The organism is Deltaproteobacteria bacterium, assembly GCA_016709225.1.
In the GTDB taxonomy this organism is placed as follows: domain Bacteria; phylum Myxococcota_A; class Polyangia; order Nannocystales; family Nannocystaceae; genus Xiheibacterium; species Xiheibacterium phototrophicum.
This window is the reverse complement of record JADJEE010000002.1, coordinates 173014-230028: the sequence shown is the minus strand read 5'-3', so window position 1 is coordinate 230028 and position 57015 is coordinate 173014. Positions and strand designations below refer to the sequence as shown.

General features: G+C 71.4%; 50 protein-coding genes and 1 pseudogene (2 of these 51 cut by a window edge). 23 read left to right on the top strand and 28 right to left on the bottom strand.

Annotation, left to right across the window (positions count from 1 at the left end):
- From IPH07_15160 to IPH07_15140, 5 genes are all read left to right on the top strand, one after another.
- Positions 1-656, top strand: the end of a protein-coding gene (locus tag IPH07_15160; GenBank protein ID MBK6918730.1) for a hypothetical protein. 1207 nt of this gene lie to the left of the window's left edge; 656 of the gene's 1863 nt are visible here — the last part of the coding sequence; the start codon falls outside the window, past its left edge; its stop codon occupies positions 654-656.
- Positions 657-778: 122 nt separating this feature from the next.
- Positions 779-1006, top strand: a complete 228-nt coding sequence (locus tag IPH07_15155) for a hypothetical protein (GenBank protein MBK6918729.1) — start codon at positions 779-781, stop codon at positions 1004-1006.
- 34 nt (positions 1007-1040) lie between these two features.
- Complete coding sequence (locus IPH07_15150; GenBank protein ID MBK6918728.1) at positions 1041-2090, top strand: ketoacyl-ACP synthase III; 1050 nt, start codon at positions 1041-1043, stop codon at positions 2088-2090.
- Between the two features lie 113 nt (positions 2091-2203).
- Positions 2204-2752, top strand: coding sequence for an acyltransferase (locus tag IPH07_15145; protein ID MBK6918727.1), 549 nt, complete (start codon positions 2204-2206; stop codon positions 2750-2752).
- Between the two features lie 51 nt (positions 2753-2803).
- A complete protein-coding gene (locus IPH07_15140) occupies positions 2804-3319 on the top strand; it encodes a hypothetical protein (GenBank protein ID MBK6918726.1) in 516 nt (171 codons plus the stop codon).
- A gap of 17 nt (positions 3320-3336) precedes the next feature.
- On the opposite strand, the gene IPH07_15135 is transcribed toward IPH07_15140, so the two are convergent.
- The 3 genes from IPH07_15135 to IPH07_15125 are packed head-to-tail and all read right to left on the bottom strand — an operon-like array spanning position 3337 to position 7476.
- On the bottom strand, positions 3337-5025 hold the full coding sequence (locus IPH07_15135) for a PAS domain-containing protein (GenBank protein MBK6918725.1): 1689 nt from the start codon (positions 5023-5025) through the stop codon (positions 3337-3339).
- Between the two features lie 22 nt (positions 5026-5047).
- On the bottom strand, positions 5048-6253 hold the full coding sequence (locus IPH07_15130) for a type II secretion system F family protein (GenBank protein ID MBK6918724.1): 1206 nt from the start codon (positions 6251-6253) through the stop codon (positions 5048-5050).
- A gap of 23 nt (positions 6254-6276) precedes the next feature.
- A complete protein-coding gene (locus tag IPH07_15125; GenBank protein ID MBK6918723.1) occupies positions 6277-7476 on the bottom strand; it encodes a type IV pilus twitching motility protein PilT in 1200 nt (399 codons plus the stop codon).
- A gap of 11 nt (positions 7477-7487) precedes the next feature.
- Between IPH07_15125 and IPH07_15120 the strand changes: the two genes are divergently transcribed.
- The gene (locus IPH07_15120; GenBank protein ID MBK6918722.1) at positions 7488-8066 is read left to right on the top strand and encodes an NAD(P)H-dependent oxidoreductase; all 579 of its coding nucleotides are present in this window, start codon (positions 7488-7490) and stop codon (positions 8064-8066) included.
- A 38-nt stretch (positions 8067-8104) separates the two neighbouring features.
- On the opposite strand, the gene IPH07_15115 is transcribed toward IPH07_15120, so the two are convergent.
- The 4 genes from IPH07_15115 to pilB all read right to left on the bottom strand — a co-directional run bounded on the left by IPH07_15115 (position 8105) and on the right by pilB (position 11807).
- Entirely contained in the window at positions 8105-8494 is a 390-nt protein-coding gene (locus tag IPH07_15115) for a hypothetical protein (GenBank protein ID MBK6918721.1), read from the bottom strand.
- A gap of 129 nt (positions 8495-8623) precedes the next feature.
- Complete coding sequence (locus IPH07_15110; GenBank protein ID MBK6918720.1) at positions 8624-9040, bottom strand: type II secretion system protein GspG; 417 nt, start codon at positions 9038-9040, stop codon at positions 8624-8626.
- A gap of 47 nt (positions 9041-9087) precedes the next feature.
- Positions 9088-9993 carry a hypothetical protein gene (locus IPH07_15105; GenBank protein ID MBK6918719.1) on the bottom strand — a complete coding sequence of 302 codons (906 nt, stop codon included), beginning with the start codon at positions 9991-9993 and terminating at the stop codon, positions 9088-9090.
- Positions 9994-10094: 101 nt separating this feature from the next.
- The gene (pilB, locus tag IPH07_15100; protein ID MBK6918718.1) at positions 10095-11807 is read right to left on the bottom strand and encodes a type IV-A pilus assembly ATPase PilB; all 1713 of its coding nucleotides are present in this window, start codon (positions 11805-11807) and stop codon (positions 10095-10097) included.
- 387 nt (positions 11808-12194) lie between these two features.
- Here pilB and IPH07_15095 point away from each other — a divergent pair, with 387 nt between their 5' ends.
- From IPH07_15095 to IPH07_15080, 4 genes are all read left to right on the top strand, one after another.
- Positions 12195-13400, top strand: coding sequence for a class I SAM-dependent rRNA methyltransferase (locus IPH07_15095; GenBank protein ID MBK6918717.1), 1206 nt, complete (start codon positions 12195-12197; stop codon positions 13398-13400).
- Positions 13401-13489: 89 nt separating this feature from the next.
- Positions 13490-15418, top strand: coding sequence for a serine/threonine protein kinase (locus IPH07_15090; GenBank protein ID MBK6918716.1), 1929 nt, complete (start codon positions 13490-13492; stop codon positions 15416-15418).
- An 83-nt stretch (positions 15419-15501) separates the two neighbouring features.
- The gene (locus tag IPH07_15085) at positions 15502-16116 is read left to right on the top strand and encodes a hypothetical protein (GenBank protein ID MBK6918715.1); all 615 of its coding nucleotides are present in this window, start codon (positions 15502-15504) and stop codon (positions 16114-16116) included.
- A gap of 44 nt (positions 16117-16160) precedes the next feature.
- Positions 16161-16436, top strand: coding sequence for a hypothetical protein (locus tag IPH07_15080; protein MBK6918714.1), 276 nt, complete (start codon positions 16161-16163; stop codon positions 16434-16436).
- 53 nt (positions 16437-16489) lie between these two features.
- On the opposite strand, the gene IPH07_15075 is transcribed toward IPH07_15080, so the two are convergent.
- From IPH07_15075 to IPH07_15060, 4 genes are all read right to left on the bottom strand, one after another.
- Positions 16490-16948, bottom strand: a complete 459-nt coding sequence (locus IPH07_15075) for a hypothetical protein (GenBank protein MBK6918713.1) — start codon at positions 16946-16948, stop codon at positions 16490-16492.
- An 11-nt stretch (positions 16949-16959) separates the two neighbouring features.
- On the bottom strand, positions 16960-17874 hold the full coding sequence (locus IPH07_15070) for a hypothetical protein (protein MBK6918712.1): 915 nt from the start codon (positions 17872-17874) through the stop codon (positions 16960-16962).
- A gap of 126 nt (positions 17875-18000) precedes the next feature.
- A complete protein-coding gene (locus IPH07_15065) occupies positions 18001-19170 on the bottom strand; it encodes a hypothetical protein (GenBank protein ID MBK6918711.1) in 1170 nt (389 codons plus the stop codon).
- Positions 19167-19583, bottom strand: a complete 417-nt coding sequence (locus tag IPH07_15060; GenBank protein MBK6918710.1) for a hypothetical protein — start codon at positions 19581-19583, stop codon at positions 19167-19169. Before IPH07_15060 ends, IPH07_15065 begins: the two co-directional genes overlap by 4 nt.
- Positions 19584-19665: 82 nt before the next feature.
- Between IPH07_15060 and IPH07_15055 the strand changes: the two genes are divergently transcribed.
- The 3 genes from IPH07_15055 to IPH07_15045 all read left to right on the top strand — a co-directional run bounded on the left by IPH07_15055 (position 19666) and on the right by IPH07_15045 (position 24287).
- Positions 19666-20784 (top strand): type IV pilus twitching motility protein PilT, encoded by a 1119-nt coding sequence (locus IPH07_15055; GenBank protein MBK6918709.1) that lies wholly within the window; start codon positions 19666-19668, stop codon positions 20782-20784.
- A gap of 58 nt (positions 20785-20842) precedes the next feature.
- On the top strand, positions 20843-23533 hold the full coding sequence (gene alaS, locus IPH07_15050) for an alanine--tRNA ligase (GenBank protein ID MBK6918708.1): 2691 nt from the start codon (positions 20843-20845) through the stop codon (positions 23531-23533).
- Between the two features lie 385 nt (positions 23534-23918).
- Positions 23919-24287 carry a hypothetical protein gene (locus IPH07_15045; GenBank protein MBK6918707.1) on the top strand — a complete coding sequence of 123 codons (369 nt, stop codon included), beginning with the start codon at positions 23919-23921 and terminating at the stop codon, positions 24285-24287.
- Positions 24288-24312: 25 nt separating this feature from the next.
- Here IPH07_15045 and IPH07_15040 read toward each other — a convergent pair whose 3' ends face one another.
- Positions 24313-24915: a hypothetical protein gene (locus IPH07_15040; GenBank protein ID MBK6918706.1), complete on the bottom strand. Its 603-nt coding sequence runs from the start codon at positions 24913-24915 to the stop codon at positions 24313-24315.
- A gap of 223 nt (positions 24916-25138) precedes the next feature.
- Here IPH07_15040 and IPH07_15035 point away from each other — a divergent pair, with 223 nt between their 5' ends.
- Both IPH07_15035 and IPH07_15030 read left to right on the top strand, forming a co-directional pair.
- The gene (locus tag IPH07_15035; GenBank protein MBK6918705.1) at positions 25139-25690 is read left to right on the top strand and encodes a hypothetical protein; all 552 of its coding nucleotides are present in this window, start codon (positions 25139-25141) and stop codon (positions 25688-25690) included.
- A 132-nt stretch (positions 25691-25822) separates the two neighbouring features.
- On the top strand, positions 25823-26863 hold the full coding sequence (locus tag IPH07_15030) for a hypothetical protein (protein ID MBK6918704.1): 1041 nt from the start codon (positions 25823-25825) through the stop codon (positions 26861-26863).
- Positions 26864-26891: 28 nt separating this feature from the next.
- Here IPH07_15030 and IPH07_15025 read toward each other — a convergent pair whose 3' ends face one another.
- Positions 26892-28217, bottom strand: coding sequence for a hypothetical protein (locus IPH07_15025; GenBank protein ID MBK6918703.1), 1326 nt, complete (start codon positions 28215-28217; stop codon positions 26892-26894).
- Positions 28218-28539: 322 nt separating this feature from the next.
- On the opposite strand from IPH07_15025, the gene IPH07_15020 reads away from it, so the two are divergent.
- A complete protein-coding gene (locus tag IPH07_15020; GenBank protein ID MBK6918702.1) occupies positions 28540-30846 on the top strand; it encodes a hypothetical protein in 2307 nt (768 codons plus the stop codon).
- A gap of 76 nt (positions 30847-30922) precedes the next feature.
- Here IPH07_15020 and IPH07_15015 read toward each other — a convergent pair whose 3' ends face one another.
- From IPH07_15015 to IPH07_15000, 4 genes are all read right to left on the bottom strand, one after another.
- Complete coding sequence (locus IPH07_15015; protein MBK6918701.1) at positions 30923-33019, bottom strand: UvrD-helicase domain-containing protein; 2097 nt, start codon at positions 33017-33019, stop codon at positions 30923-30925.
- A 46-nt stretch (positions 33020-33065) separates the two neighbouring features.
- Positions 33066-33746 carry a DUF4336 domain-containing protein gene (locus tag IPH07_15010; protein MBK6918700.1) on the bottom strand — a complete coding sequence of 227 codons (681 nt, stop codon included), beginning with the start codon at positions 33744-33746 and terminating at the stop codon, positions 33066-33068.
- Between the two features lie 51 nt (positions 33747-33797).
- Positions 33798-34922, bottom strand: coding sequence for a hypothetical protein (locus IPH07_15005; protein MBK6918699.1), 1125 nt, complete (start codon positions 34920-34922; stop codon positions 33798-33800).
- A 130-nt stretch (positions 34923-35052) separates the two neighbouring features.
- Positions 35053-35910, bottom strand: a complete 858-nt coding sequence (locus IPH07_15000; GenBank protein MBK6918698.1) for a hypothetical protein — start codon at positions 35908-35910, stop codon at positions 35053-35055.
- Between the two features lie 173 nt (positions 35911-36083).
- On the opposite strand from IPH07_15000, the gene IPH07_14995 reads away from it, so the two are divergent.
- Positions 36084-36749, top strand: coding sequence for a bifunctional 4-hydroxy-2-oxoglutarate aldolase/2-dehydro-3-deoxy-phosphogluconate aldolase (locus tag IPH07_14995; protein ID MBK6918697.1), 666 nt, complete (start codon positions 36084-36086; stop codon positions 36747-36749).
- A 138-nt stretch (positions 36750-36887) separates the two neighbouring features.
- Here IPH07_14995 and IPH07_14990 read toward each other — a convergent pair whose 3' ends face one another.
- From IPH07_14990 to IPH07_14980, 3 genes are all read right to left on the bottom strand, one after another.
- A complete protein-coding gene (locus IPH07_14990; GenBank protein ID MBK6918696.1) occupies positions 36888-37085 on the bottom strand; it encodes a cold shock domain-containing protein in 198 nt (65 codons plus the stop codon).
- A 171-nt stretch (positions 37086-37256) separates the two neighbouring features.
- Positions 37257-38276, bottom strand: coding sequence for a D-glycerate dehydrogenase (locus IPH07_14985; protein ID MBK6918695.1), 1020 nt, complete (start codon positions 38274-38276; stop codon positions 37257-37259).
- Positions 38273-39532, bottom strand: coding sequence for a DUF4147 domain-containing protein (locus IPH07_14980; GenBank protein ID MBK6918694.1), 1260 nt, complete (start codon positions 39530-39532; stop codon positions 38273-38275). Before IPH07_14980 ends, IPH07_14985 begins: the two co-directional genes overlap by 4 nt.
- A gap of 80 nt (positions 39533-39612) precedes the next feature.
- On the opposite strand from IPH07_14980, the gene IPH07_14975 reads away from it, so the two are divergent.
- Positions 39613-41028, top strand: a complete 1416-nt coding sequence (locus IPH07_14975) for a VCBS repeat-containing protein (GenBank protein MBK6918693.1) — start codon at positions 39613-39615, stop codon at positions 41026-41028.
- Positions 41029-41039: 11 nt separating this feature from the next.
- Here the strand turns inward: IPH07_14975 and IPH07_14970 are convergent, their stop codons facing one another.
- The 4 genes and pseudogenes from IPH07_14970 to IPH07_14955 all read right to left on the bottom strand — a co-directional run bounded on the left by IPH07_14970 (position 41040) and on the right by IPH07_14955 (position 46021).
- Positions 41040-42824 (bottom strand): AMP-binding protein, encoded by a 1785-nt coding sequence (locus IPH07_14970; protein ID MBK6918692.1) that lies wholly within the window; start codon positions 42822-42824, stop codon positions 41040-41042.
- A gap of 244 nt (positions 42825-43068) precedes the next feature.
- Positions 43069-43860, bottom strand: coding sequence for a hypothetical protein (locus IPH07_14965; GenBank protein ID MBK6918691.1), 792 nt, complete (start codon positions 43858-43860; stop codon positions 43069-43071).
- Between the two features lie 244 nt (positions 43861-44104).
- Positions 44105-45292, bottom strand: a pseudogene (locus IPH07_14960) (DUF4132 domain-containing protein).
- 150 nt (positions 45293-45442) lie between these two features.
- Complete coding sequence (locus IPH07_14955; GenBank protein MBK6918690.1) at positions 45443-46021, bottom strand: hypothetical protein; 579 nt, start codon at positions 46019-46021, stop codon at positions 45443-45445.
- A gap of 299 nt (positions 46022-46320) precedes the next feature.
- Between IPH07_14955 and IPH07_14950 the strand changes: the two genes are divergently transcribed.
- Positions 46321-47370, top strand: a complete 1050-nt coding sequence (locus IPH07_14950; protein ID MBK6918689.1) for an aldo/keto reductase — start codon at positions 46321-46323, stop codon at positions 47368-47370.
- Here IPH07_14950 and IPH07_14945 read toward each other — a convergent pair.
- Entirely contained in the window at positions 47352-47921 is a 570-nt protein-coding gene (locus IPH07_14945; protein MBK6918688.1) for a hypothetical protein, read from the bottom strand. The genes IPH07_14950 and IPH07_14945 overlap by 19 nt on opposite strands.
- Before the next feature lie 48 nt (positions 47922-47969).
- Positions 47970-49232, bottom strand: a complete 1263-nt coding sequence (locus IPH07_14940; GenBank protein MBK6918687.1) for a serine/threonine protein kinase — start codon at positions 49230-49232, stop codon at positions 47970-47972.
- A 196-nt stretch (positions 49233-49428) separates the two neighbouring features.
- On the opposite strand from IPH07_14940, the gene IPH07_14935 reads away from it, so the two are divergent.
- On the top strand, positions 49429-50949 hold the full coding sequence (locus tag IPH07_14935) for a YifB family Mg chelatase-like AAA ATPase (GenBank protein MBK6918686.1): 1521 nt from the start codon (positions 49429-49431) through the stop codon (positions 50947-50949).
- Positions 50950-51030: 81 nt separating this feature from the next.
- Positions 51031-51999, top strand: a complete 969-nt coding sequence (locus tag IPH07_14930) for a diacylglycerol kinase family lipid kinase (protein MBK6918685.1) — start codon at positions 51031-51033, stop codon at positions 51997-51999.
- Between the two features lie 2 nt (positions 52000-52001).
- Here the strand turns inward: IPH07_14930 and IPH07_14925 are convergent, their stop codons facing one another.
- Complete coding sequence (locus IPH07_14925) at positions 52002-52934, bottom strand: M20/M25/M40 family metallo-hydrolase (GenBank protein MBK6918684.1); 933 nt, start codon at positions 52932-52934, stop codon at positions 52002-52004.
- A gap of 175 nt (positions 52935-53109) precedes the next feature.
- On the opposite strand from IPH07_14925, the gene recA reads away from it, so the two are divergent.
- Both recA and IPH07_14915 read left to right on the top strand, forming a co-directional pair.
- On the top strand, positions 53110-54168 hold the full coding sequence (gene recA, locus IPH07_14920) for a recombinase RecA (protein ID MBK6918683.1): 1059 nt from the start codon (positions 53110-53112) through the stop codon (positions 54166-54168).
- 233 nt (positions 54169-54401) lie between these two features.
- Positions 54402-56441 carry a DUF898 family protein gene (locus IPH07_14915; GenBank protein MBK6918682.1) on the top strand — a complete coding sequence of 680 codons (2040 nt, stop codon included), beginning with the start codon at positions 54402-54404 and terminating at the stop codon, positions 56439-56441.
- Positions 56442-57005: 564 nt separating this feature from the next.
- Here the strand turns inward: IPH07_14915 and IPH07_14910 are convergent.
- Positions 57006-57015 carry the 3' end of a FecR domain-containing protein gene (locus tag IPH07_14910; GenBank protein ID MBK6918681.1) on the bottom strand. It continues 1658 nt past the right edge of the window, so only the last 10 of its 1668 coding nucleotides appear in the window; its start codon lies off the right edge, out of view; the stop codon is at positions 57006-57008.

Sequence of the window (57015 nt, the reverse complement as noted above, 5' to 3'; positions counted from 1 at the left end):
TCGGGGTGCGGGTTTCCAAGCGCATCGTGCTGTCGCTGTTCACGCGGCTGCAGGTGGTCTCCGGTAGCAAGGTCTTCACCGAGGATCCGGGCAAGCAGGCCACCGACTCGTTCGTCAACGAGGTGCGCTCGGCCAACCCGCCCGGGTTCCGACGCAAGCCGCCGTTCACATGGGCGATCGGCCTCAAGTTCAAGTACTTCTTCGGGCAAGAGGACAAGAAGTTCCGGGTGTTCGCCGGCGCGTTCGCGGGCTACGGCACCTCGCGCCTGCGGGTGAACATGGGCTTCTCGAACGACCGCAACGGCAACAGCGTGCCGGATGCGATCGACATCGCGTACTCGGGGCCGGCTGATCCGGCGACCGGGCAGGTCGACGTCGCCAACTGCACGGCCGTGTGGCCGTACGCGGATGGTTGCAATGCGACCAACGAGAGCGACCGCATGCTCGCGGGCAGCGTCGCCGCGAACACGCCGTCGACCGACACCCGCATCGACACCGTGAAGATCGGGCCCGGCTTCGTCGGCGGCCTGGTCGGCTTCAACTATCAGATCGTGAAGAACTTCGCGTTGTTCGCCGAGCTCGACGTGGGCGGATGGTTCCCGTCGACCGCGAGCCTGTTGTTCGACCTGACGCTCGGTCCGGTCATCACCTTCTGATCGGTCCTGGCAGCGCGCGGCCGCGCGAGCAGGCGGTGGGTCGCGGCGCGACCCCGCGCGGCGCGGTCGCTGCCTGTACATCGTGTTGTCTGCACTGCGGGTTCGATGTACCGTGGCGACCGATGACGAAGGCGGATTTCATCACGGCGTTGGCGGGTGTGATCGAGGCGAAGCCCGACGAGCTGCAGGCGGGCACGGAGCTGGCGGGGTTCCAGTGTTGGGACTCGACCGCCGTGATCAACCTGCTCGTGGTCTACGACGAGAACGGCATCAAGGTCGAAGAGGACAAGATCCGCGACTGCAAGACCGTGCAGGACCTCATCGACCTCGCCGGTGGAAAGATCGCCTGACGCCCGCCGGGCGCCAGACGGGGAGTCACGAGCCATGAAGTTGGTGGGCGCAGCGGCCGCGGTGCCGAAGACGATCGTGAAGCCGAGCTTCGCGTACGAGAAGTTCCCCCAGTTCGATGTCGATCGCATCGTCGGCAACACCGGCGTACTGCAGAAGCGCGAGGCGGCCCCGGGCACCACCGCGACCGACCTGTGCATTGCCGCCGCCGGCCCGCTGCTCGAGCGGCTGGGGTGGGCGCGCGACAGCGTCGACGCCGTCATCTTGGTGACGATGCTGCCGGATCACTATCTGCCGGCCAGCTCGCACCGCGCCCATGAGCAGCTGGGTCTGTCGCCGCGCTGCCTGGTGTTCGACATCAACCTCGGCTGCTCGGGCTTCACCCACGGCCTGCTCGTGCTCGACGGCCTCATCGCTTCGGGGGTGGTGAAGCGCGCGCTGCTGCTGTGCGGCGAGGTCGTCACCGGCGCGTTCAAGCCCCGTGCGGCCGACCTCGAGCACCGCTCCGACCTCGCCAACGCGCTGCTCATCGGCGACGCCGGCACCGCGGTGGCCCTGTCCAACGAGGGCAAGCAGCTCAAGGCCGCGAGGTTCGGCGCCGACGGCAGTGGCTTCCAGCAGATCATCGTGCAGGGTGGTGGTGCGCGCTGCTTCATCCAGCCGTCGCTGTTCGAGCGCCGGCAAGAAGAAGACGAGATCCGGCGGCCCATCGACCTCACGCTGAAGGGCCCGCAGATCCTGACCTTCGCGATGAAGCAGGTCCCGCCGCTGCTCGACGAGGTGTTGGCGGCGGCCGAGTGGACGCGCGACGAGGTCGACCAGTTCGTGTTCCACCAGGCCAACAAGTTCATGCTCAACTTCCTGCGCACGCGCATGAAGGTGCCGGCCGAGAAGGTGCCGCTGTCGATCGAGGAGTTCGGCAACACCTCGAGCGCCTCGATCCCGCTGACCATGGTCGTGCGCGGCGGCGAGCACCTCGACAGACCCACCAAGTGGGTGCTGCTGGGCTTCGGCGTGGGCCTGTCGTGGTCGGGCGTCGCGCTCGAGACCGACAGCATCATCACCGTGCCGCTGGTCGAGGTATGAGCGCCATGGGACCGGTCAAGACCGCCGTCCGCCGCCTCATCAAGTACGCCGGCGCGCGCCTGTGGGAGCAGGTGCAGTGGCCCGACGTCGAGGCCATCTACGAGCGCAGCGGCATGTTCGGCATCGTGGGTTTCCTGCAGCAGAGCTGCGACCCCGACCTCACCAAGCAGGTGTTGCGGCGCTTCGGCGCCAACATCCACCCGGATGCATGGCCGATCGGGCCCAACATCACGATGCACGACTGCCCCAACGACTTCTCGAACCTGACGATCGGCGCCCACGCCCACATCGGGCGGCAGGTGTTCTTCGACATGGCCGACAAGATCATCATCGAGGACAGCGTCGCGATCGGCATGCGCACGATCATCTTGACGCACCTCAACATGGGCCACGGCTATCCCAACAAGCCCGTGCAGCACTTCTTTCCGCTGCGCCAGAAGCCGACCATCTTCCGCCGCGGCTGCTCGGTCGGCGCCGGGGCCATCATCGCGTGCGGCGTCGAGATCGGTGAGGACTCGGTGGTCAACGCCGGCGTGCTGGTCGATCGCGACGTGCCGCCGCGCACGTGGGTGTCGAGCTCGCGGCAGAAGCCGGATCTGCGGCTGCCGGATCGACTGTTCGAGAGCATCGCGAAGCGCAAGTCCGAGGAGTCGGCCGGCTAGCGCCACCCTCGTGGCCCGGTGCACGCCGGGCCGCGCACCCCGTGGGACACCGTGGCGGCCGACGACGAACACGACGCAGCCGCGGGCGATGGGGCGACCGCCGCCGGTGTGTTCGTCGACGAGCTGGTGTTCTCCTCGCGCATCGGCCTCGAGCACAAGGACGAGCTCGAGCGGCTGCTGTTCTTCAACGGCAACCAGGCGCGGGTCGTCGACGGCGTGGCGTTCGTGGTGCAGCAGTTCGGCATCCCCCGCATCCGCAGCGAGGCGGGTTCGCTGCGCATCGCCTTGGCGTCGGGGCGCGAGTCGCAGACGCTGTTCGTGCTCGATCGCGGCGAGCTCGGTGACGATCTCGTCGGCGTGGTGGTCTACCTGCGCGACGCCGACGCGCTGGTGGCCCTGTTCGTCGCGGTGCACGAGGAGTACGCCATCGCGGGGCCGCGGGGTGAGCGGAACCTGACGCTGCGCATCCTCGACGAGCTGAAGGCGATCGGCCGCCGCGTGAAGGGCGTTCGCGAGCTGCGGGTGTTTCTCGGACGTCGCACGCCGGCTCGGCTGACGCTGGGCTGAAGCCGCGGGGCTGCGCGTCAGTCGAGCGACAGCTCGCCGCTCGACGAGACCTCGACGCGGTCCTGCGCCCGCGGGAACACCACCGTGAAGGTGCTGCCTGCGCCGACCGCCGAGGCCACGCGGATCGAGCCGCCGTTGTCCTCGACGATGCGGTGCACGATCGCCAGCCCGAAGCCGGTGCCGTGCTCCTTGGTGGTGAAGAAGGGGTCGAAGATCGACTCGAGCCGCTCGCCGCTGATGCCCACGCCGTCGTCCGAGACCGCGATCTTCACCTCTGGACCGTCGGCAAAGACCTCGACGCGCAGCTCGCCGCGTCCGTGCATGGCCTCGGCGGCGTTGCGCATCAGGTTCCACAGCACCTGGCCCAGCTGGACCGGGTCGACGTCGACCTCGGCGCCGGGGCTGCCGTCGAACACCACCGTGACGCCGACGTTGTTGGGATCGGCGGCGAACGCCTCGGTGGTCTCGCGTACGGCTCGCGCGAGATCGAGGCGCACCGGCTCGGGCGCGCGCGGGCGCGTGAACGCCAGTAGGTCGCGGATCATGTCGGAGAGGCGGCTCGACTCGCGGCGGATGATGGCGAGCAGGCGCGCGTCCTCTTCATCGAGCTGCGCGGTCGACAGCAGCTCTGCAGAGCCCGAGATCGACGCCAGGGGGTTGCGGATCTCGTGGGCCACCGAGGCCGCCATGCCACCCAACGCTGCGAGCCGGTCGTTGCGACGCACGCGCTCGCCGAGCTCGTGCAGTCGGGTGACGTCCTGGAAGTTGATGACGCGCCCGATCTCGATGCCCTGCGCGTCGAGCAGTGGCACCCGCGTCAAGCCGATGCGGATCGTCCGGCCGTCGATCAGACGGTGTGCGAGGTCGATGCGGGCCGTGTCGCCGCGGCTCGCACTGGCGAGCTCGGGCAGCACCGACGACAGCGGCGCGCCGATGTCCTCGTCCTGCAACATCAGCATCTCGCGCGCGGCGGGGTTGAAGAACAGCAGCCGGTCGTAGGTATCGACCGTCAACAGGCCGGAGTTCACCGAGCGCACGATGTTGTCGTTGAGCGCGCGCAGGTTGCCGACCTGTGACACCGAGGCCTGCAGCTGCACGGCGAGGTACGACGACAACAGGCCCACGCCCAGCAGCGCGCCCAGGGTGCGAAGCACCAGCAGCGTCGCTTCGCGTCGCGGCAGCGGTAGCCACACGCCGCCCATGGTCTGGGGCGTGAGCACACCGCTCTGCTCGAGGATGCTCATCAGCCCGAACACGACCGTGCAGGCGATCACGGCGCCCCAGGTATGGCGCCGGCCGCCCATGATCGCAGCGCCCAGCACCGCCAGCGGGTAGAGCGTGACGAGTCCAGAGTCGATGCCCCCGGTCAGGGTCACCGCGACCGCCGCCAGCACGATGTCGATGACAGTCTGGGTCCATGCGAAGCGCGGCAGGTCGCGCGCGCGCGGCAGCCACCGCGCGTAGGCGATCGTCACCGCGTAGCCGAGCACCAGCGTCGCCCACACCCCGATGCTGGTGTTGGTCGTCACCGCCTGGTCGCTGGCGAGCGTGAAGGCGCCGGCCAGCACGGTGAACATCGCCAGCAAGCCCAGCCGGAACAGCATGAAGTACGAGATGCGCCGCGATGCGGCGGCAGTCGCCGGCGCACTGCGGCCAGCGCCGGAGCGGGAAGACGACGCCAGCGCGCGCACGGACTCGGGTGCCATGGGGGTCGGCCGTCGACGCGGCCTACTTGATGTTGCCGGCGACCTCGAAGATCGGCATGTACATCGCGATCAGCATGCCGCCGACCAGACCGCCGAGGAACACCAGCATGATGGGCTCGAGCAGCGCCGTCATCGCAGCGACCGCGGTGTCGACCTCGTCCTCGTAGAAATCGGCGATCTTCTGCAGCATGTCGTCCATCGCGCCGGTCTGCTCGCCGACGCCGATCATCTGCACGACCATCGGGGGGAACACGCCCGTCTCGAGCAGCGGCGAGGCGATGTCGCGGCCCTCCGAGATGCGCTCGCGCGCGTACATGATGGCGCGCGAGACCAGGCGGTTGCCCGAGGTCTTGGCGACGATGTCGAGGCCCTCGAGGATCGCGACGCCCGAGGACAGCAGCGTGCCGAGCGTCCGCGTGAAGCGGGCGACCGCGACCTTGCGCATCACCGGGCCCAGCACCGGCATGCGGATCAGCACCACGTCGAGCGCATAGCGCCCCCGCTCGGTCCGTAGCCCCAGGCCCATCAGCACCACGAACACCACCGCGATGCCGGTCACCACCACCGCGTGATCGGTGATGCCGTGGCTGATGGCGAGCACGAACCGCGTGGGCGCCGGCAGGCTACCGGCGCCGAGGTCCTTGAACATCTTCTCGAACACCGGCAGCACGCGGGTGATCATCACCAGCACCACGACCACGCCGACGAAGAGGATGACCGACGGGTAGACCATCGCGCCGCGGACCTGGCGGCGCAGCTTGGCGGCCTTCTCGAGGTAGGTCGCGAGCCGGCGGAAGATGGTGTCGAGGATGCCGCCGGCCTCGCCGGCCGCGACCAGGTTGCGGAACAGATCGTCGAAGACCTTGGGGTAGGAGCCGAGCGCCTCGGACAGCGACTTGCCCGACTCGACCTCGGTCTTCACGCCCGCGAGCACCCGTCGGAAGCGCAGGTTGTCGGACTGGTTGGCGAGCATGTCGAGGCACTGCACCATCGGCAGGCCGGCGTCGATCATGGTCGAGAACGTCCGCGTGAAGACGACCATGTCCTTCAGCGAGACGCCGCTGCCGATGGTCGGCATCACGAACTCGGTGGGCTTCTTCTTGACCTTCGTGACGGTCAGGCCCTGGGCGACGAGCCGCTCGACCAGCGCGCCCTGGCTGTCCGCCGACAGGCTGCCGCTACGGAGCTCACCGGCCTTGTTGCGCGCTTCCCAGATGAACGTCGGCATGCTCGGGTCGTCCTTGCGGTCGGCTAGCGGGTGCGGCGGACGCCGCCGAGGCCGCGGCCCTGCTCGATGAGGGTCTTGAGCTCGATGGGATCGCTCGAGCGGCGCAGCGCGACCTCGTTGGAGACCTGGCCGCGCAGCACGAGGTCGGCCAGGGACTGGTTGAAGGTCTGCATCTCGTGCACACCCTGGCCCAGCTGCATCTGCGAGTAGATCTGGTGCACCTTGGCGTCGCGGATGAGCGCGCGGATGCCATCGGTGGGCACCAGCACCTCGACCGCCAGCGCACGGCCACCGTCGGGCTTGGGCAGCAGCGACTGGCACAGCACGCCCTCGAGCACGAAGCTGAGCTGCGTGCGCACCTGCGTGTGACGGTGCGCGGGGAACATGTCGATCACGCGGTTGATGGTCTGCACCGCGGAGTTGGTGTGCAGCGTGCCGAACGTGAGGTGACCGGTCTCGGCCAGCGTGAGCGCGGCCTCCATGGTCTCCTGGTCGCGCATCTCGCCCAGCAGGATGACGTCGGGATCCTGCCGCAGCGCGTACTTGAGCGCGGTGCCGAAGCCCTTGGTGTCGGAGCCGACCTCGCGCTGGTTGACGATGCAGGAGCCGTGCTGGTGCAGGTACTCGATCGGATCTTCGATCGTCAGGATGTGCCCGCGCAGCTCGTGGTTGATGACGTCGATCATCGCCGCCAGCGAGGTGCTCTTGCCCGAGCCGGTCGGGCCGGTCACGAGCACCAGGCCGCGGGGCCGACGGGTAAGGCCACGCACGACGCCGGGCAGACCGAGCTTCTCGAGCGTGGGGATCTCGTAGGGGATGAGCCGGAACGCGGCACAGGTGGCGCCGCGCTGCTGGAACACGTTGGCGCGGAAGCGGGCCAGGCCCTTGACCCCGAACGAGAGGTCGAGCTCGAGGTCCTCTTCGAAGCGGTGCTTCTGCTTGTCGTTCAGGATCGAGTAGCAGAGCTGCTTGGTCTCGACGGGCCCGAGCTTGGGCACCTTGAGCGGCACCAGGTCGCCGTCGATGCGCAGCTGGGGCGGCGCGCCGGTGGTGATGTGGAGGTCGGTCGCTCCGGACTCGACCATCGCGGACAGCAGCTGGTGGAGGTTGACGCTCACTTCTTGGGCCCCGCGAGAGACGCGAACGGACTCCAGGGTACCCCAACTGCGCGACCCGAAGCGAATTCGCCGGGTCGCGCGGGGCTGCGGCGCGGGGTGTGGCATGAAGGGGGCCGATGACGACACCGACGCTGCACATCGCCGGGATCGCCGGCAGCCTCAGGACCGGCTCCTACAACGGACAGCTCTTGGCCGAGCTGGCCCGTCTCGCGCCCGCGGGCGTCGAGATCGAGGTGCTCTCGCTGCGCGGCGTGCCGCTGTACGACGGCGACGAGGAGGCCGCCCACGGCGTACCCGAGGCGGTGACGCGCTTGAAGGATCGCGTGGCCGCGGCCGACGGCCTGCTGCTGGTCACGCCCGAGTACAACTCGGGGATGCCCGGCGTGTTCAAGAACGCGATCGACTGGATGTCGCGGCCGGCCGCCGATCTCGCGCGCGTGTTCGGCAACAAGCCCACCGCGCTCACCGGCATCACGCCGGGCCAGGGCGGCACCATCGCGTCGCAGACCGCGTGGGCGCCGGTGCAGCGCGCGCTCGGCATGCTGGTGTGGCCGGGCCCGCGGCTGTACCTCTCGGGCGCGGGCAAGGCCTTCGACGGCGACGGCAAGCTCGTCGACGAGGCCACGCGCAAGCGGGTGGGGGATTTCATCGCCGGCTTCGCGAGCTTCGTCGCGCGCGTGCGCGGCGACGGCTAGCCGGCGCTGGCCGACCGCGAGCGCGACGCGTGGAGGCGCTATCGCGACTTCGAGAGCACGAACGCGAGCGCGCCCATCAACGTGAGGACGGCGAGCGCAGCCCCGATGCCCACGGCGAACGAGCGGGCCTGCCGCGTCGGGGCGTGCGTCGTGAACAGCAGTGCGCCGCAGCCCGGGCAGTGCCCCGAGGTTCGCTCGGACCACGGCGAGCGTCGCCGCATCGACAGGAACGAACCGTCGCAGCCGGGGCATCGCAGGTTGCGTCGCGCCGACCACAGGCCGACCACCACGGGCGCGGTGAGGCTGGGCAGGAGCACGCCGAGCACGATGATCTGGCGCAGCGGGCTGTGGTCGAGCAGCTTCCCGAGTGCACCGGCCACGCCGGCCCCGACGAAGAGCGCGAGCACGCCCGCCAAGGAGGTGAGCATGTGGCGACGGACGCGAAGTCGCGCCTCGGTCGAGTGATCGGCGGTGGTCATGGGCAACCCGGGCCTCGTGTGCTCCTAGACCGTGGTCGCGGCGCGGTTGATCACTGTGGCCGCACGATCGATCGGGGCCTAGCCGCCCTCGGCGTCGACCGTGATGTCGTCGTCGGTCCCCGCCTGCGCATCGGCGCCGAGCGAGCTCACCGCGAGCGTGCGGCCCTGGTCGGCGCACGACAGCACATACGCGCGACCCCACGGATCCGGCCGCGCCCGATCGAGCTCGCGCGCCTCGACCAGCGCCTCGACGCTCGCCGGACATGCGCCGGTTCGCAGCACGTGCAGCTCCGCCGCGGCACGCAGCTGCTGCGCCTCGACGCGCGCGGTCTCCCGCTGCGCCTGCTCGAGTTCGTGCACGACCTGCTGCGGTAGGCCCGGCGAGCTCGCGGGGGAGGGTGCGGGTGGATCCTGTGGCGGCGCGCCGCCACAGGCGGCGACGAGCATCACGAGCAGCAGGGGGATCGCAGGCGGCGTGCGCAGCATCGCGAGCATGGTGGCACGACGCCGAGCAACGCCGCACGGCCGAGCGCTCGGGCGCGTCAGTACGCGACGATGTCGTCGAACCACACCGCGCAGCCGGCCACGTCGCCATCGAGCGCGCCCACGCGCAGCGTCGGCGGCTCCTCCAGGTCTGGCATCGGCGTCGGCAGCCCGACGACCTGGGCGGCGCGGGTGTCGTCGACGAACACGTCGACGTAGCCCGAGATCGGGTCGGTGGCGATGCGCCAGCGCGACCATGGTCCGCTGTTCGCGAGGACATCGCCATCGAGCGGGTACAGCGTCGCGTCGCTCAGCGGCGTGGCGATGCCGAGCTGCACGCCCGATGGCGTCGCCTGCAGGAAGACCTCGTAGGTCTGCGCGCCCGGGAACGACAGCTCGACCAGGCGCACGTCGGCGACGCAGGTCTCGACGAGGAACGCGAACTCGAGGCGCAGCGGCAGGCTGAGGACGCTGAGCGACCGCGTGATCCCGGCCGCGTTCTCGGGCACGTCGTCGGGCGGCACGGAGGCTCCCATCGCGGGCGGATGCGGCGGCGGCGGCTCGCCCGCGGGCACATCGAACCGCACCATCCCGCCGGCACTCAGGAGGGTGGTCCAGTTGTCCCGCGCGGAGCCGTCGTCGAAGTCGACGCAGGTCACCACTGGGTCCGACCCGATCATGTCGCCCAGCTCGTCGCAGAAGCTCACGGTCGCGCCGGTGCTGTCCGGGTCGCCGACCTCGCTCGAGCTGGGGTCGCCGGTCACCGTGGTGCCGGTGGCGGTACCGCTCGTGTCGCCCGTGGTGCTGGTGCCGTCGCTGCCGTTCGTGCTCGCGGCGGAGGACGAGGAGGTCGCAGCGGTGGTCGATGCCGACTCCCCGCCCTCGTCCTCGTCGACTTGCTCGGAGAAGCACGCGGCCAGCGTGGCTGCAGCGAGGGGCGCGAGGTGGCGAGCACGCAGCAACATGATCGTCCAGTAGCGTAGCATGCAGCCGGGGCGCGGCTGCGCGCACCCTCGCGCCGCCGCCCGAGTCGGCCCTGCGCGGTCGCGAGAGCCCGAGCACGACGTCAGTCGGAGGCGGTCACGCGCAGGATCTCCTCGAGCGTGCTCACGCCCTCGGCGACCTTGTTCAGCCCGCTGCGTCGCAGCGTGACCATGCCCAGTCGAATCGCCTCGGTCTTGAGCTCCGCGGTCGAGGCGCCCTGGAGCACCAGGTCCTTGAGCGGATCGGACAGTGCCATCACTTCGTACAGCGCGACGCGGCCCTTGTAGCCGGTGCCGCCGCAGGTGCGGCAGCCCTTGCCGCGGCGCGGCGTGAAGTTCTTGACCTCGGTCGCGTTCATGCCGGCGTCGATGAGCGCCTGGGAGGCGGCGTGGGGGTCCTCGCCGGTGCAGTCCTTGCAGATCTTCCGCGCGAGCCGCTGCGCGACGATCATGTTCACCGACGCGGTCACCAGGAACGGCTCGACGCCCATGTTGAGCAGGCGGTTGATGGTCGAGGGCGCGTCATTGGTGTGTAGCGTCGAGAGCACCAAGTGGCCGGTCAACGCCGCCTTGACCGCGATCTCGGCGGTCTCGAAGTCGCGGACCTCGCCGACCATGATGATGTCGGGGTCCTGGCGCAGGAACGAGCGCAGCGCCTGGGCGAAGTTGAGCCCGATCTCTTCGTGCATCTGCACCTGGTTCACGCCGACGAGGTTGTACTCGACGGGATCCTCGGCGGTGCTGATGTTGACCTCGCTCGAGTTGAGCTCGGAGAGCGCGGAGTACAGCGTGGTGGTCTTGCCCGAGCCGGTCGGGCCCGTCACCAGGCACATGCCGTAGGGCCGGTTGATGTTGTCCTTGAAGATCTTGAGCGGCGCGGTCTCGAAGCCGAGCTTGGTCATGTCGAGCTCGAGCTTGTCGCGGTCGAGCAGACGCATGACGATCTTCTCGCCGAACAGCGTCGGCAGCGTCGACACGCGGAAGTCCATCTCGCGGTTCTTGCCGATCTTCAGCTTGATGCGACCGTCCTGCGGCAGGCGGCGCTCGGCGATGTCCAGCTGCGCCATGATCTTCATGCGGCTCGTGATCGCGTTGCGCAGCCGCAGCGGCGGCGCCATCTCGGCGTGCAGCACCCCGTCGATGCGGTATCGCACCCGGTAGCTCTTCTCGTAGGGCTCGATGTGGATGTCCGACGCGCCCTTCTGGATCGCGTTCAGCAAGATGAGGTTGCACAGCTTGACGACCGGTGCCTGCTCGGCCTCGGCCTGGCTCTCGAGCGCGTTGAAGTCGTCCTCGAGGTCGTCGGCGTAGTCGACCTCGTTCATGTCGAGGTCGCCCATCACGTCGTCGTACGAGCTCAGCTTCTCGGGCTGCTCGTAGTAGCGGACGATGGCCTCCTCGATGGCGGCGTCGGTGGTGACGACCGGCTCGATGTTGAGACCGGTGAGGAACTTCAGGTCGTCGATCGCGTAGATGTTCGACGGATCGGCCATCGCGACGATGAGCATCGAGCCGGCGCGCTGCACCGGCAGCACGGTGTGCTTCTGCGCGACCTCCTTGGGGATCAGCTGGATGACCTCGGGATCGATCTCGAACTCCGAGAGGCTGATCGCCGGCACGCCGTACTGGCGCGCCATGAACTCGGTGAGCTCCTTCTCGCCGAGGATGCCCAGGCGCGCGAGGCTGTAGGCCAGGCGCTTGCCGGTGGTCCGCTGCTCGGCCTGGGCCTGACGCAGCTGGTCGGCGGAGATGATGCTCTCGCGGACGAGGATTTCACCGATGCGATCGTTGGCCATCTCGAGTCGTTCCGGGAGCGTGCGGGCGTCGGGTGCCGGGGCTGGGGCGGGAGGCCTGGTGGCGGGGTCGTCGGCGTCGCGAGCGAGCCCGGCCCAAGCGTACCCGCTTCGGCCCGCGCATGGGCGCGGGTGGCCGTCCGCTCGCGTGCGCGTGCCCGAACCCGCCGCGACTCCGGCATGCGCGCACGCGAAGCGCCCGCGTCGGCTTCTCGAAACTGGGGCACTTGGGCTATGGTGCGCCCCTCGAAGACGCCCATGGCATCGCAACCACGTAGCGACCCCAACAAACGCGGACCCGGACGTGCGCCCGCGCGCGACGGCGGTCGTGAGCGCGGTCGCGACGGTGGTCGCCAGGGCGGTCGCGGCGGACCGCGGGCCCCGAGCTTCATGCGACGCCGCGTCGACGAGAGCGCAGTGCGGCTCTCGCATCCCGCCGCCCGCGGGCTCTCGTCCGGTCACCCGTGGGTGTTCCGTGACTCGCTCGTGCGCGTGCCAGGCGAGCTCGCGGCGGGGGCGTGCGTCAAGGTCGCCGACGAGGACGGCACGCTGCTCGGCTGGGCGCTCTACGAGCCCGAGGGCGCGATCGCGTTGCGCGTGGTCAGCCGCGCCGAGCAGTTCGCGTGGGACGAGGCCGCGATCACGGCGCGCGTGCGCCAGGCCGTCGCGTTGCGCGAGCGTCACCTCGACGACGCCGTGCGCGGCGCGTGCCGGCTGATCCACGGTGAGGGCGACGGCATGCCCGGCATCGCCGTCGATCGCCTGGGCGACTACCTGCTCATCTTCAAGTACTCGCGCGCCGCCGAGGCCTGGCTCGACACGCTGGTGGCGGTGCTGCAGCGGGAGCTCGAGCCGGCCGGCATCTACATGCAAGACCGTCTGCGCCCGGTCAGCGCCGAGGATCGCCGCCCACCGGCGTTCCACCTCGCGGGCAAGACCGCGCCGCCGGAGTTCGAGGTCAGCGAGGACGGCCTGCGCTTCCTCATCGACGTCAGCGCACCGGTGTCGCCGGGGTTGTTCCTCGACCTGCGTGAAGGACGTCGCATGGTCGAAGGCCTCGCGGCCGGGCGTCGCGTGCTCAACCTCTTCTCGTTCACCGGTGCCTTCGGCATTCGGGCCGTGCGCGGCGGCGCGACCGAGGTGTTCAACGTCGACGCGGCGGCCCGCTCGCACGCGCGCTGTCGGCAGAACCTGCAGGCCTCGGGGCTCGACCCCCAGGCCTGCACGCCGCTCGACGGCGACGCCTTCAAGCACCTCGAGCGCCTGCGGGTCCGTGGCGAGCGCTTCGATCTCGTGGTGGTCGATCCCCCGCCGTTCTCGCGGGTCGGCAACAAGGTGTTCTCCGCGCTGCGGAACTGGCAGGACCTCATCGCCGCGATCGTGCAGGTGGTGGCGCCCGGTGGCTTGGTGCTGGCGGTGAGCAACGCCAGCAAGCTGCCCGAGGACGAGCTGCTGCAGGCGATCGGCCTCGGTGCGGTCGCGGGCCACCGCGATGCGGTCGTGATCGGCGAGTGCGGACTGCCGCCAGACTTCCCGGTGCCGCCGGCATTTGGTGAGGGCCGCTACCTGAAGGCCAAGTTGCTGCGGATCGCCTGAGCAGCCGAGTTGGGCGAACCCGCGCGTCGCGTTCCCGAGGGCGTCCGCGTGATACCCTCGCCGCCTCCGCACGCGGACGTGGTGCACAGGTGGTCGGCGTCATCGACAGCCACGAGCGGGACTATCGCACGCTGGTCGAAGACATCGGTGTCGACCTCGCGCAGCTGTCGCTCGACGAGAAGGGCACCATCGTCGCCAACCCGCAGGGGCCGGTCGCACGGGAGATCGGCGTGCCGCGCCTCGCCGTCGGTCACACCCGCGGCGGTGGCCTGGCGGCCGACCTCGTGCTCGAGCGCAAGCTCGCCGAGGGCGGGCGCGGCGAGGTGTGGTCGGCCGAGCAGGTCGCGCTCGGGCGCACGGTCGCGGTCAAGCGCGTGCGCGCCGGTCGACGCAACCAGGCCGATGACGACGCGTTGATCCGCGAGGGCAGGGTGCTCGGCGCGCTCGAGCACCCCAGCATCGTGCCCGTGCATGCGCTCGGTCGCGGTGCCGACGGCGAGTCGTTCGTGGTGATGCGGCTGGTCGGCGGCAAGCCGTGGGACGCGGAGCTGGTGCCGTTGTTCGGGCCCGATGGTCCCACGGACGAGGCCACCATCGAGCGCGAGCTGCGGGTGTTCGTGCAGGTGTGCCACGCGATCGAGTACGCCCACAGTCGCGGCGTGCTGCACCGTGATCTCAAGCCCGCCAACGTCATGGTCGGCGGCTTCGGCGAGGTCTATGTGCTCGACTGGGGCCTCGCGGTCGGGCTCGACGGCGAGGGGCGGCTACCCTCGGCGGCGTCGGTGCGGACGCTGGCGGGCACGCCGGGGTACATGGCACCGGAGATGGCCGACTGCGACGGGCGTCGCATCGATCGGCGCACCGACGTGTATCTGCTGGGCGCGCTGTTGCACGAGCTCGTGACGGGGCGGCCGCGGCACGACGCACCCGATCACGTCGCGCAGCTGGTGCTCGCGCACCGCTCGAACCCCTTCACGTACCCCGCCGCGGTGCCCAGGGAGTTGGCGGCGATCTGCAACCGCGCGACCGACCGCGATCGCGAGCATCGCTTCGCGGACGTGGCGGAGCTGCGCCAGGCGGTGCTGGCGTTCCTGCGCCACGAGAGCTCGCGGCAGCTCGGCGCGACCGCGACCGAGGCGCTGCGGCGCCTCGACGCTGCGGTGCGGGGTGACCTGCGCGGCACCATGATCGCGCCCGGCAGCCTGACCGCGCTGGCCAGCGAGGCTCGCATCGGCTTCCAGGTCGCGCTGCGGGCGTGGCCCGAGAACCCGGAGGCCGCCGCAGGGCTGCAGCGCGCGCTGGAGATCGCCGTCGACCTCGAGCTGCAGGCGCGCAACGCCAGCGGCGCCGCGGCGGTGTTGGCCGAGTTGCGCGCCCCTCGGCCCGAGCTGGTGGCGCGCCTGCGCGCCCTCGAGGCCGAGCTCATGCGTCGCGAAGGCGAGCTGCGGACGCTGCAGCAGCTGCGCCTCGACGCCGACTTCGGTCACAACGCCGAGCGCCGACGCCGTGCCTCGTTGGTGTTGAGCCTGGTGTTGGGCGGCGCGATCCTCACCTTGTTCGGCCTGCGGGTCAGCGGCCTGCACCGGCCCGGATACCTCGACGCGATCGGCCTCATGCTGCCGTTCACGCTGGCCTTGCTCTTCTTGCGGCGCCGCTCGGGTGCGCAGTCCAACTTCGCCGGACGCGCGGTGATCGACATGCTCACGCTCGGCTCGACCGCCGTGACGCTATCGCTTGGGTTGTCGTGGCGCGCGGGGGTCTCGTACCCCTCGGGCGTGGCCTTCGCGTTGTTCGTCGCCGCCGGAGCGTCGTCGATCGCGACGCCGATCGTCGGCCGTCGGATGCTCGGGTGCGCGTCCTGCTTCGCGCTCGGGGCCTTCGCGGCGATCGAGTGGCCGCAGGCACTGGGGCTCGTCGCCGCGGTCACCGCGGTGACCGCCTTCGCGATTGCGATGTGGGCGGCGCGCCGCAGCCGTGCCCAACCACTGCGCGTGCCAAAGTCACCCGAACCCCACTGACGGGCCCTCGTCGTGCGCCGCAGATCGGCGATACTGCCGGCCGCGCAGCCACCCAAACCCCCAAGCACCCGAGGCGACCGACCATGATCAAGGGCATCCACGGCATGTTCTACTCCTCGCAGCCCGACGAGCTGCGTGCGTTCCTCCGCGACAAGCTGCAGCTGTCGGCCAGCGACGTCGGTGGCGGGTGGTTGATCTTCGACCTGTTCGAGGGCGACCTCGGCGTGCACCCGAGCAACGATACCCAGTCGGGCAGCCACGACATCTCGTTCTTCACCGACGATCTCGCCGCGACGGTCGCGACCCTGCGGCTGCGCGGCGTCGCGTTCGACGACGAGATCGCCGACCACGGCTACGGCCTCGTCACGCACCTGACGATGCCCGGTGGCGTGCGCGTGCAGCTGTACCAGCCGCGCTACGAGAAGCGACCGCTGGCCGCGACGGCGAAGAAGACCGCGAAGACGCCAGCCGCGAAGACGACCGCGAAGACGCCGGCCGCGAAGAAGACCGCGAAGACGCCGGCCGCGAAGAAGACCGCGAAGGCGCCGGCGGCGAAGACGGCCGCGAAGACGCCGTCGGCGAAGAAGACCGCGAAGGCGCCGTCGGCGAAGAAGGCCGCGAAGGCGGCGGCGAAGCAGGCCGCGAAGGCCCCGGCCGCGCGCAAGGCTGCGAAGAAGGCTGCGAAGGCGGCGCGCTAGCCCGATTGCCGAGGGGTGCTCGCGCGTCGACGGGGTTTCGGGGGATGCTCCGGCGCGAACCCTTGCCCCTCGATCAGATCGTCTCGCTCGTCGGCGCCGTGCTCATCCTCGTCGCGTTCACCCTCGTGACGATGCAGCGCGTCGATCCCCGTTCACCAAGGTATCTGTGGCTGAACTTCATCGGCGCGGCCGGGCTCACGTACACCGCGGTGGTGGGGCGTCAGTACGGGTTCGTGCTGCTCGAGGGCACCTGGTCGCTGGTGGCGGCGATCGGGTTGCTGCGCGGTCGTGGTCGTGCGCCCGCGCAGCTGCACCGTTGATCGGGCGCACGTCCGAGGCCGGGCGTGCGCACCGTTTTCGGGGGGCGGCGTCGTCAGCCGGTGCCCTTGGGCGCCGTGAGGGCCGCGAGATAGAGGTCGGTCTGCCACTCGTCCTTCGCGATCGCGACCATCGCGGCCTCGAACTGCGCGCGGTCCATGCCGGCCTTCTCGAGCAGGTCGTCGGCCGCGGCGGGATCCGCCGAGATGGCGCGGGCGAGCTCGGCGAGCTTGGCGACGTCGGGACCCGCCGCATCGGCGTCCGGCGGACCTGCGCCGTCGTCGGCCTTCGCATCGGGCTCGGCCTTCGCATCGGGCTCGGCCTTCGCATCGGGCGTGGCCTTGGCGTCGGGCTTCGCGGTCACCTTCGCATCGGCCTTGCCGGCCTTGGTGTCGGCCTTGCCGGCCTTGGCGTCGGCCTTCGCGACGGTCTTGCCGTCGCCCTCGGAGGCGTCGCAGGCGAACAGCGAGAGTGCGAGCAAGCCACAGAGGTGGAGGGTGGGGTGCTTCGTCATGGTCGTGGTCTTCACTTTCCGCCCTTGCCTTCGCCCTCGTGCTTGCCGTGGTCGCGCTTGGCCTCGTCGCGCTTGGCGTCGATCTCCTCGCGCTTCTCCTCGCGCTTCTCCTTGCGTTCCTCCTTGCGCTCCTCGTGCTTGTCCTCGATCTTCTCGAGCTTGTCGTCGAGCTTCTCCGTGCGCTCCTCGAGCTTGTCTTCGCGCTTCTCCAGCTTCGCCTCGCGCTTCTCCTGGTGGGTGAGCACCCGCTCGAGCTCTTCCTTGCGCGCGGGATCCTCGGCGATGAGCTTCTCGATGCGAGCCTGACGCTTGTCGTTCTTGGCCAGCCGCTTCTCGAGCGACGCCAGCTCGGCTTCGCCGATGCGCTTGGCCTTCTTGCCGGCGACGATGAGCTCGTGACGTCGCTCGTGCACGCGCTTGCGGTGCTCGACCGCCTTGTCGTGCAGCGCGGCGAGCTTGGCGTCGATCTCGGCGCGTTGCTCGTCGGTCATCTCGGCGTACTCGGCCTTCTTCTTGGCGATGAGTGTGGCCAGCTCGGTCCCACGCTTGCCGTCGGCGACCTGCAGCCGCACCCAGACGCCGAAACCTTTCTTGGCGCCGCGCTTGCGCGTGGCATCGGCCTCTGCAGTGAGCACGGCGGTGGCGTCGCTGGGCGAAGCGCCGGCCGCGTCGACCGCATCGATCGCGGTGACCACCTCTTCGGCCTCGACGCCGGCGTCGCGGGCATCGGCGGCCGCGAGGGGGAGCGCGATGACGCCGAGGATGTCGTCTTCGAGGGCGATCGCGTCGGTGACGGTGGCGTCGGCTTTGGCGTCGGCTTTGGCTTCGGCCTTGGCTTCGGCGGGTTCCGGATCTCCGAGTCGTGCGCCGGCCACGATGGGCACGCCGAGCACGAGCCCTGCGGCGAGGATGCGGGTGCGAATCATGGGCGGACGATAGCCACCTGCTCGTGTCGCGAGCAAGGCGCGACACCGGGGTGCGCGCGTGCATCTGCGGTGCGCTGGGCTACCGCTCGCGCGCCTGTGGAGGCGGATTGCCTCGGTGGGCGTGGCTCAGCAGCCCCCGCCGTTGCACTCGCCCTCGCGCGGCGTAGCATTGCCGACGCCCATGGCACACCACCCCGGCGTACCCTCCGGCAGCGCGACGTTCCACGGTGACTCACCGTCGGTCAGCCAGTACGGGTGATCGAGCCAGAAGCGCCACATCCCGGCATACGTGGTGAGCTCGGGCGAGGGCGGCTCGAACGGCGGCTCGGAGTGCCCGCAGTTGTGCACGCACTCGAGCACCGGATGGCCGTCTTCGACCAGCGCGGCCTCGAGGTTGTGCGAGCCCGCCTCGAAGTCGATCGCGACGCAGAAGTCGCTCGGGCCGCCCCACAGCACCATCGCCGGCATGATGTGCGGCGAGCCGTTCCACGGCTTGACCAGGCCGCCGACGCCGCCCGACAGCGAGATGATCGACGAGAGGTACTCGCCGCGACCCTGGCCGAGCTGATCGGTGAACAGCGCACCCGCGCTCACGCCGGTGCTCGAGATGCACGCGGTGTCGATCGTGTAGTTGGCGACCATGCACGCCAGCATGTCGTCGAAGAAGCCGAACTCCTCCTGCATGCGCGCATCGGAGTCGATCGCGGTGAACAGCCAGCGGAACAGCAGGTCGCCCTTCTCGGCCGGGATCACGGCCGCGAAGCGCAGCTGGTCGGCGGCGTTCTGCACGTCGGCCTTCTCGAGGAAGCCCTCGGCGTCGCCGCCCAGCCAGTGCCACAGGAACACCAACGGCAGCTGTTCGTCCTCGCCGAGATCGCTCGGCACCACCACGATGAACTCGCGGGCGTGACCGAGGCTGGTGAGCATGTTCCAGCCGGGCTGCAGTGCGGGGCAGGTGCCGCCGGAGTACTCGGGCGGGGCCGGTGGCAGCTCGGCGCCCTCGGGGGCCGGGGTACCGCAGAGATGGTCGAGCCGGAGGCCACCACCGGTGGTGCTGTCGTCGCCGGTCGAGGTCGCGGTGCCGGTGGGCGTCGCGGTGGTGTCGGCGGGCGCATCGTCGCCGGTGCTGGCGGCGGTGGTGGTGCGTGGGTCCTCACCGTCGGTGGTGGTCGCGACGATGCCGGTGGTGCCGGTGCCGGTCGAGCTGCCACCGCCGTTGCCCGCGACGGTGGCATCACCCGCGCAGCCGACTGCGACGAGCAGCGCGAGTGCTCGGCCTCGGGGCCGATCGATCACGCGGTCCCCGTGCCCGAGCTGCCGCCGGTGGTGGGATCGACGGCGCCGCTCGAGGACGCATCGGTGGTCGCGGCGGCGCCCGAGCTGCCGCCGGTCGAGTCGCCGATCGAGGCGTCGGTGGTCGTGCCGGTGAGGGTGGTGTCGCTGCCCATGCTGCTGCCGCCGCTCTGACTCGCGTCGGTGCCGGCCGGATCGGTGCTCACCGTCGTGCTCGCGGTCGCATCGGTGGTCGCCGCGGTGCCCGAGGTGCCGGTGCCTTCGGCCCCGGTCGCGCTCATGGCCTCCGTGTTCGGCGACATGTCGTCGCCGTCGTAGGGCCCGCCGACGCGGGCGCAGGCGGCCAGCGCGATCATGGCCAGCGCGAGCGCGCCGAGGGCTGCACGCGAGCCGTACGCAGGGCTTGGGGAAGGCATGTTGGCAGCTTGTCGCCCGGCGATGCGGGTGGTCAAGCCCGATCGCGCCGGCGCGGGCAAGCTGGTACCTTCGTAGCCGTCCATGAACGAGATCTTCGATCGGGTGCTCCAGGCCGCGCGCAAGCTCGGTGCCTCGGATGTCCACCTCAAGGTCGGGTTGCCGCCGGTGTTCCGCATCCGCGGCGTGCTCCGCACGCTGAAGGACGTGCCGCCGATGACCAGCGAGGTCGTCATGACGTTCGCCATGAACATCATGAACGAGACCATCCACGACAAGTTCCAGCGCGACCACGAGGTCGACCTCGCGTACGCGACCCCCGACGGGCTGCGCTACCGCGTGAACGTCTTCAAGCAGCGCGGCGAGACCGGCATGGTCATGCGCGTGATCGCGGCCGACGTGCCGCCGTTCGAGCGGCTCAACCTGCCGCCGCGGGTGCGCGACCTCGCGCTCGAGCAGCGCGGCATGGTGCTGGTCACCGGCATCACCGGTTCGGGCAAGTCGACCACGATGGCGTCGCTGCTCAACCTCATCAACTTCGAGCGCGCCGCCCACGTCATCACGATCGAAGATCCGATCGAGTACGTCTTCCGCGACCACCGCTCGGTCATCAACCAGCGCGAGCTCGGCTTCGACACCAACAGCTTCTCGGCGGCGCTGCGCTCGGCGCTGCGCCAGGACCCCGACGTGGTGTTCGTCGGCGAGATGCGCGATCTCGAGACCATCCAGACCGCGCTGCTGGCCGCCGAGACCGGCCACCTGGTGTTCTCGACGCTGCACACCCTCGATGCTCAGGAGACCATCAACCGCATCGTGCAGATGTTCCCGCCGCACTCGCAGAACGCGGTGCGGCTGCAGCTGGCGTCGATCCTCACCGCGATCGTGTCGCAGCGCCTGCTGCCGCGTGCCGACGGCCGCGGCATGATCCCGGCGGTCGAGATCCTCGTGAACACGCCGCGCATCCGCGACCTCATCATCGACGGCGCGCGCACCCACGAGATCGTCGACGCCATCAAGGACGGCGTCCATCCCTACGGCATGGTCTCGTTCGACCAGTCGCTCACCGAGCTGGTGCAGCGCCAGCTGGTCACCTACGAGATGGCGCTCTCGGCCGCGTCCAACGCCGACGACTTCGCGCTCTACTTCCGCGGCGTCGCGTCGGGGCAGCAGGGTTCGGGGCTGCAGGTCGACTCGCCCTACTGAAGTTCGCCGGGCCGCTTGGCGTCCGCCCGCGCCCTGCTAGAGTGCGGCCGGTTCCGTCATGGCCTCGCCGCTCTCCGCCCATCAGATCCGTCAGCGCTTCGTCGAGTTCTTCACCGCTCGCGGTCACACGCACGTGCCCAGCAGCCCGCTGGTGCCGCGCAACGACCCGACGCTGTTGTTCGTGAACGCAGGCATGAACCAGTTCAAGGACGTCTTCACCGGCCGCGAGAGCCGGCCGTACACCCGCGCGGTGTCGGTGCAGCGCTGCGTGCGGGCCGGCGGCAAGCACAACGACCTCGACAACGTCGGCTTCACGCCGCGCCATCACACGCTGTTCGAGATGCTGGGCAACTTCTCGTTCGGCGACTACTTCAAGGCCGACGCGATCGCGTGGGCGTGGGAGTTCCTCACCGGCGAGATGGGCATCCCCGCCGAGCGCCTGGCGGTGACGGTGTTCGACGGCACCGGCGAGGACGCGCCCGCCGACGAGGAGGCCGCCGCGCTGTGGGCCGAGCGGGTGCCGGCGTCACGGATCTATCGCTGCAGCGCGACCGACAACTTCTGGTCGATGGGCGACACCGGCCCCTGCGGTCCGTGCTCGGAGATCCACATCTGGCACGGCGATGTGGCGCCGCCCAGCTCCGGCGAGCCCGGCCGCGGCCCCGCGTTCGAGTCGGACAAGTACGTCGAGCTGTGGAACCTCGTGTTCATGCAGTACGAGAAGCACGCCGACGGCTCCATGACCGCGCTGCCCAAGCCCGCGATCGACACCGGCGCCGGGCTCGAGCGGGTCGCCGCCGCGGTGCAGCGGGTGGGCTCGAACTACGAGACCGATCTGCTGGCGCCGCTGGTCGAGTGCGCGCGCCGGCTCGCGCAGACCCGGGGGTCGACCGCGGCGCTGGCGGCCAAGGGCGAGGCGCCGCTGCGGGTCATCGCCGACCACGCGCGCGCGGCCGCGTTCCTCATCGCCGACGGGGTGTTCCCCGACAAGGCCGGCCGCAGCTACGTGCTGCGTCGCATCATGCGGCGGGCGATCCGACACGGCACCGAGATCGGTCTCGATCGTCCGTTCTTCCACGAGGTCTGCGCCGAGGTCGTGGCCCGCTTCGGCGATTTCTACGGCGAGCTGCGCGAGCGCGCGGCGACCATCGCCGAGGTCACCGCGGCCGAGGAGGTGTCGTTCCGCCGCACGCTCGATCGCGGGCTCAAGCGCCTGCGCACGGCGATGGACGGACACGATCGCGCCCGCGATGCGGCTGCGTTCTCGCCCGAGGTCGCCGCCGACCTCTACGACACCTACGGCTTCCCGCTCGATCTCACCGCGGTGATCGTCGCCGAGCACGGCCTGTCGCTCGACGAGGCCGCCGCCGAGGCGGCGCTGCGACGTCGCCAGAGCAGCGGCGAGGCGACCGCCGAGCTCGGTCAGGAGCAGGCGATCGCGGGGGTCTACTTCGCGCTGCACGGCGAGCACGGCGACAGCGAGTTCCTCGGCTACGACCTGACGTCGGCGTCCGCGACCGTGCGCGCGCTCGTGGTCGACGGCGTGTCGGTGCCGAGCGCCGCGGCCGGCTCCGAGGTCGAGGTGGTGCTCGACCGCACGCCGTTCTACGGCGAGAGCGGCGGACAGATCGGCGATGCCGGCTGGCTGCGCGCCGGCGCTGCCACGGTCGCGGTCGCCGACACCATCAAGCCCCGGGGCGGCATGCACGTGCACCGCGGCCGGCTCGAGGGCGGGCCCCTGCAGCTCGGCGACACCGTGCAAGCCGAGGTCGACGTGCAGCGCCGCGATGCCATCCGCCGCAACCACAGCGCGACCCACCTGCTGCACCACGCGCTGCGCAAGCACCTGGGCGAGCACGTCTCGCAGAAGGGCTCGCTGGTCACGCCCGATCGCCTGCGCTTCGACTTCAGCCACAACCGCGCGCTGACGGCCGAGGAACGCCGCCGCATCGAGCTGACGGTCAACGCGATGGTGCTGGCCAATGCGGCGGCCGACGTGCAGCAACAGTCGATGGACGAGGCGCGCGCGCGTCGGGCCATCGGCCTGTTCGAGGCCAAGTACGGCGAGCGCGTGCGGGTGGTGCAGTTCGACGACAGCATCGAGCTGTGCGGCGGCACCCATGTCACCCGCACCGGTGACATCGGCTCGTTTGCAATCGTGAGCGAGGGCAGCGTGGCGCAGGGCGTGCGGCGCGTCGAGGCCGTCACTGGCATGGGCGCGGTGGCCTACTTGCAGGGCCTGGTCGAGCTGGTCGAGACCGCCCGCGACAAGCTCCACGTGCACGCGCTCGACGAGCTGCCGGCCAAGATCGATCGCCTGCAGCAGGACCTCAAGCACAGCGGCCGCGAGATCGAGAACCTGCGCCGCGAGCTCGCCATGGGCGGCGGCGGTGGAGGTGGGGCCGAGGCGACCAGCGAGGTCGGCGGTGTCACGCTGCTCGCGCGCCAGATCAGCGCGCCCGATGCCAAGACCCTGCGCGGTGCGGCCGACGCGATGCGCGACAAGCTCGGCTCCGGCGTGCTCGTGCTCGGCGCCGAGATCGAGGGCAAGGCCACGCTGCTGGTCGCGGTCACCAAGGATCTCGAGGGCAAGGTGCACGCGGGCAAGCTGATCGGCGTGCTCGCGCCGCACATCGACGGCAAGGGCGGCGGCCGCCCCGACCTGGCCCAGGCCGGCGGCCCGAAGGTCGCGGGGCTCGGCGACGCGTTGCAGGCGGCCGCGGCCGCACTTGCGGCGCAGCTGGGCTGACGCGCGCCACCCTGCAGGTCCGGCCACGCGTTCGCATCGATGTCCCGATTCCGGGACGACGCGTGCGCGCGTGGGATCGCCATCGCGGTGCCGCGCAGCGCAGCGGTGCACGATCGAGAATGTGATCGTCGACGTGCGGTGGTGCGAAACAAGCCGTCGCCGTCGCTAGTCTTGATGCACGCCAGGACGCGCGGGGGAACTCGCGACGACCCTGCGGTCGGCTCGGGCATTGGTGCTCCGGGTCCAACGACCGCCCGTCGCGTGCGCGCGACCTGGACTTTCATGCGACCGACCCCGTGGTCGCCGCGCTGGGGTGCCCTCCGGCGTGTCGACCACGGGCGTCGGAGCAGGGGAGCCACGCCAGCTTCGCGAGGAGTGACGACGAATGACGATCCATCAACGCATGCGACTGTGGGGACTCGGCTTGGTGATGGCCACGGTGGTGCCGGCCTGCGATGGCGAAGACGGTGGTGACGATGCCGGGGAGACCACCGGTGATGGCACCGATGGTGGCAGCGGCAGCACGGGCGGCGACGACAGCATGACGACCAGCGTCGGCGCGACGACACTGGTGATCGATCCCACGCTCGATCCCACCGAGGATCCGAGCGGTGCGGCCTCGACCTTGCTCACCACGTTCGGCAGCGTCGGCGACGACACGGCGTCGAGCGGCGACGGTGGTGACATCGGCATCGCGACCACCGACGGCAGCTCGGGCGAGTCGAGCGGCTCGGGCAGCTCGAGCTCGGGTTGAGTAGGCGCGCGGCGTCGGTCGTGCGTCAGTGCTTGCGCAGCCGGACGTAGCCGCGCAGACGCAGACCGAAGAGCAGCGCGTGGGTCTGCCGCCCGTCGGTGCGCACGCGCTGTTCGTACTGCGCATCGAAGGCGACCGCGAGGTGCTCGAGCGGACGGAACTCGTAGCCGAGCCCCGCGAAGCCGCCGAAGCCGGGTCGACGCGCGCGGCCGATCATCGCGGCGTGGCTGGTCGCACCGAGGCCGACCTGAAGGAACGCGCCGCGCCACACGAAGCCCTGGCCGACGATGTCGACGACTCCCGCGACGCCCTTCTTGATGCCCTGGTGCCCGGTCAGCCCGCCCGACACGCCCAGCGTGAAGCGCTCGCTCAGACCACCACCGATCTCGATGCGGTGGCCGATCGCGGGGATGAAGCCATCCAGTTGTAGCGAGAGCCCGGTCGACAGGCCCGCGCCGGCGTAGAAGCCCTTGCGCTTGGGCTCGCGCTGGAAGTCCTCGAGGTGCAGCCGCTCGTCGAAGCGCTGACGTCGGGCGTCGCGTCGGGCGTTCGCGTCGCCGTGGCGACCCGCGAGCTGCAGATCGCCCGCGTGGGCGAGCGTCGGGGTGATGGCGCCCAGCGACGCCACGATCGTAGTTGCAAGCCAGCCAGCGAGGGGTCCGCGCATGTCGTGGCCCCGAACGGCAGCGCGCGCGGAGCACTTACAGCGCGTGCGCCCGCGTGTGACGGCTCGCGCGCCTGCCCTCGGACCGATGCCGGAGCCGGGCCCGCGGGCCCGGTTCTCGCGCGGGGTTGTCGTGCCCGTGGCACTGGCGGCGGCGCGCCGTGATAAGGTTTGCGACGACGCCGACATGGACCCCGCGCAACTCAAGGACGAGCTCGGTCTCACGGACTCCCTCGAGGAGATCGTCGACTGGGCCCGGCAGCGAACCGCCGAGGTGATCGCGACCGGCGTCGACGAGGAGCTCGCCGGCCTGCTCGGCGCACCGGTCACGGTGACGACCGTCAAGGCGCCCGCGCCGCTGCCGCCGGGTTCCGCGACGATGGCGATGCCCCACAACGGTGGTGCGCGGCACGACGCCCACGAGGACGAGCACGGCCTGGCGATGCCGCCGAGCCGCGAGGTGACACTGCCGCGCGTGCCGCTGCCCGCAGTGCCGCTGCCGCCGGTGCCCCAGCGCCCCGACCTGGCCGCCGATGCCGACGAGGCGACCGACGTCGACGAGCTCGAGATGCTCGACGAGGGCGACCTCGAGCTGATGGAGTCCGACGACGACGAGGACGACGACGGTTCGTCGCCGGAGCCGCGCGAACCCGCCGATGGCGACGACGTGGCCGGCGACGACGGACCCGAGCGCTCGGCCGAGTGGAAGCGGGCGTTGGCGGACGCGCAGAGCGAGTAGACCCGAACCACAGGAGCAGCCATGACGACGCGGAGGTGGACGAACTCGGTGCTGGGGCTCGCGATGTTCGGCTGCGGCGGCGGTGGCAGTGCCGACGGGTCGTCGGCGAGCGACGACGGCAGCGATGGTGCGGTGGACTCGGGCCCGCCGACCGACGTGCCCAATCCCCTCACCGATCCCGAAGAGGGACCGCCCGCCGGCAACCCTGACGGCGACTGCGAGGTGCCGGCCGAGGCCGGGCTCGCCGACGTCAGCGCGCCCACCCGCGTCGTCGGCGACGGCACGCCCGCCAGCTGCACCGCCGATGCGTTCATCGATGCGGTCGCCGGTGGCGGCGTGATCACGTTCGACTGCGGGCCCGATCCGGTGACGATCACGCTCGATCGCCCGGCGAAGATCGTCAACGACACCGGGCCCGAGATCGTCATCGACGGCGGCGGCCTGGTCACACTGTCGGGCGGCGGCACCACCCGCATCCTGTACATGAACACCTGCGACGAGGCGCAGGTGTGGACCACCTCGCACTGCGACGATCAGGATCACCCGCGGCTGGTGGTGCAGAATCTGACCTTCATCGACGCCGACTCCCGCGGCGAGGCCGAGAACGACGGCGGCGGCGCGATCTGGGTCCGTGGCGGTCGCTTTCGGGCGGTCAACACCCGCTTCTTCAACAACGTCTGCGCCGACACCGGGCCCGACGTCGGCGGCGCGGCGATCCGCGTGTTCGATCAGTTCGAGGACCGCGAGGTCTACCTCGTCAACAGCACCTTCGGCGGCGCGGAGGGCTACGGCAACCAGTGCGCCAACGGTGGCGGCGTGAGCTCGATCGGCGTGTCGTGGACGATCCTCAACAGCCGCTTCTCCCACAACCGCGCCGTCGGCATGGGCGGCAACCCGGCCGAGGCCGGGACCCCCGGAGGGGGCAGTGGCGGCGCCATCTACAACGACGGCAACACCATGACGCTGTCGCTGTGCGGCACCCGCATCGAGGACAACGAGGTCGTGCAGCACGGCAGCGCGATCTTCTTCGTCAGCAACGATCACAGCGGCAACATCGTCATCGACCGCTCGACCATCACGCACAACCAAGGCGGGTCGTGGTACCCGACCTATCCGCAGATCTCGAACCACGACGACACGCCGATCACGGTCACCGACTCGGTGATCGAGTGAGCCGGATGGGTGTCCCCGCTGCGCGGCGTCACTGCGTGCGCAGCCGCCACAGCCCGAACACGCCGTTGGCGGAGTACACCAGGTGCTTCGTGGGGTCGTAGTCGATCGCCACCGCGCCACGTCCGATCTCCGGCGAGGCCATCTGCGTCCACGACTCGACGTCTCCAAGCGGCGCGCGCCAGAAGGGCTGGCCGCCGAAATCGTGCAGGTAGGTGGCGTACAGCGACGTGCCGTCGTCGATGACGAGCGCGGCTTGCGGCGAGCCCGGCAGCAAGGTCCAGGTCGAGCCGAGCGGCGCCCCGCGGTCGCCGCGGCTGACGAACACCCCGGAGTTGGTCATGCCCAGGTACGCGGCCCCATCGGGTGCGAAGTGCACGCCGCCGCCGTAGACCCCGTAGTGCACGCCGTCGACGACATGGGCCCAGCTCGCGCCGGCGTCAGCGGTGAACCAGCCGCCGCTGTCGGCCGCGAGCAGGTAGCTGTCGGGGCCGAAGATCGAGATGCTCGCGCCCTCGACCCAGCCGCCGAACTGCGGCGGGCCATCGATGATCTCCCAGGTATCGCCGCCGTCCTTGGTGCGCGAAAGACAGTTGGGGGTGTGCGGCGCCGAGCAGTTGTCGTGCCATGTGATCACGAGGTGGCGCGGGTCGTCGCGATCCATGCCGATCGCCTGCGCGAAGTCGTTGACGGTGTCGTCGGGATCGGCGTCGAGCATGGTCCAGTTCACACCGCCGTCGAGCGAGCGATAGATCGTCGGGTCGTTGCCGTAGCCGCTGGCGAGGTACATGCGATCGGGCTCGACGGGATCGATGCGAAGCGCCCAGATCACCCCGGTCTCGAGCTTGGCGCCGTTCTCTCCGGTGCTGATCTTCGACCACGTCGCGCCGGCGTCCGTCGACTTGAACACGCCGGTGCCACCATCACCACCGTTGGTCTCGTTGCCGGCGGTCGCGAACACGCTGCAGTCGATCGGGTTCACCGCGATGGTCGCGGCCTCCATGTTGTCCGGCGTCGCGAACTCGGGCGGCGTGATCTCCTCCCACTGTCCCACGCGCCCGGGGCTCGAACCGTCGCAGTCCATGCCGGGCTGGGGGCCGTCGTCCCCCGAGCTGTCGTCGGTGCTGCCGGTGGTGCTGCCGGTGTCGGTGACGGCCGTCGTGCCGCTCGCGGTCGGCGAGCTCGACGACGACGCATCCGTGCTCGCGCCGCCGCTGCTGCCCGCCGCCGTACTGTCGCCGTCGCCTGCGGTCGCACTGCTGTCGTTGGCCCCGGGGCTGCCACAGGCCAAGAGCGCAGCGATGCCCACGGTGATCCACGCGATGGACTCGGTGCGGGGCTGGGATACGGGCGGCATCGCGTCTCCCATGCGTGGCGACTCGACGATCTGTGACGCAATCGTGGGCGGGGTGAGACGCCCTCACCATCGTGCTCGCAGGTGCACCCGTGGTGTCTGGCGATCCGGGTCCCATGTGGCGTCCCATGCGACCCGGCGGCAACGATCCGCCGCGGCCGCGTGGACACGCCACGGTTCCCTGCGAGTTCGTGGATGGCGGGCGTCGTGCACAGACGCACCGACCATGACGACGCGAGCTCCTCAGCCCCTGCGTGCCCCAGCGAAGGCGATGCTCTCGATGCTGCTCGTGTGCGCGTGCACGTCCGTCGCCGACGAAGCTGGGATGGCCGACGAGCATGCGCGAGCGTCGTCGTCCGCGACGAACGCCGAGGAGGTACTCGCCGCGACCGAGTCGATCACCCTTCACGACTACCCCGTGCGCGTCGCGAGAAGCGTGGCCAAGGATCCGCGCTGCGGCGGCGGCCAGGATCACCTCGACGAGATCCGCGGGTACCTCCAGGCGATCGACCGCGCCGACTTCGGGGGCGCGGTCGCGGCGCTCGCGGAGTTCCAGCGCCGCTTGTACTGTCTGGGGCTGCCCGGGATGCGCGCGCTCGACTTCGCCGTGGGTGAGGCGATGCGGCGCGCGGTCGCGCTGCCCACGGACGAACGCAACCGTGCTCTCGCGGCCCTGTTCAATCCTGCGGCGCTGATCGTCGATCAGCTCATGTTCACGCGCACGTCGTACGTGGCGAGCCTGATGCGGTTGTATCAGCCGCAGCTGCAGGCGGCGCTCCACAAGTTCCCCACCGACGACATCGGCATGCTGGTGCTGCGACCCACGACCGGGTCGCTCGTGCGCCTGCCTTCCGAGACCTGCTCGGCCACCGCATGCGCCCCCAGCGAACAGCAGATGCTGGCGATGTTCGCCGACCCGCGACGCTTCGGCCTCGGGGTGTGCAACTGGCTGGCCCTGGCCCACAACGAGTGGGTGTGCACCGCGGGCGTTGCGTGTGGCGAGTCGGCGCCGGCGCTCGACCAGCTTGCGCCCGCCGACCCCGGCGTCGAACGCTGGGGTCGCTACGGCCTCGCGCACGGCGTCGAGGCTGAGCTCCGCTACCGACCCCTCCACGGCGACGCGGTGCTCGCCCATGCGGATGCGATGCGTGAGGTCACGGCCGTGGAGGCCACGCCGCTCGAGAAGGCGCTGTGGCCCGTGCGCAGCACCGACGAACTCGAGCTCGTGCTGCGCAGCGCGAATGCCGAGTCGGAGGGCGCGCGCGACCACGTGGTGTTCGGTGAGCACTATACCGACGCAGACTTCATGGCGATGTGCGGTGGCGTCCTCGAGCCGGTGAACATGCCCTGGACCACGCCGCCCTACGATCTGTTCGAGTGCCTGCTCGACCAGCGAGACGCGTTCGAAGCCTCGGTCGACTGCGTGGGTCAAGGCAATGCGATCCTGATCGAGGAGATGCGCACGATCAGCTTCGACGCTGGCGGAGGCACCGGCGTGCTCGATCCCGCCTGTCGTTCGAATCCCCTGACCGAAGACGGGGGCCTTGCCCCGGGGCATCACTTCACATGCGAAGACATCCCCGAGTTCTGCGAGGATCCGACCGCCCAGTCCGGTCCGGTCAACACCGAGCCGTCGGCGTCGGCGGCGGAGGCCGCCGAGTACCGGGCGACCACGGCGCTCGCACGCGCGCAGGCGCGAAACGACGCCAGCGTGGCCGCTGACCTCTCGCTCGCCAAGGTCGTCGCCGGCTCCACCCGCGAGGTGGGGGCTGCCGTGGACTTCGGCAATTCAGCGACGGTGAACTTCGGAGCCTACAACTTCGGCGGCGGCTGCGAGCACGCGACTGCGTGCTACGACGCCGCCACGCACACCATCTGGGTGCAGGACTCGGCGTTCCAGCAGTATCCGTACGAGCAGGTGCTCGGCGCAATCGTGCACGAGATCATGCACGCGGCGCTCACCTATCTCGGCGTGCCCGCGGCGGATCAACACGACTACATCGGCGGCCGCGGAGCCACGGTGGTCGAGTTCGGCGAGGACGAGGAGCCAGTGCTCCCGCGCAGCAACAATCAGATGCCGGCGCCCGACGGCAACGATTGCTCGGTGTTCCGGCGTGCGATGGACGCTACGCTCCAGTGCCTCGACGAGCTGAGCCATCCCGGCAGCCACAAGCACGATCTCGCTGGCTTCGAGCCGTGGAAGGACCCGCGCAAGGCCTACCCGAACCCCGATGCGCCGGTCGACGAGGTCGACGAATGCGCAGCATATGCCGTCGGCGGTGGCGGTCCGGGCGGGTCGTCGTTCAGCCCATGTAACCTCATGCACTGCCTCGAGCCCGACAGTTGCTGGTGCGCCGACGGTGGTCTTCCCGCGGTCCAACTCGGTGGCGTGGCTGTCCGCGCGTGCGGCAACTACACCGACTGCGGCGACGAACTGGTGCTCGATCCGATCTCGTGCCAGTGCGTGCCGTACGGCGGCCTCCAGGATCCGGTGCTGCCCGACAATCCCCTCGGCGACGCATGGGCCGCGATCGACGCGCGGCTCTCCAGCGGCGCGGATGCCCAGGACGTCATGTTCCCGAGCCAGGCCCAGACACCCAACGGGCTGTTCCCGCACGGGGACGTTCCCTGATCGAATCGGGTGCCGCGTCGATCGACGGGCAACGCAACCACGGGTGGCACGACGGATGTCGAGCGGCCCGCAGCCCTCACGCCCGCGGCTTCGCGGTGGGCGCGGGCTCCTCGGGCTTGCTCATCGCGAGGAACGCGGCCGCCATGTCGCCGATCGCATCCGACGACAGCTCCTCTTGCTTGGCGATCTCGTAGGGCCGGATGAACTCCGGCGGCAGCTCGTCGAGGAAGCGGCTCGGCGCCCGCGGCAGCTCGCGGCCGCGATCGAGGCGGGCGGCGCCGCGGGTGAGCCACAGACGCTCGCGCGCGCGGGTGATGCCGACGTAGAAGAGCCGCCGCTCCTCCTCGAGGTCGCCGGCGATGGCGTCGCTGATGCGCGGCGCGGCGACGCGGCGGTGGGGCATGGTGCCCTCCTCGACGCCGACGAGGAACACGAACTCCCACTCGAGGCCCTTGGCGCTGTGCAGCGTCGACAGCGTGACTTCGCCGGTCGGCGGCGCCGCTTCGGCATCGGGGTCATTGCTCGAGCTGTCGAGCGAGACCGTGCCGAAGTACGACGACCACTGCGGCTTCGCGCCGGCCTCGCGCCGGCGCTGCTCGTAGCGCTCGACCGAGGCCGCGAGCCACTCGACGCCCGACATGCGGGCCTCGGTCGCGCCGTCGGAGCCGATCTCGCGCCGCACGTGATCGCGAAAGCCGATCTCGTCCAGCACGCCGCGCAGGGCCGTCGCCGCGCTGCCCTCGGCGCGGGCCTGTTGCTGCGCGCGACGAATCATCGCCGAGAACTGCGAGAGCGCGTTCTGGGCGCGGGAGTTCAGGCCCTGCACCTCGTGGCTGTGGTGCACCGCGTCCTGCAGCGAGACCCCGCGGGCGGCGGCGTGGCGCTTGAGCAGCTCGATGCTCTGGCGGCCGATGCCGCGCGGCGGCGTCTCGAGTGCCCGTCGCAGCGCCAGCTCGTCGCGCGGCGTGACGATGGTCTTGAGGTACGCGAGTGCGTCCTTGATCTCCTTCTTGTCGTAGACCGACTGCCCGCCGAGCACGCGATAGCGGATGCCGTGCAGCTGCAGCTGCTCCTCGATGGCCTTGCCCTGCGACGCCGAGCGGTACAGCACCGCCACCTCGTCGGCGCTGCGGCGGTCCTCGACCACCAGCTTGCGGATCTGCCGACCGACCCACTGCGCCTCCTGGTCGCTGTCGGCTGCGACCACCACGTCGACCGGCTCGCCGCCGCGACGGGTGGGGATGAGGGTCTTGTCGTTGCGATTCTGGTTGTTGCGCACGACCGCGTTGGCGCACTCGAGGATCGGTGCGCGCGAGCGGTAGTTCTGCTCGAGCTTCACGGTGGTGGCGGCCGGGAAGCTGTGGGTGAACGACAGGATGTTCTCGATCTTCGCGCCGCGCCAGCCGTAGATGGCCTGGTCGTCGTCGCCGACGACGCAGAGGTTGTGTGGCGGCCCGCACAGCTGCGCGAGCATCTCGAACTGCGCGGTGTTGGTGTCCTGGTACTCGTCGACCAGCAGGTAGTCGAAGCGGCCCCGCCAGCGCTCGCGGGCCTCGTCGTTGCGGGCCAGTGACGACGCCACCAGGCACACCAGGTCGTCGAAGTCGACCGATCCGAGGCTGCGCAGGCGGTCCTCGTAGGCGTCGTAGATGGCCGCCGCGACCACGTCGTACTCGTCGACGATCTCGCGCTCGAGCTGGGCGGCCGTGAAGAACGCGTTCTTCCACAGGCCGATGCGCTGGGTGACGCCGGCGACGTCGAAGCGGCGGTCGTCGGCGCCATGGTGGCCGTGCTCGCGCAACAGCCCGCGCACGATGCCGAGCACGTCGCCCTGATCGAGGATCGAGAAGCTGCCGGCGTCGAGCCCGAAGGTCTCGGGCTCGCTGCGCATCATCGCGGCGCCGATGCTGTGGAAGGTGCCGAGCACCAGCGCCTTCGCGGTGCGCGACCCGACCATCTTCGCCAGGCGATCGCGCATCTCGCCGGCGGCCTTGTTGGTGAAGGTCACCGCGACGATGCGCTCGGCCGGGACCCCGAGCTCGAGCAGGTACGCGATGCGATGGGTGATGACGCGGGTCTTGCCGGAGCCGGCGCCCGCGAGCACGACCAGTGGGCCCTCGGTGCAGATCACCGCCTCGCGCTGCGCGGGATTCAGGCCGGAGAGATCGACCATCGGAGGCAGGGTGTTAACCCAACCCGTGACCCCGGGCAAGCCGCGATCACAGCCACGCGTAGGCCTCGGCCAGCGCTCGCTTCGCGTCGTGCTCGACGATCGCGCCGTGGGCGATCACGATGCGATCGAAGTCCCAGGCAAGCACGCGCGCGAGCGCTTCCTTGACCGCGGGGCGATCGCGGTAGGCCCACCGCAGCACGCGGCTGACGCCGACGCGTCCGTACAGCCCCGCGAGCTTGAGGTACGCGCGGGTGAACACGTACGGCGAGCCGCTGAAGTTCTCCAGCAGATCGCTGCTGACGAGCGTCCGCGACGCGCGGTGGTGGAACAGCACCTCGTGGAACGAGAAGCCGGTCAGGGGGGCCTGCGCGATCTCGGCGCCCCACGGCGGCGGCGCGGTGCCGAGCGTGACGACCCCATGCGGATCGGCGACGAGATCGCGACGCTTGCGCTCGAGCCCAGGCGCCAGCCACATCGTCGCGTCGGGGTACGCCGCCTTCCATTGTCCGACGAACAGGTGGTGGAAGAGGTTCGGCGCGACCAGGTGCGCGACCTCGCCGAGTGCGTCGACCTCGGCCCGCAGCGCGTCGGTGATCGCGATGGGCGAGTGCACCCACAGCGTGCCGTCGCCCAGGCGCACGACCGTCATCCGCGTGCCCATGTGCACGCCCAAGAAGCGCAGGTCGACGGCGGCACACCACAGGTCCGGGGCGACGGCTTCGAGCATGCGAGCGATCTACCACGCACGTCGGGCCGCCGCCGTCGCAGCCGCCGCGCGTCACGGTGCGCTGCAGTAGTGGTCCAGGGTCCACGCACCGCCGCTGCCGGGCGTCTGCGGCGGGGCCCCGAACGGGTACGCTGCCCATGGATGGGTCGTCGTCGCGTCCGCGAGGGCGAGGAAGCTCGCGCCCTCGGAGCCCATCGACGACGAGTGCCCGCCGCCGTGATTGCACAGCACCGCGACGTCGCCGGCGGCCGCGAGCGTGGTCGCGAGCGCGGCCGAGTTGGCCGCGAAGTCGGTGCAGTGGCCGTTGGCGCAGAACACATCGGTCGCGCCGCCGTGGATCGCCAGCACTGCGGTGCTGCTGCCGATCGGGGTGATGGGCTGGTACGCGACCGGGAGGCCGCCGGACCAGCTCACCGCAGCGGCGTAGTAGCCCTCGCGATCGAGGATGTGTGAGGTCATCACCGCGCCGGCCGAGAAGCCCGAGACCGTGAGGCGCGTGCGGTCGACGAGCTCCTGCTCGACGGCGCACGCCACGATCTCGCGCGCGAGCAGGAAGTCATCCTCGCGCGTGCAGTCGGACTCGGTGGGATCGCAGATGATCCACCACGGGTAGGGGTAGGCGTTGCCGCTGCGCGCGAGCGCGTCGGCGTCGGCGACCGGCAGCGCCATGACCCCGTGCTCGTCGAGCGTCATGTCGTGCACCGCGATCGCAGCGGAGTCGGAGGCCAGCACCGCCGCGGGTGTGGCATAGGTCCCGTGCCAGTGCAGCGCCAACGGGCCGCCGCCATCCGCGGTCGACACACCCACGAGCACCGCGTCGCGGCACCCCGCCAAGCCCGCGGGGCAGAAGGTGACCGTGCCGTCGACCAGCGTGGGGCAGGTCGCGGTCGGTTGCGGTGGCGCGCTCGGATCGTCGCCACCGGTCGAGCCCGCGTCGCCCGTGCTGGAGCCCTCGCCGCCGGTGCTCGAGCTCTCGCTGCCATCGCCGGAGCTGCCCTGCGAGCCACCGCCGGCCGTGGAGCCGCCGTCGCTGCCCGAGCTACCGACCTCGCCGCTCGACGAGCTCGGGTCGCCGCCGCTGTCACAGGCGAGACGATCGTGGACGACGATCGTGGATCCACAGGCCGCGAGGCATCCTGCCGCCGCGAGGGACATCGATACAAAGATGGTGCGCATGGCTACGTCCTGGCTTTGGGTTCGCGCGCCGAAGCGGCTCGCGGTCGCGACTCGTCGCGCGACACCCTTCTCCAGTGGGCACGGCTGGTCGATCGATCACCGCGTCGATCGAGTTTTGTTCGCGACCGCGCTAACGTTCTTGCGAACGATCCGGGATCAGGTCGTAGCTGACGCCGAGACCGATGAGGAACGTCAGCAGCGTGCGACGCTCCGGCGCTTCGTCGGGCAGCGTTCGCACCGAGCGGGGGCCGAGCATGAAGCCGCCCCACAGCTCGGCGGCGAGCCGCGGTCGAAGCGGCAGCCGTGCGCCCGCACTGAAGACGCCTGCGTGGTGCCCCCAGCGATCGGTTCCGATCTCGCCGGTGCCGAACGGGCGCGAGTAGTGGTTGTCGCCGAATGCACCGAGCAGGAGGTACTCCGCGCGCGCGAACACGCGGCGGCCATAGGCACCGACACCGATCGCGCCGCCGACGAGGCCGCGGTAGATGGGATCGCGGGTCGATACGTTGCCCACGAACATGCCGCGCAGGTTGGCGTACAGCGGCCGGTACAGCCGCGCGCGCAGCTCGGCCCCGAACCCGAGGCCGAAGAACGTGCCGTGGGCCTCGCACTTCACCTGCTCACTGCGACACTCCTCGTTGCCGAACGCATGCGGCCCCGCCAGCGCGCCGCCGGCGAGCACGAGCCGCGGGTAGCTTCGAGCCTTGCGGTCCTTGGCGGGGGTCGTGGATGACGCCGGTGCGGTGGTGCTCGCGCTCGCGGTGGTGCTCACGCTCGCGTCCGTGCTCGCGCTCGCGTCGGTTGCGGTGGTCGGCGACCGTGCGGCGTCGGCCGGGCCCATCGCGGCGTCGGGCTCGTGCGGTACAGCCACCGTCGAGGCCTGCGCATCACCGGGGACCGCGCGCGCGCCCTCGAACGCGCGCGGATCGTCGTCGGTCGCCGGCGGCGGTGCGTGCAGGACGAGGAGCAGGACGGCGGCGGTGAGCATCGGGCGAAGCCGCGCGGACGACGGGTCGGTCGTGCGCGCCTCCGGCATCGTGCCCCCGACCCGGGGCGCGGGGCAAAGGCTTTGGGATCCACCGCGCGGCGTCGCGGGCGGCGCGGCACGGGCGGGCTCGCACGGCGCCGCGGCCCGCATCGCGTGCCGCTATGCTCCCCGGCGTGACCACGCCCGAGCGCTTCGTCGCCGACCTCGCCGTCCACCGCACCTGCGCGATCGTGCGGGCCACCGCGCGAGAGGTGGCGGCGCAGGCGATGCAGGCGGCGATCGATGGCGGCGTGCGGATCTGCGAGTTCACGCTGTCGACCCCGGGCGCGCTCGAGCTGATCGCGGCGTTCGGCGATCGCACGACGCCAGCGGGCGAGTCGGTGATCGTCGGCGCGGGCACCGTGCTCACGCGCGCGCAGCTCGACGACGCGGTCGCTGCGGGGGCGCGCTTCGTGGTGTCGCCGGTGTTCGATCCCGACGTGATCGCGGCCGCGCGCGACGCCGGCGTGGCGGTGATCCCGGGCGTGCACACGCCGACGGAGATGCTCGCGGCCCACCGCGCGGGTGCGACCGCGCTCAAGCTGTTCCCGTCACCCGCCGGCGGGCCCGAGTGGCTGCGCGCGGTGCTGGCCCCGCTGCCATTCCTGCCGGTCGTGCCGACCCACGGCGTCACGCTCGACAACGTCGGCGAGTGGCTCGACGCTGGCGCGCTCGCGGTCGGTCTGGTCGGCGACGTGTTCCGCCCGGATTGGCTCGCGACGGGGGACTTCGCCGCGGTGCACGACCGCGTGGCGGCGATCCGGGACGTCGTGCGGTTGCGCGGGCCGGCGTCGCGCTGATGAGGCCCCGCGCTCGACGCTCGGGCGCGCTCCGACGAGCCCTCAATTGGCTGCGCGCAGCGACACCGCGACGTTCGCGGTCCCACTGCGCGCATGGACTCGAGCTCGCGAGTCCGTCCCGGGCATCCGCCCGCGACGTCAGACCGGGCGGACGTTCTCCGCGCGCGGGCCCTTGGGACCCTCGCCCTCGGTGAACGTGACCTTCTGGCCTTCGCGGAGCTGCTCGAAGCTGGTGCCCTGGACGGCCGAGTTGTGGAAGAACATGTCCTTGCCACCACCGGCGTCGATGAATCCAAAGCCCTTGTCGGTGAGTCGCTTGATCGTACCTTCAGACATTTCGTGATCTTTTCTGCCGAGAGTTCCGAAGGGACCGGCACGCCAACAGCGACGGGTCGAGCACAGACGGAGGTGTTCGACTACCCCGGGCCGGCGGCGGTGTCTACCCCGGGGGGCGTCCGTGTTCGCGCGGGCGGGTGGGCGCGAGGGCCCGCTGGGTCGTCGCCGTGGTCACCGGCTGCGGTCCCACGAAGTGACGGCATGGGGCAGTGGATGGCGCTGGAGGCCCGCGCAGACGTTGAGGCACGCCAGCTCGGCCATGCGTCGACGGGTGCCAACGGTGGCCGAGCCGATGTGCGGTAGCACCAAGACCTGGGGCATCGCGTAGAGCGGATGGCCCGGGGGCAGCGGCTCCGGATCGGTGACGTCGAGGGCCGCGCCGGCGATGTGGCCCCCCCGCAGTGCGGCCACGAGCGCGTCCTGGTCGACCACGCCGCCGCGCGAGGTGTTGATGAGCACCGCGTGCGACTGCATCGCCGCGAGCGCATCGGCGCCGATCAGGCCGCGGGTCGTGGGCGACAGCGGCACGTGCAGCGTGACCACGTCGCTACCCGCGAGCAGCTCCGAGAGCGCCACCGACTGCAGCGGCGGATCGTCCGGCGCTGCGTGGATCGGGCTGCGCGTGTGCACCAGCAGGCGCATGCCGAAGGCGTGGGCACGGCGGGCGACCGCGCGTCCGATCGCGCCGTAGCCGACGACGCCGAGCGTCGCACCCTCGAGGTCGCGGCCGAGCCAGCGGGTCGGTGACCACGTGGTCCAGGCGCCGGCTCGCGCGTCCGCGGCCGCGCCGACCAGGCCGCGCGCGTGGGCCAGCAGCAGCGCGAGCGTGAGGTCGGCACAGGCTTGCGTCAGCACGTGGGGCGTGTGCCCGACCGGGATGCCGCGGGCCGCACAGGCCGCGACGTCGATGTTGTCGACGCCGACGGCCATGTTGCTGACGACCGCGAGCCGCGGCGCGGCGGCCAGCACCGCGGCGTCGATCGGCTCGGTCAGCAACGAGAGGATCGCGTCGGCCTCGCCCAGCCGCGACCACGTGCGCTCGCACCATGCACCGCGGCCGGCCCATGGCGTGCCCGCGACGGTCGCGGGCGGCGGCGGATCGTCGGGGCCGATCACCAGCTCGCAGTGGGCCAGCGCCCGGAGCCACGCCGGCGGCAAGCTGCGGGTCACGATGACGACAGGGCGCGTCACGGCGCACCGTCGCGCGGGTCGGCCAGCACGATCACGAGGTCGCAGACGTTGGTCGAGGTCGCGCCGGTCACGAGTCGATCATCCAGGGCCGCGAGGATCGCATCGGCGTCGCTGCGCGACAACGCGTCGTCCATCGACAGGCCCGCGGCGGCGATGCGTGAGCCGGTGCGGTCGTCGACGATGGCCCCCGCCGCGCCGCTGTTGCCGTCGTCACCGTCGGTCGCAAATGCGAGCAACACCCGATCGCCGCGTCCGTCCAGCACGGTCGCGGCCCCGAGCGCGAGCTCGAGCGTGCGGCCACCCTTGCCGTCGCCACGCAGCACCGTGGTGGTCTCGCCGCCGCAGACCATCGCCTCGCCCGCGCGCAGCTCGAGCGCGGACAGGCCCAGCGCACGGCCGCACGCGAAGGCGTCGCCGGCCAGCTCTGGGCCCTCGCACGCGCGCCGCCCGACGGCGGTCAGGCTCGCGATCGCGGCCGCGACCGCGGTGCGGTTGTCGGCCAGCACCACGTGGGGCACGTCGCGCTCCGGCGCCCACGCCACGCCCGAGCCGACCACGCGCACGTCTGCGCTGGGCACGTCGACCAGCACCAGCGCGATGACATGGCAGTGGGCGGCGCGCGCCAGTCCCCCGTGCTTGAGGCGATCGAGCGCGCCACGGGCCGCGTTGAGCTCCGCGATCGGTGTGCCGCACGCCATCAGGCCCGCGATGTGCTCGCGCATCGTCGCCAGCGTCTCGCCGGGCGCCGGCACGCACGCCAACGACGACGCGCCGCCGGCGATCGCGATCAACAGGAGGTCGTCCGGCCGGCCGCGCGAGGCGATCGCCAGCAGCTCGCGTCCGGCCGACACACTGCCCGCATCCGGCAGCGGATGGCCGCCGCGCCGCACCAGCACCGTGTGCTGCATGCCCTCGTGATCGTGCTTGCCGACCGCCCACGCCGAGTGCACGTCGCCGCCCAGCGCGTCGACGAGCGCCGCGACCATGCGCGGCGCGGGCTTGCCCAGGCCGACCACGCGCACCACTGCCCCGTCGGCGCGGTGCCAGTGGTGGTCACCGACGCGGACGCCCCCGTCATCGCTCGCGACGCAGCCGCCGATCGCGAGCACGGGATCGACGGCGAGCAGCACGGCGTCGAGGGCGGCGCCGAGCTCGCTGCTCCAGCGCAGCGCCAGCGCATCAGCGCCCCGTGCACGCATCACGCCGCGTCGAACGAGCGCCCGAGCGGTCATGCGGGCGCCTGGGTCGAGCTGCACGCATGCCATCGTAACGCGAGCCGCCAGTCCGGGGCCGCCGCTTGGCGAGCGGCCGCGAATGCGCCTATCATGTCCGTTGCATGGGTAGGTCGACGCTTGATCCTTCGGTGTGGAACCTGGGTGTGCCGATGGCACTGCTGTGCGCCTGCGGACCGATCGTTCCGCTCGGCGGCACCGATACCGACAGCGCAGATGCGACCGCCGAGGGCCCGACCGACGACTCGAGTCCGAGCACGACGGTATCCACCTCGCCGAGCACGACCTCGCCCAGCACCACCGCACCGGGCTGCATCCCCGGTGACTGCCCGCCGGGCTACGACTGCATCGACGGCGTGTGCCAGTACACCGGCTACTGCGCCGACGGCTACTGCTGCTACGACACCTGCTGCGGCTTCGAGTGCGGCTGGTACTACGAGTGCTTCGACAACGTCGATTGCGCGCCGGGCCAGGCGTGCCTCTACAACCAGTGCCAGTACGTCGAGCCCGAGGCCGAGTGCGAGAGCGTCGATCTCACCTTCTTGCTGCCGATTCCCAGCTTCGGCGACGGTGTGACCGCGTTGGCGTTCGCGGACCTCGGACCCGGGCCGGGGCAGGAGCTGGTGGTGAGCGGCGTGAGCACGATCGGCATCGCCGACGCGGGCGGCGGCCTGCAGGTGATTGCGGCCGTCCCGAGCGTCACCGACGTCGCGGCCGGCGACATCGACAACGACGGCGACCTCGACATCGTGTACGCCGGCAGCGACGGTGGCAGCACCGCGCACGTGCTGCTCAACGACGGTAACGGAGGCGGCTGGGCGCCGGTGAACCTGCCCACCAACGCCGCGGGTGCGCAGATCGAGCTGGTCGACTTCGGCGGTGACGGCACCCTCGACGTGGTGCTGTTCGGCGAGCAGGACGCGACCTACGTGATGTGGAACGACGGGCTCGGCGGCTTCAGCAGCGCCGAGTACGTGTGGGACGCCACGGTCTCGTTGGTGCCCGGCGATCTCGACGGCAGCGGGCTGCCCGACGTGGCGCTGCACAGCTACGAGACCTACGCGATGCAGGACGGCCCGTTCTCGGCGTTCGAGCTGTACACCGGCGTGTATCCCTACAAGCGCGCGCTGGCGGTCGCCAACTTCGACGGCCAGGGCAGCGAGGACCTCATCGGCATCGAGTCGGTCAACGGCGTCAGCCTGGTCACGATGTGGCCGGGCTCGTTGTTCGTCGGCAACCCGTGGATGTTCACGTCGTGGCCACAGCCCATCGATGTGGTCAGCGCGGGCGACATCAACCAAGACGGCTACGCCGACGTGGTCGGCGGCGGCGAAAACGGCGTCCTCATGGTCGGCTACGGGCAGCCCTCGCCCAGCCCCGACCTGGTGGTCTGCGTGGGGCAGACCAACTCCGCCGGTGCGATCCGGATGATCGATGTCGGCGAGTTCAGCGGCGACGGCCGACTCGACGTCGCGGTCAGCGACGGCGAGTCGGCGTGGGTGCACCTGCGCTCGGGCTGAACGCCCGGCCGTCAGTCCGCCGCGCCCTCGTAGAACTTCGCGATCGCGTCGGCGTACTTGGTGTTCACGACCTTGCGCTTGACCTTCATGGTCGGCGTGAGCTCGCCGCCTTCGATCGAGAGGTCGGCGGGCAGCACCTTGATCTTCTTGATCGTCTGCACGCGGGCGAGGGTCTTGTTGATCTCGTCGACCTGGGCCTGCAGCCACGCCTCGACCTTGGGGCAGCTGGCGGCCTCGGCCATCGTCTTGGCGGGGCTACCCGACTCGCGCAGCACGTCGTCGAGGCGGGTGTCATCGATGGTCAGCAGTGCGGCGAGGAACTTCTGCCGGTCGCCGATGACCACCGCCTGCGAGACCACCGGGATGCCCTTGAGCTTGCCCTCGAGCACCTGCGGCGCGATGTTCTCGCCGCCGGCGGTGATGAGGAGGTCCTTCTTGCGATCGGTGATGCGCAGGAAGCCGTCGGCATCGAACTCGCCGATGTCGCCCGAGTGCAGCCAGCCCTCGGCGTCGATCGCCTCGGCGGTGGCGGCGGGATTCTTGAAGTAGCCCCTGAACACGTGGCGGCCGCGCATGCAGATCTCGCCGTCGTGCGCGATCTTGATCTCGGTGCCGCCCATGACCTTGCCGACCGAGCCGGTCTTGTACTTGTTGGGCAGCGAGATGGTCGCGGGCCCGGTGCACTCCGACATGCCGTAGACCTCCATGATCGGGATGCCCAGGCTGAGGAAGAACTCGAGCGTCGACTTCGAGATGGGCGCGGCCGAGGTCACGCAGATGCGGCACTGGTCGAGCCCGAGCGCATCGCGGACCTTCGAGAACACCAGCTTGTCGGCGAGCCCGAAGAGCAGCGGCTTCGACTCGCCCTTCTGATCGGCGTAGCCGCCCGCGAGGCCCTGGCCGCGGGCCCACGCCGCGAGCTTCTTCTTGAGGTTGCTGTTCTGCGCGGCCTTGGCGACCATGCCGGCCTGCATCTTCTCCCACACGCGCGGCACGCCCAGGAACATCGTCGGCCGCACCTCGCGAAGGTTGTCGCGCAGCTTGTCCATGCTCTCGGCGAACGCGGTGCACATGCCCGCGGCCATCGGCCCGTGCAGTGACACCACCTGCTCGGCGATGTGCGAGAACGGCAGGTAGCTGATCACGCGATCGCCCTCCTGAACCCCCAGCATCTCGAGCGAGGCGCTGGCGGTCCAGGTGATGTTGTCGTGGCTGATCATCACCGCCTTGGGATCGCCGGTGGTGCCCGAGGTGTAGATGTACGTGCAGACGTCGTCGGGCTTCTGGGCCTTGATGCGACGCTCGAGGTCATCGTCGGCGACGTCCTTGCCGAGCTCGAGGAACTCGGTCCAGCTGTAGACGTTGTCGTCGCCGTCGTCGCCATACATCATGACGATCGCGCGCAGGTGGGGGAGGTCCTTCCAGACCTCCTTGAACTTCGCGAGCTGCTCGCGGTTCTCGACCACCGCGACCTGGGCCTCGCTGTGGCCCGCGATGTACTTGCACTGATCGGCGGAGTTGGTGGTGTAGATGCCCGCCGGCGCGCCGCCGGCATAGATCGTGGCGACGTCGGCGATGGCCCACTGCGGACAGTTGAAGCCGATGATGGCGACGCCCTTGCCGGGCTCGAGGCCCAGCTTGATGAGGCTCTTGGCGGCCGCGCGGGCGTGGTTGCGGTACTCCGCCCAGGTCGTCGTGCGCCAGGTGCCGCCCTGCTTGTGCCGCAGTGCCGGCTTCTCGCCGTGGACCTTGGCCGTCGACTCCATCACCTGCATCACCGTGCGCTTCTCGGACATCGCTTCCACGTCTCCTCTGATCACGAACTCGAGGCCGCGACAGCGCTCGCGACGTCGTCGCGGGCGCGACGACCAACGCTGGCGCCGCTGGCCTCGCCGGGGACTTTAGCAGTGACCGACGGCGCTCGGACAACCCCGGCGCCAAAGCCCCGTCAGCATGGGGATCCTGGAGGTCGGCGCGGCGCGACGCCGCGAGGCGAGGCTGGCGTGCGGCGGTCGGGGCCGCGGCCGCGGGCCCCCGCCATCACAGTCGTTGCGGCGTGCGATCGCCGAGCAGCGCCTGCAGGCGGTGCCACAGCATGGTCCAGCGCTGGCGGTCCCGCGCCCGCAGGCCGATCGCCGCCGCGGGGTCGAACGCGAGCCGACGCACGCCGGCGGGGAACGGGTGCAGCGGCCACGGGCCCAGCCGCGCGCGCGGGTGCGAGCCGAAGCTCTCGACCGGCGGCAGCCACAGCGCGTCGAGCCCCCGGCGCTCGCGGAACACCGCCAGCGTGAGCGCGAGGATGACGTTGGTCTCGATGTCGCTCCAGTGATCGCGCGCCGCCAGCCGCGGGCGCAGCGTGCGGCGCTCGGCGCCGTCGTCGACGGTGAGCACACCGGCGTCGTAGCCGATCGCGTGCTCGCGACCACCGAGGGTCACGACGTAGTGGGTGCCGTGGCGGGGGCGGAACACCAGCAGCTCGCCGTCGGGATCGTCGGGCTCGCGCGGAAAGCCGTGCGCGGCCGCCAGCGCCAGCAGGCGTTCGATCGCGTCGGGGTCGTCGAGCGTGCCCTCGCGTTCGCGTAGATCGAGCTCGAGCAGCTCGCCCTCGGGGTGGTGGTGCTTGCGCAGCAGCTGCGCGAGCGCGAGCACGGGTTCGCGATCCGTGGGCGCGCGACGGATGGCCTGGCGGTACACCGACAACACCGTGGGATCGATCCACTCGGGTGATGGATGGGCCCGCACGAGGCAGCTGGCGATCTCGCGGATGACCTCGCTGAACTCGATGGGGTTGGCGTGCGACCAGGCCGCCCAGCCGACGTGATGCTGCAGCACGCCGCTGGCGTCGCGACTGGCGGGCTCGCCAAGCGACCGTGCCCATCACCGATGGGCCGCTGGCGAAGGCGTCGAGATCCCGGAACGGCACCGCCGCGAGCTCGACGGCGACCTCGAGTCCACCACGGATCGTCCGCGCGATTGCCCGCAGGCTGGCGCCGTCGCTGATCCGGCGCCACTCGTCGTCGGCCAGCGCGAGCAGGCGCGAAGGCACCATCGCCTCGGCCAGCGCCGCCGGATCGGGGCGGCCGTCGGGCATCGGCACGAACAGCGGGCGCCGCAGCTGCGCGAATGGTTGCTGGCCCTCGAGGCCGTCGGCGAGGGCGCGGCGCTCGTGCTCCGGCAGCTCGAGCGGGTGGCAGATGCCGATCGGGCCGCTGGGCTCGAACGGCTGCCCGCCGTGGTCGACCGGCCCACCCTGCGCATCGAGGCGAAACCACTTCACCAGCACGTCGTCGACGTAGCAGCCGAGCACGAGCGCGCCGAGGAGGGGCGCGAGCACCGGGTGACGCGCCGCGCGGTGGAGCGCGGCCGGGGTGAAGCGACGGCGCTCGACCATCGCGCGCTCGAGCGCATCGACGTGGGCGCGCACGACCATCGGCGTCCGCTCGTCGTCGACGCTGGTCGGGGCCACCAGCGCGTCGACGTGGTCGCGGGCCCAGCGACGCATCGGCTGGCTGTCGCAGGCGACCATCCGGCACAGCCACATCGGATCGGCGGCCGCGAGCGCATCGCACAGCGGCTCCGGACGGCCCGAGGCCATCGCCCGTGCGAGCACGCGCTCGCCGAGCGCGTCGTCACCCAGGCGGGTCGCCGCGCGCGTGTGATCGGGGTGGCGCAGCAGCGCCTGCGCGAGCACCTCGCGGGACTCGGGCTCGAGCGCCGCTCGCAACGGCGACCACGCCAGGTGGGGCGCAAACACGCGGGCGAAGCCGAACAGCTCCACCAACCGGCGCAGCTCGTCGTGGCCGAGCTCCTGTCCGCGCCGGGGATGCTGCAGATCGGCGCGCAATGTCACCGCCGGCAGGCGCGCGGGCAGCTGGGGGAACTCGAGCGGGTGGCACAGCAGCGGATCGTCGAGCTGCGCCGCGGCGACCGCCTCGGCCACCCCCAGCTGCGTCGCGACGCGGGCAACGGCATCGCCACCGTCGCAGTGCAGCGTGGCGATCCGCAGGGCCATCCAGGCGTCGCGCGTGCCCGCGGCCAGCAGCGACGCGGCCGCGGTCTCCGGCGCAGCACGCAACCACGCCAGCAACGCCACGGGATCGTCGCTGCGCAGGGTCGTCGCCATCGCGCGGCCGTGCTCGGCGGCCGCCGGTGCCACCGCGAGCGGCGGCAGGGCGCGGCGCGTGCCGCCGTCGACGGGCTTCACCCACGGCGGTCGCGCGAGCAGCTGCAGCGCAGCATCGAGCGAGAGGAGCGGAGCGGCCATCGCGGCCGACGCTAACAGTCCGCGGTGAAGCCCCGCAACAAGGCCCGAGGTCGGCGCGCGAGGTGGGCAGCCCTCGCGAACCGCGAGGCCCGGCGGTGGGGCGGCCCCTCGCGGACTGCGAGGCCGGCCGCGCCGCGGCGGGCCTGCTCGCTAGCGATGCGCGCGACCCATGATCGCATTGCCGTTGCGCGTGCGGCCATGGTCGTCGACGCACGAGATCGACAGGCGCGCGATGCCGACCGGCAGGCCCATGAAGCGGCGCGCGTGCAAGAAGCCCGAGCGCGCGCGACAGTGCTCGACCCGTTGGCCCCGCTCGTCGACGATGTCGGTGAAGACCGCGGCTTCACCGTCGTCGGCGAGCTCGACCTCGAACGCGAAGCGCTTGTGATCGCCGGTCACGGCCAGCAGCCAGCGGTCGGGGCCCTGCGCCTTGCTGTCGATCTCGACGTACTTCTGCGCGCGGGTCGACAGCGGGCTGCGGCGATCGGCGGCGGTGGTCTTCACCCACCACAGCCGCACGTCGGCGAAGGCGCTGGGGTTGCGCTCGGGCATCCAGGTGTCGACCACGAGATCGAACTCGGGCTTGCCGAAGTCGCGGTCGATGCGAAGCGCCTCCTGGTGGCGGATGCCGTCGGGCGCCAATGCCTCGGCGGAGATCTCTGCATACGGCAACAGCGGGGCGCCAGCGGTCGAGGTCAGCAGGGCGAGCAGGGCGGGAACGGCGGGCATGGTCGCGTCTCGGAGGGGGGCGGGGAGCGGTCGGGACCGGAGCCTTCCAAGCCCCGTGCCAGGCCGGCACGCCGGTGGGACCCTTCAACAGCACGACGGATCCCGACCCTGTCTGTTGCCGACCGCAACGCCACGATCATCCACCGTGGCGGATTGCCGACGACGGCCGTCCGAAACCCCGGCGGGGCGATGCTGCGGGATGGGTGAGGGCGGTCACGCCTGGGCCCGCGCGGGCGCGGTGCCGCGCCGGCCCAGGCTTGCTACCAGGGGCCGTGCACGGTCCTGCGATCCCCACCCGCATGCTCGGTCGCGCCGGATTGACGGTGCCGCGCATCGTCGTCGGGGCCATGGCCTATCGCGAGGGGGACGCCGCGCGCGAGCGAGTGCTGCACGCCGCGATCGAGCGCGGGCTGTTCGCGATCGACACCGCGCCGCTGTACGGCTTCGGTCGCAGCGAGTCGCAGCTCGGTCGGGTGCTCGCCGGGGTCCGCGGGCGTGTGCGGGTGCTCGACAAGGTCGGGCTGCGCTGGGATGGCGATCACGGCGAGATCCTGTTCGAGGCGATCATCGACGGCCAGCGCCGCGCGGTGCGACGCGACAGTCGCCCCCGCGCACTGCGGGCCGATGTCGAAGGCAGCCTCGCGCGGCTGGGGATCGAGCGGATCGATCTGTGCCAGATCCACCATCCCGATCCGCTGGTCCCGATCGAGGAGGCGATCGGCGAGCTGTTGGTGCTGCGACGCGAGGGCAAGATCGATGCGATCGGCGTGTCGAACTTCGACGACGACCAGCTGCGGCGGGCCCACGCGGCACTCGGTCCGGTGCCGCTGTGCAGCCACCAGCTGCCGCTGTCGCTGCTGCGTCCGGCCGCGCGGACCGACGCGGTGCCGAGCGCCCGCGCGCTCGGCTGCGGTGTGCTGGCCTACTCGCCGCTGGCCGCGGGCGCGCTCGCCGGTCGCGACCCCCGCCATGCGCCGGGACCCGACGACGATCGGCGATGGGCGGCCGAGTTCTCACCCGAGAGCCGCGCTCGCATCGTCGCCGCGACCCACCGCGCGCTGCTGCCGATCGCTGCGCGCCACGACGCCACCGTGGCCCAGGTTGCGCTGGCGTGGGTGCTGGCGCAGGACGTCGACGCGGCGATCGTCGGTGTCGGTGACGTGCGCCAGATCGACGACGCGATCGCAGCCACGCAGCTGGCGCTGTCGCAAGGCGAGTGCGAGACGCTCGCGCGATCGTTTGCGGACGTGCACTGCGTTCCGGCACCACCGCCTTCGCTGGGCCAGCGCGTGCTCGGCAAGGCGCGACGCTGGTGGTCGGCGCGGGCGGGCTACCAGCGCACCGTGTAGCGCACGCTCGACCCGGCCCGGTCGAGCTCGCAGGTGGCGGTCCCTCGCGCCATGGCGAAGTCCAGCGTCGCCGCCATCGCGCCGGTCCACGACGGCACGTAGCCGGGGTGCTCGAAGACCAACGGGTGGCAGCTCGACAGCTCGAGCACCGCGTGATGGGGGCCGCGCTCGACCATGGCCAGCTCGCCGAAGCCGCGGAACATCAGCCCGAACGCCCGCGGGCTGATGCGCAGGTAGGTGCCGGGATCGATGCCGAACAACCGGCGGGCCTGCTGCATCAGCGGCCGTAGCAGTGGGGTCTCGGCGAGGCGGCGCACGACCACCTCGCGGAAGAAACCCGTGGCGTCGGCGCCGAAGTGTTCGAACGTCGCGGTGGTGATCCAGTGCTCGTGCTCGACCGAGATCCAGTCGAGTGCCGGACAGCGCTCGATCGCCGCCAGCGATGCCGCGGGGATCCGTGCGCGTACCGACGCGGCGCTGCCGCTCGCGAAGCTCTCGAGGTGGTCCAGCGCGGCATGGGCCGCGAGCCCCCGCGAGTGCGGCATCGCCATGGACGAGCAGGATAGCGGTCGCGGCGGGGCGGGTGCGCGCGCGACCCGTCAGCGCCGTCGCGAGCCGCCAGCGGTGTCGTCCTTGGGCTCGCGCGCGTCCCCGAGCAGGGCCGCGAAGGCATCGCGTGTCTCGCCGGCGAAGCGGCGCAGCGCCTCGCGTTCGCGCCACCCGACGACCACCAGGACCACCGCCGCCAGCGACCACGCGATCGGGCGCAGCGGCGGGCGCCAGCCCGGGCTGCCCGCGGCCCGGCGCGTGCCCGCGGCGGCTGGACGCGGCCGCTCGAGCACCTCGTCGAGCGCCAGGCGCTGGACCGGCGGGGGCGCGAAGCGGGCGTCGACGTGCGGCGCGGCGGCGAGGTTGCGCGGCGCGGGTGCGGCGGGCTGGGCCACCGCGCTGGTCGCCAGCGGCACCGAGCGCGGGCCCTCGCGCGGACGGTGCGGTGCCTGCTCGTACTCGTCGCGGCACGCGAGCAGGGCCTCGCGCATCGCGGCCGCGTCGGCGAAGCGATCGGCGGGCTGCCGCGCGAGTGCGGTCGCGAGGACTGCCTCGAGGCGCGGACCCACGCTGGCCACGCGGCGTCCGGCCGGCGCGTAGCGGCCGTCGAGCAGTCGCGCCAGGGTCGCGGTGCTGTTGTGCGCCTGGTACGGCGACTCGCCCACCAACAGCGTGTAGAGCAGGGAGCCGACCGCGAACAGGTCGGCGCGCGCGCACGCGGGCTCGCCGAGCGCCTGCTCGGGCGCCATGTGAGCCGGCGTTCCGATCACGGCGCCGGTCTGCGTGAGCGAGCCGTCGTCGACCACGACCTTCGAGATGCCGAAGTCGAGCACCTTCACGACCGGCTGGCCTGCGTGATCGCGCACGAGCATGACGTTCTGCGGCTTGATGTCGCGGTGGACCACGCCGCGGCGATGCACCGCCGCGAGCGCATCGAGCACGTCGAGCACGATCGGCACCGCGCGCGCCGGCGGCATCGGCCCGCGCTGCGCCAGCAACGTCGACAACGTGGTGCCGTGCAGATACTCCATCACGACGAACGGCGCGCCGTCGTGCCAGCCCAGGTCGGTGACCTGCACGATGTTGGGGTGGCCGAACGAGCCCGCGGTCTTGGCCTCGCGGACCATTCGGGCGGCCAGGTCGGCGCGGCCGTCGTGCTCGGTCGCGAGCATCTTGATCGCGACCTGCCGCTCGAGCCCGAGGTGGGTCGCTGCGAACACCACCGCCATGCCGCCGCGACCGATGATGGCGTCGAGGCGATACTTGCCCTCGAGCACCTTGCCGGCGAGGCCCTCGATGCGCGCGGTGTCCATCGACGCATCGAACGATAGCAGACGCGTGCGACGGGCCGAGCCCGGCGCGCGCGTGGCCAGCTCGGCCCATCGCGGCCGACGTGGCCCGATCGGGCCGCCCTCGGGCCGCCGCACGCGATGGCCCGCGAGCTGCGATCCCGCGGGCTTGGATCGGCGCCGTGCTCGGCACGCGCGTTGCTCACCGGCGTCGCTCATCGTGCTCGCACGCAGCCTCACCGCAGCCCTGCAGGGCATCCATGGCTCCCTGGTCACGGTCGAGGCCGACGTGCGCCTGGGGCTGCCCGGCCTCACCATCGTCGGCCGCGCGACCGGTGCGGTGACGGAGGCGCGCGAGCGGGTGCGCAGTGCGATGGGCCACTGCGGGCACGAGCTGCGCCCGCGCAAGCAGGTCGTCAACCTCGCGCCCGCCGACGTGCGCAAGGACAGCCCGGGGATCGATCTCGCGGTCGCGGTGGCCTTGCTCGCCAGTCACGAGGTGGTGCCCGCGCCCGCGCTGTCGGACCTCGTGCTGTGGGGCGAGCTCGCGCTCGACGGGCAGGTGCGGGCGGCCGCCGGCGCGCTGGTGGTGGCCGACACCGCGCAGCGGCACGGCGCGCGCCGGCTCGTGGTCGCGGCCGCCAACGCCGACGAGGCCGCGCTCATCAGCGGTCTCGAGGTCGTCGCGGTGTCGAGCCTCGCGGAGCTGGTCGCGGCGCTGCGGGGGGATCGCGAGCTGCGGCCTCACGTGCGCGCGGCGAGCAGCGCGGCGCAGGTCGTCGGGCCCGATCTCGCCGACGTCCGCGGGCTGCCGGTGGCCCGCCTCGCGCTCGAGGTGATGATTGCCGGCGGCCACAACCTTCTGCTGCACGGTCCACCCGGCGTGGGCAAGACCATGCTCGCACGCCGGGCCGCCGCATTGATGCCGGCGCTCGACGAGGCGGCGGCGCTCGAGGTCACCAAGGTGCACGGGGTCGCGCGCGGCGTGGTCGCCAGCGAGCTCGTGCGGCGACCGCCGGTGCGGATGCCCCACCACAGCGTCAGCGTCGCCGGCATGCTCGGCGGCGGCACGCCGATCCGACCGGGTGAAGTCAGCCTCGCCCACCGCGGGTTGCTCTTCCTCGACGAGCTGCCCGAGTTCCCCCGCAGCTGCCTCGAGGGGCTGCGCGAGCCGCTCGAGGACGGCGAGGTCACCATCGTCCGCGCCAGCGGCGTGGTGCGGCTACCGGCCCGCTTCCAGCTGATGGCGGCGATGAACCCGTGCCCGTGCGGCTACCTCGGCCACCCCGAGCGCGCGTGCACGTGCCCGCCGACCGCGGTGGCGCGCTACCGTCGGCGCCTGTCGGGACCGCTGCTCGATCGCATCGACCTCGTCATCGCGGTGGCGCCGGTGTCCCTCGATGCGCTCGAGGACACGACACCGACCGAGTCGAGTGCCGAGGTCGCGGCGCGCATCGAGGAGGCGCGGGCCCGCCAGCGGGCACGGTTGGCCGCGACGCGTTGGCGCTGCAACGCGGAGGTCGTGGCGGAGGCCGGCGCGGTCGAGCAGTGCTGCCCGCTCACGACCTCGGCGCGGGGCCTGCTGCGCGAGGTGGTGCGGGCGCGACGGCTGTCGCCGCGGGCCCAGCACCGCATGCGACGGGTCGCGCAGACCCTCGCCGATCTGCACGGCGCTGCGATCGTCGGCGAGGCCGAGCTCGCCACTGCCGCCGCGCTGCGCTGCCTTCCGGAGGGTGGCTGAGCCCGAGCATCGCGCAGGCCGCTGGTCCTCGCCCACTGCGATTGCCGAGGCTCGGCGCGCCCTGCTAGCGTGCGCGGCCAGGTGAGCCCGCCGCCCGTCGTCGCGATCGTCAATCCCGCGTCCTCGAACGGCCGCACGCTGAAGCGGTGGCCGGCGCTGCAGCAGGCGCTGCACCAGCGGTTGGGGGCGATCGACATCGTGCAGACCGAGGCGCCCGGCCACGCGACGCTGCTGTGCCGGCAGGCGCTCGAGCGCGGCGCGACGCGGGTGTTGAGCGTCGGTGGCGATGGCACCAACAACGAGGTGCTGTGTGGCTTCGTCGACGAGGCCGGGCGCAATCGCTTCCCCGAGGCCGAGCTCGGCCTGGTGCCGAGCGGTACTGGCGGTGACTTCGTACGACACCTCGGCCGGCGACCGATCGCGCAGTGGCTCGACGTCCTCGGGCACGGCGAGGCCACTCGCGTCGATTACGGCGTCGCGCGCTTCCACGACGCCGCCGGCCGCGAGACGGTGCGGCCCTTCCTCAACATCGCCAGCGCCGGCATCTCGGGGCTGGTCGACTACCACGTGCGGCACTCCAACAAGCTGCTGGGCCCGACGGCCACCTATCTCGTGGGCACCCTGCGCGGCGTGATCGAGCACCGACCCAAGCGTGTGCGCCTGCGTGCCGACGACGGCCCCGTCCGCGAGATCGCGCTCGACCTCGCGGTCGTGGCCAACGGCCAGTACTTCGGTGGCGGCATGTGGATCGCACCGCGGGCGCGCTGTGCCGATGGCGAGCTCGATGCGCTGTGGACCGGCGACGGCAGCAAGCTGCGGTTCCTGGGCCTGCTCGCGAAGGTCTTTCGCGGTGGGCACGCCGACGACCCCCACGTCACGTGTGCACGGGTGCAGCGACTGTCGCTGGAGCCCTGCGAGTGCGCCGACGTCGTGTTGCTCGATCTCGACGGCGAGCAGCCCGGCCGACTGCCGGCGAGCTTCCACATCGAGCGCGCCGGGCTGCGGGTCCGCGCGGCCGGCCTACCGGGCCCGGCCCGCAGCCGCGCGTAGCGTCAGCGCGGCGGCGCGAACCACCGCAGCAGGGTGGCCAGCACCACCCGACCGACGCTCGCGAGGCTCGCGGTCGCGACGTGCTGCGCGTCGTCGTCGACGCGGTGCCATGCGACGTACTCGCGATCGATGACGAGCACGCTCGGGATGCCGGCCGCGGTGAGAAACTGGTGGTCGTCGACGATGCCGGGGCCGCTGGCGTCGGGCGAGAACGCGGGCTCGCCGAGCGCAGCGGCGGTGTCCCACAGCGCCCGTGCGAGGGCCGGGTGGAACGTCGCCGAGTTGGGCTCGATGCGCAGGCGGAGATCGGCGTCACCGACCATGTCGAGCACGATGCCGAGCTCGGCGCGGGCCAGGGTCGGGTGCAGCCCCTGGCGGATGCGCTCGGCGAGGTGGCGCGAGCCCATGCAGTAGCCACCGGCGTCGGGCCGCCCCAGCTCCTCGCCGTCGAACAGCACCACACTGACGCCCACGTCCGGCGGGAGCGCGGCCAGCAGCGGCGGTACCAGGGCGAGCACCACCGCGAGGCCGCTGGTGCCGTCGTTGGCCCCGGGGATCGGCCGCGCGTGGTTGGCGGGGTCGGGGTCCTCGTCGGCCCACGGGCGCACGTCGTAGTGGGTCGCGAGCACGAAGCGACGCGCGGCGTCGGGGTGGAAGTCGGCAACGATCTCGGTGAGCGCGTACGAGCCGGTGCCGCTGGGATCATCGGCGACGTGATCGACGCGCTCGGGCGTGACGCCCATCGCCGCGAGGGTCGCGACCAGGCGGGCGATGCTCTCGGCACGCCGCGGATCACCGAGCGCGCGCGGCTGCGCCAGCCAGTCGTCGAGGTGGGCGCGCGCGAGCTCGGCGTCGAACGCAGGCGGAGGGGTCGCCGCTGCGGTCCCCTCGAGCGCCGCGCTCGCGCGGCAGCCCGCACCCAGCAACACGAGCATCGTCGCCGCGAGGCCGGCCCGTTTCGTCCGGCTGGGCCGGCCCGCGGGCCGGCGAGCCGCGCCGGTGCGCACCGGCGCGACGACGGATCGCCAACGACCACGCGCACCTCGACGCGCCGCATGGCTTGGCACGTCGAGCGCAGTGTCGGGCGGCAACTCCACGGAGGCAACCACAATGAACACCGCTCCACCCATCGGCGCAACCAAGTCCAAGTCCGACGACCGCAAGCCCGTGCGCGAGTCCATCACCAAGGTCATCGACACCATCGTCGGTCGTTTCGGCAAGGGCGCCCTCATGGCCCTCGGCGGCGAGTCCGGCGAGGTCCAACGCTACGAAACCATCGCGACCGGGTCGATCAACCTCGATCGCGCACTCGGCATCGGCGGGCTGCCCAAGGGTCGCATCGTCGAGATCTACGGCCCGGAGTCGTCGGGCAAGACCACGCTGACGCTGCACATCGTGGCCGAGGCGCAGAAGCGCGGCATCCTGTGCGCGTTCCTCGACGCCGAGCACGCGTTCGACGTCGCCTACGCCAAGGCGCTCGGCGTCATCACCGAGGACCTGCTGGTCGCGCAGCCGGATCACGGCGAGCAGGCGCTCGAGATCGCCGACACGCTGTGCCGCACCGGTACCGTCGGCCTCATCATCGTCGACTCGGTCGCGGCGCTCATCCCCAAGGCCGAGCTCGAGGGCGACATGGGCGATCAGCACCTGGGCCTGCAAGCGCGACTCATGAGCCAGGCGATGCGCAAGATCGCCGGCGTCGCCCACCAGACCAACACCACGGTGGTCTTCATCAACCAGCTGCGGCACAAGATCGGCGTGCAGTTCGGCTCGCCGGAGACGACCACGGGTGGCAACGCGCTCAAGTACTTCGCCAGCGTCCGTCTCGACATCCGTCGCATCCAGACCGTGCGGGACGGCGAGCGGGCGGTCGCGAGTCGGACCCGCGTGAAGGTCGCGAAGAACAAGTGCGCGCCGCCGTTCACCGAGGCCGAGTTCGAGATCGCGTTCGGTCGCGGGATCGATCGCGAGGCCGAGATCCTCGACGCGGCGCTCGAGCGCGGCACGGTGGTCAAGAACGGCAGCTGGTTCGCGCACGGGGCCACGCGCATCGGTCAAGGCCGCGCGGCCGCGCTGGACTGGCTACGCGAGCACGCCAAGGAGCGCGACGAGCTGGCCCGTGACCTGCTCGCGACCGTGCTGCCGGCGAAGCCCGCCGCGGCGGCCTAGCACCGGCGCGAGCTGGCCGGTGGCAGATGCTGCGGGCGGCCCGATGTGACCGCCTTCGACACGAACATGCGCCCGGGCAGCGGGCGGCCGGGGCCGATGGGCCGTGGCCATCCCTGCCGGCGCACTCCAGGCGGCCGAAACCGGCGCAACCAGGCGCACGATCGTTCGTCGATCGCCCTTGCGATCAAGGGTCCAAGATTGGGAGACTCGCGCTCCCCCCTGCGGAGGCACGTGTGAGCAGCTACTTCGTTCTCAAGATCCAGTACGTCAACCGGCCGCCGGAGACGAGGAACATCGCCGCGCCGATGACCTCGATCGGTCGCGAGTCGGGCGACATCGTTCTCAACGATCCGCAGACCTCGGGTCGTCACGCCGAGATCTTGTTTCAGAACGGTCAGGTTCGCGTTCGCGACGTCGGCAGCACCAACGGCACGTGGTTCAACGGCCAGCGCCTGAACGAATTCGTGCTCGAGCCCGGGCAGTGGTTCCAGGCCGGTCAGACCACGCTGCAGTTGATGGCGGTGCATGGCGAGCAACCGGCCGCGCCGGCACGCACGATGATGGCGATGGGCGCACCACCGCCGGCCGCAGGCCCGGGCGCGCCGCCGCCCGCGTGGGGGCCACCGGGCAGCCCGCCCGCGCCGCGGCCCCCCGGTCCGCCGCCGGGTGCACCGCCGCCGCAATTCGGAGCGCCGCCACCGGCAGCGCAAGGCGGCGCGCCGGGCTGGGGTCCGCCGCCTGGGCCCCCGCCGGGTCCGGCCGCACCCCGTCCGCCGGGTCCCCCGATGGGCCCACCCCCCGGCATGCCGCCGCAGCAACCCGGTGGTTTTGGCCCGCCGCCTGGCCCTCCGATGGGTGGCCCGCCGATGGGTCCGCCGCCGATGGGTCCGCCGCCGGGCATGCCTCCGGGACCGCAGCCCGGAGGTTTCGGTCCGCCGCCTGGCCCTCCGATGGGTGGCCCTCCGATGGGCATGCCCCCGGGCCAGCCCGGAGGTTTTGGTCCGCCGCCGGGTCCACCGATGGGCCCGCCGCCGGGGATGCCGATGGGTGGCCCGCCGATGGGTCCGCCGCCGGGGATGCCGATGGGCGGCCCACCGATGGGTCCGCCACCGGGGATGCCGATGGGCGGTCCGCCGATGGGTCCGCCGCCGGGGATGCCGATGGGCGGTCCGCCGCCGGGGATGCCGATGGGCGGTCCGCCGATGGGTCCGCCACCGGGCATGCCGATGGGCGGCCCGCCGATGGGTCCGCCACCGGGGATGCCGATGGGCGGTCCGCCGCCCGGCCCTCCCGGCATGATGGCGCGTCCGGGCGGAGGCCCGCCGGCACCGATGGGCCCGCAGTTCGGCGCACCGGCGCCCGGTGGGTTCGGTCCCCCGGCGCCGATGATGGGCGGTGGCGGCGGTGGCGTGCGCCCCAACTTCCAAGGCACCGGTGGCGAGCTGTTCGTGACGTTCTTGGTCGGCTACCTGCTGACGCTCGTCACGGTCGGCTTCTACATGCCCTGGTTCTACTGCAAGATCACCAACTTCGTTCTGTCGAACACGACGCTCGGGCCGACCCGACGCGGTGATCTCCGGCTGGAGTTCACGGGCAAGGGCGGCGAGCTGTTCGTGACGTTCTTGGTCGGCTACCTGCTGACGGCCATCACGTTCGGCATCTACGCGCCCTGGTTCATCTGCAAGATGATCAAGTTCTTCGCGGACAACACCACGGCCACCGCCCAGGATGGCACGCGGTACCGGCTGAACTTCGAGGGCACCGGTGGCGAGCTGTTCGTCACGTTCCTCGTCGGCATGTTGCTGACGGTGATCACCCTCTACATCTACATGCCCTGGTTCATCTGCAAGCTGCGCAAGGTGATCTTCTCGCGCACGGCGATCCTCGAGAACGAGCAGCCGGTCGGCAACTTCGATTTCGAGGGCACCGGCGGCCAGCTGTTCGTGACCGTGCTGGTCGGCATGTTGCTGTGCATGGTGACCGTGTACATCTACTTCCCCTGGTTCCAGGTGAAGATGCTGAAGTTCTGGGCCGAGAACACCCGGGTCTACTTCCAGGGCAGGGCATTCGCTGGCAGCTTCACCGGCACGGGCGGCGAGTTCTTCGTGACGTTCCTGGTCGGCTACCTGCTGACGATGGTGACCGTCGGCATCTACACGCCCTGGTTCATGATCAAGATGTGGAAGTTCGACTACAACAACCACGAGTTCAACGAGATCGCCGGTGGGGCGCCTGCGGGCGCCTTCCAGCCGGGGGTGCCGGCGCGGCGCTAGCAAGCGCGGCTGAACGCGCCGCCGACCCACATCGGTGAGCGCGTCCAAGGATCCGACCAGCGCCGACGCGCTGGCCGGGCTCCGAACGAAGAGGGGAGGCCCCGAGCCCGGGGTGCTCCCCTCTGCCAATTCGGGGACCCCACGCGGGCGGCCCTGTTGGATGCCACGCCCGCACGGGTCGCCGACCCGCCCACGCACGCGGCACACCGACTCGCCCGCGGACCGCATTGCACACCGCCGCAACCACCGCGGGCGGGGGCCGCCACGGCGCCACCGGATCACGGCCCGACCACGGCCCCACCGGATCACGCCCCGATCACGGCGCCACCAGTCGCGGCCCGATCACGGCGCCACCCGATCACGGCCCGATCACGGCGCCACCGGATCACGGCCCGATCACGGCGCCACCAATCACGGCCCCACCGGATCACGGCCCCACCGGATCACGGCCTCACCGGATCACGGCCTCACCGGATCACGGCCGCACCGCGCCCACCGCCATGGCACCGCAGCAGGGCCGCGACGCGGCGCGAACGTGGGCCCGGCGTCCGGCGTTGCGCGGCGCTACAGCTCG

Bases quoted from the DNA above. Each gene is read 5' to 3' on its own strand.
- IPH07_15155 (MBK6918729.1), top strand. From the start codon at position 779: ATGACGAAGGCGGATTTCATCACGGCGTTGGCGGGTGTGATCGAGGCG.
- IPH07_15150 (MBK6918728.1), top strand. From the start codon at position 1,041: ATGAAGTTGGTGGGCGCAGCGGCCGCGGTGCCGAAGACGATCGTGAAG.
- IPH07_15145 (MBK6918727.1), top strand. From the start codon at position 2,204: ATGTTCGGCATCGTGGGTTTCCTGCAGCAGAGCTGCGACCCCGACCTC.
- IPH07_15135 (MBK6918725.1), bottom strand. From the start codon at position 5,025: ATGGCACCCGAGTCCGTGCGCGCGCTGGCGTCGTCTTCCCGCTCCGGC.
- IPH07_15130 (MBK6918724.1), bottom strand. From the start codon at position 6,253: ATGCCGACGTTCATCTGGGAAGCGCGCAACAAGGCCGGTGAGCTCCGT.
- IPH07_15125 (MBK6918723.1), bottom strand. From the start codon at position 7,476: ATGCCACACCCCGCGCCGCAGCCCCGCGCGACCCGGCGAATTCGCTTC.
- IPH07_15120 (MBK6918722.1), top strand. From the start codon at position 7,488: ATGACGACACCGACGCTGCACATCGCCGGGATCGCCGGCAGCCTCAGG.
- IPH07_15115 (MBK6918721.1), bottom strand. From the start codon at position 8,494: ATGCTCACCTCCTTGGCGGGCGTGCTCGCGCTCTTCGTCGGGGCCGGC.
- IPH07_15110 (MBK6918720.1), bottom strand. From the start codon at position 9,040: ATGCTCGCGATGCTGCGCACGCCGCCTGCGATCCCCCTGCTGCTCGTG.
- IPH07_15105 (MBK6918719.1), bottom strand. From the start codon at position 9,993: ATGTTGCTGCGTGCTCGCCACCTCGCGCCCCTCGCTGCAGCCACGCTG.
- pilB (MBK6918718.1), bottom strand. From the start codon at position 11,807: ATGGCCAACGATCGCATCGGTGAAATCCTCGTCCGCGAGAGCATCATC.
- IPH07_15095 (MBK6918717.1), top strand. From the start codon at position 12,195: ATGCGACGCCGCGTCGACGAGAGCGCAGTGCGGCTCTCGCATCCCGCC.
- IPH07_15085 (MBK6918715.1), top strand. From the start codon at position 15,502: ATGATCAAGGGCATCCACGGCATGTTCTACTCCTCGCAGCCCGACGAG.
- IPH07_15080 (MBK6918714.1), top strand. From the start codon at position 16,161: ATGCTCCGGCGCGAACCCTTGCCCCTCGATCAGATCGTCTCGCTCGTC.
- IPH07_15075 (MBK6918713.1), bottom strand. From the start codon at position 16,948: ATGACGAAGCACCCCACCCTCCACCTCTGTGGCTTGCTCGCACTCTCG.
- IPH07_15070 (MBK6918712.1), bottom strand. From the start codon at position 17,874: ATGATTCGCACCCGCATCCTCGCCGCAGGGCTCGTGCTCGGCGTGCCC.
- IPH07_15060 (MBK6918710.1), bottom strand. From the start codon at position 19,583: ATGCCTTCCCCAAGCCCTGCGTACGGCTCGCGTGCAGCCCTCGGCGCG.
- IPH07_15055 (MBK6918709.1), top strand. From the start codon at position 19,666: ATGAACGAGATCTTCGATCGGGTGCTCCAGGCCGCGCGCAAGCTCGGT.
- alaS (MBK6918708.1), top strand. From the start codon at position 20,843: ATGGCCTCGCCGCTCTCCGCCCATCAGATCCGTCAGCGCTTCGTCGAG.
- IPH07_15045 (MBK6918707.1), top strand. From the start codon at position 23,919: ATGACGATCCATCAACGCATGCGACTGTGGGGACTCGGCTTGGTGATG.
- IPH07_15035 (MBK6918705.1), top strand. From the start codon at position 25,139: ATGGACCCCGCGCAACTCAAGGACGAGCTCGGTCTCACGGACTCCCTC.
- IPH07_15025 (MBK6918703.1), bottom strand. From the start codon at position 28,217: ATGCCGCCCGTATCCCAGCCCCGCACCGAGTCCATCGCGTGGATCACC.
- IPH07_15020 (MBK6918702.1), top strand. From the start codon at position 28,540: ATGGCCGACGAGCATGCGCGAGCGTCGTCGTCCGCGACGAACGCCGAG.
- IPH07_15015 (MBK6918701.1), bottom strand. From the start codon at position 33,019: ATGGTCGATCTCTCCGGCCTGAATCCCGCGCAGCGCGAGGCGGTGATC.
- IPH07_15010 (MBK6918700.1), bottom strand. From the start codon at position 33,746: ATGCTCGAAGCCGTCGCCCCGGACCTGTGGTGTGCCGCCGTCGACCTG.
- IPH07_15005 (MBK6918699.1), bottom strand. From the start codon at position 34,922: ATGCGCACCATCTTTGTATCGATGTCCCTCGCGGCGGCAGGATGCCTC.
- IPH07_15000 (MBK6918698.1), bottom strand. From the start codon at position 35,910: ATGCTCACCGCCGCCGTCCTGCTCCTCGTCCTGCACGCACCGCCGCCG.
- IPH07_14990 (MBK6918696.1), bottom strand. From the start codon at position 37,085: ATGTCTGAAGGTACGATCAAGCGACTCACCGACAAGGGCTTTGGATTC.
- IPH07_14975 (MBK6918693.1), top strand. From the start codon at position 39,613: ATGGGTAGGTCGACGCTTGATCCTTCGGTGTGGAACCTGGGTGTGCCG.
- IPH07_14970 (MBK6918692.1), bottom strand. From the start codon at position 42,824: ATGTCCGAGAAGCGCACGGTGATGCAGGTGATGGAGTCGACGGCCAAG.
- IPH07_14955 (MBK6918690.1), bottom strand. From the start codon at position 46,021: ATGCCCGCCGTTCCCGCCCTGCTCGCCCTGCTGACCTCGACCGCTGGC.
- IPH07_14950 (MBK6918689.1), top strand. From the start codon at position 46,321: ATGCTCGGTCGCGCCGGATTGACGGTGCCGCGCATCGTCGTCGGGGCC.
- IPH07_14945 (MBK6918688.1), bottom strand. From the start codon at position 47,921: ATGGCGATGCCGCACTCGCGGGGGCTCGCGGCCCATGCCGCGCTGGAC.
- IPH07_14940 (MBK6918687.1), bottom strand. From the start codon at position 49,232: ATGGACACCGCGCGCATCGAGGGCCTCGCCGGCAAGGTGCTCGAGGGC.
- IPH07_14925 (MBK6918684.1), bottom strand. From the start codon at position 52,934: ATGCTCGTGTTGCTGGGTGCGGGCTGCCGCGCGAGCGCGGCGCTCGAG.
- recA (MBK6918683.1), top strand. From the start codon at position 53,110: ATGAACACCGCTCCACCCATCGGCGCAACCAAGTCCAAGTCCGACGAC.